Origin of the sequence: Morganella psychrotolerans (assembly GCF_965118875.1) — a bacterium.
In the GTDB taxonomy this organism is placed as follows: domain Bacteria; phylum Pseudomonadota; class Gammaproteobacteria; order Enterobacterales; family Enterobacteriaceae; genus Morganella; species Morganella psychrotolerans_C.
Map to the genome: position 1 here is coordinate 230,687 of NZ_CBCPJD010000002.1, position 57,671 is coordinate 288,357.

Genomic DNA, 57,671 nt, shown 5'->3' on the forward strand with positions numbered 1-57,671 from the left:
ATGCTCACGGACACAGTCCGTTTTATTCAGCACTGACACAACTGGCGCTGGTGACGGTTCGTACATTTGTAAAGCAGAAGTAACTTATTGAATTTTATTTCACTGTAAAAACGCCCGGTATAATCACCGGGCGTCAGCTTGCAGCAGTTACAGTTTCGAAAACGCGTAAGCGGCAGCATCAATGGTTTTGCGGATATCTTCATCACTGTGTGCGACAGACATAAACCCGGCTTCAAAGGCGGATGGTGCGAGATAAATGCCTTTTTCGAGCATCAGATGGAAGAACTTTTTGAAGCGTTCCACATCACAATTCATCACATCCTGATAGCAGGTGACAGTCGGCGAATCAGTAAAGAACATGCCGAACATTCCGCCGACATGATTGACCACAAACGGAATGCCCGCTTTCTGTGCTTTCGCAGTCAGACCTTCTGCCAGCATTTCTGTCAGTTCAGTCAGACGCTGATGCACACCCGGCTGTGAAATTTCCTGCAAGCAAGCAAGACCGGCCGCCATGGCAATTGGATTACCGGAGAGAGTGCCTGCCTGGTAAACCGGGCCTGTCGGTGCGAGTTTCTCCATGATCTCACCACGCCCGCCAAATGCACCGACCGGCATTCCGCCGCCGATAATTTTACCCAGGCAGGTCAGATCCGGTTCAACATCATAATACGCCTGTGCGCCGCCGAGGGCGACACGAAAGCCTGTCATCACTTCATCGATAATCAGCAGTGCGCCGAATTCATCACACAATGCACGCAGTCCCGGCAGGAAATCTGCTGCCGGCGGAATGCAGTTCATATTACCGGCAACCGGCTCGACAATAATACAGGCAACATCGTGAGGATGTTTTTCAAAGGCTTCGCGGACAGAATACAGGTCATTATAGGTGCAGGTCAGCGTGTGTTTGGCGAAATCCGCCGGGACACCCGGTGAGTTTGGCTGACCGATAGTCAGTGCGCCGGAACCGGCTTTGACTAACAGACAGTCTGCGTGCCCGTGATAGCAACCTTCAAACTTGATGATTTTATCGCGGGCGGTGTAACCACGCGCCAGGCGGATAGCACTCATGGTCGCTTCCGTTCCGGAGTTCACCATGCGTACCATATCCATGGACGGCACCAGTTCGGTGACAAATTTTGCCATTTCCACTTCATCAGCCGTCGGTGCGCCGAAACTCAGACCCTTTTCAACCGCTTTGATAACGGCGGTGCGGATAGCCGGGTGATTATGACCCAGCACCATCGGCCCCCAGGAGCCGACATAGTCAATGTAGGCTTTACCGTCGACATCATAGATATACGCCCCGTTGGCGCGTTCAATAAACAGCGGGGTGCCGCCGACGCCGTTAAACGCGCGGACCGGGGAGTTTACTCCGCCGGGGATAAAGTGCTGTGCTTCGGTATACAAGGTTTCGGAACGGCTCATGCAGGGCTCCTGTCAGTCAGTGAGCGGAAAGTTGGTGATACACCCTTATTCATTCAAACTGCAGGTTCGTTGGCCGCGGTCAGCCAGCCGGGTCACATACTGATGTATGCTCCCCGTCTGTTTTCCCTTGTCGCCTGCCTGCATCTTGAATGACGTTGGGTATAGTGTAATGGAGAGCGCTGCTGAATCCAACTTGTCACATTATTCTTGTGAGGATTATATCCTTATTAATAATATGGTTACTGTTCTTTATGTGTGGCGAAACTTGAACGATTCTGTTAGGTGGTAGATAATTGATAATAATGTCCGGGAGCTGACAGCTTTCTGAGTGTGTTTACTGGTCGCGGCCAGTCTGGAGTAATAAATGAGCGATGATTCAGCACTGCCCCTGCAATTTACGGATGCGGCAGCTAAAAAAGTAAAAATCCTGATTTCGGATGAAGAAAATCCGAACCTGCGCCTGCGTGTTTATATCACCGGCGGCGGGTGCAGCGGGTTTCAGTATGGTTTCACCTTTGATGATGCCATGAATGACGGCGACATGACTATCGAGAAAGAAGGTGTGGCGCTGGTGGTTGATCCGATGAGCCTGCAATATCTGGTCGGCGGTTGTGTGGATTATACCGAAGGGCTGGAAGGCTCGCGGTTTATCGTCACTAACCCGAATGCCAAAACAACCTGCGGCTGTGGTTCTTCATTCAGTGTCTGATTGAATTACCGGCAGCTATCAGAACGGACGCTCAGGCGTCCGTTTTTTATCAGGTAAAAAGTGAATAATACTACGGGACAGATGTTGCGCAGAGTTAACAGGTGTATTAGTGCTATATTATTCCGGTATGTCGGTAAATAAAGAATCTCCGGCTGAAATAAGATATTTTCATATTATGAATAACAGTATATGTATGTCAGTTGATTGTTATTAATACGGGTAAATTAACAAAATGAAACAAAATAATATTATTTTAAATCTGCCTGGTTTGATAATGAAATAGTGAATTAAATAAAATATTTTCTACTTTATACGACATCTTCATATTATACAAAAACCAATAATCATTTGTTACTTATTGATTTTTAATTAATTAAATTCCATCTTCAGTTTGTTGTTATATTAATGATATTAATTATTCACCACACCCGATATGTGTTTTAGTTTATAGCGTAAACTAATAACAGGGTAATAAAGGTGAAAACATTTTTGATCCTGCTCAATAACCTTATATTTCATTCCTCTACACTAAAGATGTAAAAATATTACATCTACTCCTCCGTAAATATGAGAATAATCCGGCGGGAATTACATCACCGGCTGTTAACCATCACATCGTGACACCCGCCGACTGTCCCCGGCAATATACGTAAAGGAACAGCCATGATTTACCCGCTGACGGAACAATGCCTGAGCACTTATCGCAACAGCACATTGCAGCGCTACGCACAGCGCTATCTCGATATTGAAAAACAGACGCAGCAGGCGATCGCGCAGTATGGGCTGGTATTTGAAGCGCCACACCGGCGTCAGGCGCAGATTGATCTACTGCGCCGCGAGGTGAAGGCGCTGGGGGCAACGTTTTCGAATAACGGTAAAAGTATCCACAGCAAATGGCTGTCCGGCGCCTGTGTGCAATGCCGCACGGGAGAGGGCAGCTATACCACGTTTTTATCTCTGAAATGCCACCGCGACTGCTATTTTTGCTTCAATCCGAACCAGGAAAATTACGATGGTTTTCAGCATGAAATGCGTGATGCCATTGGTGAGGTGAATGCGATTGCGCAAGAGGGCTATCCGCTGAGCCACATTGCACTGACCGGCGGCGAGCCGCTGTTGTTCCGTCAGGAAAGTATCCGTTTCTTTGAGACAGTGCAGGAAAAACTGCCCGGCGTTCATACAAGACTCTACACCGCAGGTGATCCGTTGGATCGCAATACTGCACTGGCGCTGGCGGAAGCGGGTCTGAAAGAGGTGCGTTTCAGTATCAAAATTGATGATCCGCCGGAAAAACTGGAAAAAGTACTCAGCCGTATCGCGCTGGCGCGGGAGATTTTCCCTGACGTCATGGTGGAGATGCCGGTTATCCCGGGCAGTGAAGAACAGATGAATGAACTGCTGCTGAAACTGGATGCTATCGGCATCGATGGTATTAATCTGCTGGAGTTCTGCTTTCCGCTGGCCAACAGTCCTGAATATCAGACGCGGGGTTTCACGCTGAAAAATCCGCCTTATGAGGTGTATTACAATTATTGGTACGCGGGCGGACTGGCGGTTGCGGACAGTGAACTTGCCTGTTTGCGGGTGCTGAAATTTGCCCTGGAAAATAATCTTTCCCCCGGCGTGCATTATTGTTCGCTGGAAAACAAACATACCGGGCAGGTGTATCAGAGCAATGCGTTTCTCAGCGCCGGTCCGCATTATCTTTTTTCTCCCCGTGATTATTTTTTCAAAAGCGCCAAGGTATTCGGTGACGATTGTTCATGTGTCGCCGCTATCCTGCGTGAGGCCGGTCTGCCGTTTTATGAAGATATTCTGCATGGTTTTTTACAATTCAATCCTGAATCGATTATGCACCTGACTCCTTTCCCCGATCTGCCAGTTGTGCTGACGTCCCATATTGCGGAAGACGACGGGCAGGGTAATCCGTTAATTAAAGAAGTGCGGGTGGAATTCACCACACCCGCTGAATTTTCGCCTGATGATATACACGGAGGTGTATGTGAGCAGTGACAGCCGGGAACTTGATTATCTGTATGCGCGTCAGTTTGCTTATGACGTATTGCGCCGTTTGCTGACAGAAGAGCCGACAGCAGAACTGCTTATTTACCTGCGCGATGAGGGGCTGTCTCTGTTTCCCGCGGATGAAAGCCTGCCAGCCATGCAGACTGCGCTGGATGCAATGCAGAATGATTTGAACACCCGCATGCTTAAAAGCGGAGCATCAGATTTTGAAGCTCTGCACTGGGATTTTACCCGGTTATTTATCGGGCCTGAATCCCCTCCTGCCGCGCCCTGGGAGTCAGTGTATGTCTCGCGGGATAAATTGCTGTTCCAGGAAAGCACCCTGAGTGTCAAAACCTTTTATCAGCAGCATGGTTTTCATCTGCCGGAAACAGAGTATGAAGCCGCCGATCATATCGGCTATGAGCTTGATTTTCTGTGGAATTTGAGTGTGAAAGCCTCACAGGCGCTTGATAGCGGACAGATTGAGGACATTAACGCGCCGTTGCAGGCGTCAGCAGAATTTATGCAGGCACATTTACTGGCCTTTATGACGTCGTTCTGCCGTGAACTGAATAATCACGCAGAGACGGTGTTTTATCGTCAGTTCAGTATTCTTCTTGAAGTTTTCACCCGTAACGATCACAAAAAAATCAATGAATTAATAAACTTATAATAATAATTTTAAAACCTGATGATGAGGTATGAGCAATGTCAGACAGACAAAAAACAGGCTTAACCCGCCGTTCATTTGTAAAATGGACGACAGCGGCATCAGCTATGGCAGCGCTGCCGTTAAGCAGACAACTTCATGCTGCAACACCGGCACCGGAAAAAACAACCCCCGTCACCGGAACGGCTGCCAAAGGGCAGTGGAAACCGGTCGCCTGCTGGCATAATTGCGGCGGGCGCTGTGTAAACAAAGCGCTGGTTGTTGATGGCGTGGTAGTCAGACAAAAAACCGATGATGTGGTTGCCGATTCACCCGACTTCCCGCAGCAGCGCGGGTGTCTGCGCGGGCGCTCTCAGCGCAAACAGGTTTTCGGTGCTGATCGCCTGAAATACCCGATGAAACGCAAAGGCTGGGCGGCGGGCGGCGGGGATAAAACTCTGCGCGGGCGTGACCAGTGGGTGCGCATCAGCTGGGATGAGGCACTGAATATCGTCGCCTCCGAAACAAAGCGGATCACCGGGCAACACGGCAACGAATCTCTCTGGGTGACCGGCGGTAATGGTACGGATTTCCAGAGTGTGTTCGCCAAAGCGGGTGGTTTTACCGGTGACTGGGGAACCACCTCCTGGGGCGCCTGGTTTGAAACCCCGGCACATCTGGGATTGCTGGAAGGATTTTACACCTTCGGCACCAATGATCGTTTTGATATGCGCAATTCACAACTGATCGTGATGTGGGGCGCAAACCCGGCCTGGAGCAGCCCGGGCAGCCCGACGTATAACTATTATCAGGCGAAAAAAGCCGGTGCGCGTTTTATCAGTATTGATCCGAGCTATACGGCAACGGCAGAACTGATGGATGCAGACTGGTATCCAATCAACCCGGGAACCGATCACGCACTGGCGCTGGGCATTATGTCCGCACTGCTGGAGATGGATAGCCCGGCTAACCCGCTGATTGACTGGGATTTCCTGCGCCGCTGCACAGTGGGCTTTGATGAAACCAATATGCCTGCGGGTGCGGATCGTCAGAAAAACTTCAAAGATTACCTGCTGGGAACCTACAGCGGTGAGCCGAAAACCCCTGAATGGGCATCGGATATTACCGGAATTTCTGCATCTGATATCCGTTCGCTTGCCCGCCAGATCGGCGGCACACAGCGGGTGGCGCTGTTAACCGGCTGGGCGCCTGCCCGTATTCATAACGGTGAAGGATGGGTTCAGGCGTTTTCAACACTCGGATTTATGACCGGGCATATGGGGCGTCCGGGTCGTATGACCGGGGTGAGTTGTCACTTTGCTGCGGGTAATAACGGAACGCGGCTGGTGGTTGCCGGGGCAAATGGGTTGCCTGCGGTGAAAAACCCGGTCAGCCTGAAAATTAATCACAACGAACTGAACCGCGCACTGTTGGAGAAAAAATTCCGTCAGCGCGGTACGGGTGATGTGGATGCCAATATTCAGATGATTTTTCATCCGTTTAACGCCACTTTACAGACCCGCGCTAATATCATGCAGGGAATTGAAGCCTATCGTCAGGGGGTTGAGTTTATCGCGACCGCCGCGTATGTCCCGCATACCTGTGCGAAATATTCTGACCTGATCCTGCCGGTGACGACAGAGTGGGAGCGCGAGGGAACCATTCTTAACCCGAGTAACCGCGAAGTTATCATTGCTGCGGTGAATGTCACTCCTCCGCTGTATGAGGCGAAAAGTGATCAGTGGATCGCCAAAGAACTGGGCAAACGTCTGGGTGTGAATGTGGATGAGATCTTCCCGATCTCCGAAAAACAGCAGTTTTTCAATAAGCTGAATGGTGCCACTATCATCACGGAAGACGGTATTACCAAAGCACCGCTGTTTACGGTCACTCAGGCAGATATTGATGAATGGCAGGTCACCGGTACGCCGCAGGAAGGGCGCATCACGCTCAATGAATTCCTGACCAAAGGGAAGTATCAGGTAGAGCGCACGGCGGATGATAACTACAGCTACATTGCTTATGAGGATTTTATCCGCGACCCGGCGGCAAATCCGCGTCCGACACCAAGCGGTAAGTTTGAAATTTACTGCGAAACGCTGGTTGAGAAAGCGAAAGAGTGCGGCTGGACGGAATTGCCACCTATTCCTGAGTATATTCCGTCAGCAAGCGGCTATGAAGCCAGTTTCAGTGATTTCGCCAAAAAAGAGAAAGGGGATTATCCGTTCCAGGTCTATAACCCGCACTATCTGCGGCGCTCACACAGTACGCTGGATAATGTGCCGTGGCTGCGTGAGCAGTGGCCGAGTCCTGTCTATATTAACGCCTCCGATGCAAAACGCCTGGATATTAAGCAGGGTGAAACCGTTATGGTGACCAGCCCGCAGGGTAAACTTCTGCGTCCGGCGCTGGTCACTCAGACCATGAAACCCGGCGTGATCGCTCTGCCGCACGGCAGCTGGACCAATGTGGATGAAGCCACCGGCATTGATATGGCGGGGGCGGATAACACACTGACTATTCAGGTGCCGACCGGGCTTGGAACATCCGGATGGAACACGATGCTGTGTAATATCGAAAAATGGCATGGCGAACAGTTGACAGAAGATGCGCGACTGCCGCAGCGGATCATCGGATAAGGGGCACAGACATGGACAAACAAGTAGGATTTTATATTAATGTCGCCGCCTGCATCGGTTGTAAAACCTGTGTTGTGGCGTGTAAGGATAAGAACGATCTCGAAGTCGGGCGTAATTTCCGCCGGGTTTATGACATTGAGTCCGGTGAATATCCGCGCCCGCGCCGCTGGCATCTTTCCATCGCCTGTAACCATTGCGACGACCCGCAGTGTGTCAGCCATTGTCCGACCACGGCAATGCACAAGCGTGAAGAGGATGGTGTGGTGCTGGTGGATCATGACAAATGTGTGGGCTGCCGTTATTGCACCTGGGCGTGTCCGTATGAAGCGCCGCAGTTTGATCCTGCTATCGGGATGATGACCAAGTGTGATACCTGACTGGATCTGCGTGAGCAGGGCGGCAATCCGATGTGTGTGGATTCCTGTCCGATGCGTGCGATTGAGTTTGGTCTTATCAGTGAACTGCGCAAAAAATACGGTACAAATGCTGATATCAGCGGGCTGCCAAATTCATCCATTACCAAACCGAACCTTGTGGTCGGGATGAAAGGATAAGGAGAATTATCATGCATGAACTGCCTCTTGTTATATTCACCTTATTTATGCAGACGTCAGTCGGCTGCCTGGTGATCACATTACTCTGCTATTTCCGCCTGTTCGGCAGCAAAGATCCCCGTACTGCGATGAAATGGGTGCGTGCGCCGCTGATAGCCAGCTTTTTGCTGGGCTGCGCCGGGTTACTCGGCTCCCTGTTCCACATGGGAAATCCGCTGCACATGTTTTACACCCTGATGCATGTTTCTTCATCGTGGATGAGCCGTGAGGTTCTGGCAACTGCCATTTATATGGGGCTGTTGTTCCTCAGTGTTGCGCTGCTGCTCTTAAAACAGAAAGTGAATGGCTTACTGCTGCTGTTAAGTGCTGCAGCAGGGCTGGTGTATATGTACGCGATGTCTGCCCTTTACGCCGATACCTTGTTCACTCTGTGGAGTGGTCTGTTCACGTTTGCCGGTTTTGCCGGGACGATGCTGCTGACCGGCGGGATAATCTCTGCGCTGCTGCTGGTGACGGCGCTGGGCTATGCCCGTGAAGATGAATTGATCCGTCGTGTGGTGAAAATTGCGCTGGCGGCAGGTGTTGCAGGGCTTCTGCTGATGCTGCTGGGTGCACTGTCACTGCTGGGCAATATCGGTGAGCCAATCTATACAGGAATGACGCCACGGGCGATGCCGGAAGGATTGCTGAGTCTGAATATTGTCCGCGTTGTACTGATTGGTCTGGGGTTATTTTTTGCCGGACGTCTGCTGTGTCAGAAACAGGCTGAGATAACCAATGCCACACTAATGATGTCACTGGCAACAATTTGTGTTTTTTCCGGGGAAGCCGTGGGCCGCGTGGTCTTCTTCTCTCTCGGTGGCTGATATACCCTTATTCATTCAACCAGCAGGTTCGTTGGCTGCATCCTGAATAACGTTGGGTATATAATTAATTAAATCATTTGTCATAAAAAATCCGGACGTGAATGCATCCGGATTTTTTTATGCTGTACTTACAGAGGGTAATCAGCGGGTCAGGATCACTTCCCCTAAGATATTATCTTTCAGCAACCCGCCATTTTTTGCCTGATAAAGAACAAAATCGATATCCCGCGCCTGATAACGCTCGCGCAGAATAGTGGTGATTTCTTTAATCGGCTTGCCCTGTAATAACCCGTCAATCACCATCGCCAGCATCAGTGACTGATCACTGTATGTCAGCGGATTAAGTGAACCCATCACCCGGTTCAGGTAATGATCAAACGCCGGCAGCGGATTCTCCGGGTTTTCCCGGTTCAGTTTGATCTGAACATCAATCAATGTATTAAAATCAATACCATGAGTAGCAATCCAGTCACGCAATTCATTGACGTAGGCATCAACATCATCTGAATGCAGGGTGCTGATGGTGCCGCTGAAATTAAACAGATTCACTCCGCTGAGCCGTTGCAGAATATAAATTGCAACATACAGATTATAGCGTGACGGGATCAGCAGGCAGTTATCAATCCACCAGACCAGAACATGGCGAGGACTGATACGGTCATCAATATATTTCACCGGCGGATACACCATGATATCAACATCGGTTAATTCACCGAGGTAAGTCTGGATCAGGTTATCCACCTGACGCCACTCCAGCCCGCCGCTGCCACAGCCAAGTGCCGGCATCGCCACCGATTTCAGCTCCTGTTTTTTAATCAGCGCTTTCAGCTCCCGCAGACCATTTTCGATAAATTCATAGCCGGAGGGGGTATCCCATTTATCACGGGTCGGAAAATTAATAATATTCCGGCCGTGCTCTTCGGTAACAGATAACTGACCGATACCGATTTTATTGCTTTTACACAAAGCCTCATAGGCCCGCGCATTTATCGGATAATCCAGTTTGAATTGATAGGCTATTCCTTTCCCCATTACACCCTGGCAGTTAACCGCGTTAACCAGACCCCGGGCATCCGATCTCAGTAAATCGCCTTTAAGGTATTTAATCATCGTTGCAGTCCGTTTCTTTTTTCACTCAATTCCTCCGCGGCCTTTAATCACAGGCAGATACGCCCCGAACCAATCCGGAGATAAAGCATCCGGTTGCGGAGACCAGAATCCTCTGACATTGTCGCTTTCTCCGACATCAACTGATATCAGAATCTTCTTGGGTTTGTTATGAAAAGGATAACTTTAGCTAAGTGAAAATAGCTATTATTTTGTGATGATGATTATTTAATTTAGTTTGGTATCAGTTTGTTATAGACTCTAATTGAAATATTAAAGTAACGTTATTTTATATATTATGTTGGTTTTAAATTAATCATTATAAAAAATAATAATTAAATATTGTTACGGGAATAATAACATTATTGAAATAAAGATGAGAGCATCAAAAAATATGCCGCATTTTCAGCGGCGTATTATTAACATAATATATTCATATTAAGTGTTATTAATCTTCTCACACAACACTTCTGCGGCCTGTAACAGGCGGGGCGTGCCACGCTGGAACCAGTCGGCATTTATTGTGATGATTGGCACATCCAGTTGCGGAGACCAGAAACGCCGGACATTTCCGACTTCCCGTTCATCACCGGATATCAGGATAACCTCCGGTTTGCGGGTCAGTACCTGCTCCCTGTTAACCTGCGGCCAGGGCACCGGGCTATCAGCGAAGATATTTTTGCCACGGCACAGGGAAACCACTTCACTTTGTAATGTCGTGCCGGAGGCGGTAAAAATCGGGTTCTGACCAAACTGGAGAAAAATCGGTTTTTCCGGTTTGTTGTGATAGCGGGCTTTCAGTGATTCAACCCCCCGGCGCATATCCCCGGCGGCTTTTTCAGCCAGTGCCGGTTGCGTGCTGTATGGTGCCAGGCGTTCAAGGTCGTTGGCGATATCATCCAGATTTTTCGGGTCGAAATACTCAATCTTTATGCCCAGATGCTCCAGCTGACTCAGCGGACGCTGTGGGTTACCGCCTCGCCAGGCCATAATGAGATCAGGCCTGAGGGCGATGATGCGCTCAAGATTAAGTCCCTGCCAGTTGGATACCTGCTCAATATCTTTTGCCTGCGGCGGGTAATCAGCATTGGCGCTGACGCCGACCAGGTTTTCACCCATGCCTGCGGCATATGCCATTTCAGCCAGAGAGGGTGACAGTGCAATCACCCTCTGTGCGGCAGCCTGCGGCCCGCAGGCTGCGAGCAGCAACAGCGGAAAGCACAGACGACGGACAAAACCGGAAACCGGGATCATCTCAGCGTATCAATATTGGCTAGGATCTCTGTCACCATCAGGGAGGACTGCTTTGCTGCCAGGGGCAGGAACTCATCAAAACTGAGATGAGACGCTTTATCCGCCACATCAGAGATTGCGCGCACAACCACAAACGGCACATTGTACTGATAGCAGACATGACCAATCGCGGTGGATTCCATCTCAACGGCAACCACGGACGGGAAGTTTGCGCGGATGCGTGCCAGCGGCTCTGCGCCGTTAATAAAGGCATCACCGCTGCAAATCAGACCACGGACGGCATTCAGCCCTGTTGTCTTAATGCATTTCTCTGTCAGCGCGATAAGACCGGCATCAGCAATAAATGCCGGCGGGCATTGTGCCATCTGACCCGGTTCATAACCGAATGCGGTGACATCCGCATCGTGATAACGCACTTCAGTGGAGATGACAATATCGCCGACATTCAGATGCGTTGCCAGACCGCCCGCAGAGCCGGTATTAATGACCACATCCGGTTTGCACAGTTCCAGCAGCAACGTTGTGCCGATAGCGGCCGCCACTTTACCAATACCGGATTTGAGCAGCGCCACGTCTGTGCCGTTAATCTGTCCGGTATAGATTTCACAACCGCCGTGACTGAGGGTTTGCATGTTGGTAATCTGATCACGCAGCAGGGTTACTTCCTGCTCCATCGCACCTATGATACCGACTTTCATTATGTCATACTCCCTGAATAGAAATTGAACTACAGAATAACGAATCAGCAACAGTTTATCACTGAATCCCGGCGGAATGTGTCTTTTCCCGTCCGTCAGAATGTCACGCCGCGGGCTGAATAAAAAGACGGAGGCAATGTGCCGGTAATTGATTTTAAAAAGAAGCTGAATTTTCATCGCCAGTTCGGACCGCAATCTGAAAAATGTGCTGAAGAACATATTGTTAATCAGGCATTTGAAAGTGATCGCGGGCGTATTATCAATTCTGCCGCTATCCGCCGGCTGCAACAAAAAACCCAGGTATTTCCGCTTGAACGCAACTCCGCTGTCCGCAGCCGCCTGACGCATTCGCTTGAAGTTCAGCAGGTGGGGCGTTATATCGCCAAAACGATCCTCAGTCAGTTAAAGCAGGCGGGAAAGCTTGCGGAATATGGTCTGGACGAGCGCCCTGATGCCTTTGAGAGTGTCATCGAAATGGCCTGCCTGATGCATGACATCGGCAATCCGCCGTTCGGGCACTTTGGCGAGGCGGCTATCCAGAAATGGTTCAGTACGCTTCTGGGTGAACCGCACAGTGAAAATGAAGCAGAGGATCAGTGTCAGATTGCGGTACTGAAACTGACCGGAGATCCGCAGGCAGATGAACTGCGGCGCATATTGCGCCGGGATTTGTGTCAGTTTGAGGGCAATGCGCAGGGGATCAGAATGGCGCATCATCTGCTGAAACTCAACCTGACCTTTGCCCAGCTCGGCAGTGTGCTGAAATATACCCGGCCTGCGTATCAGCAGTCGCCGGTGCCTGATGAATTCAGCTATCTGACAAAAAAACCGGGTTATTACTGGTCTGAAAACGCCCTGATCATGCGGCTGCGTGAGGAACTGCAGCTCGGTGAATTCTGCCGTTTTCCGCTCTGTTATATTATGGAAGCGGCAGATGATATCTCTTATTGCATTGCGGATCTGGACGATGCCGTTGAAAAAGGCATTCTGACGCCGGACTCTCTGGTTGATTATCTGCGCCTGGAGTGGCGGGCGCTGGAAGGGGAGCCTGATTCAGCGCTGTTCAGCGAAACCGTGGAGCGTGCATATAACTCGCTTGCGCGTGACCATCACCGCAGCGCTCAGGATCAGTTTTTTATGTATTTGCGGGTGTATATCACCAATAAACTGGTGCCCTGTACGGCGCAGCGGTTTATTGATAATCTCCCGGCGCTGTTTGACGGCACTTATAATCAGGCGCTGCTGGAAGATAAAAGTGAAGAACACCGTTTGTTGAAAACCCTGAAACGGGTCGCATTTAAGTATGTGTTTACGCATCACGAAGTGGAAGAACTGGAATTACAGGGATTTAAAATTATTAATGGTCTTCTGGATTTTTACCGGCCGCTGTTAATGATGTCCGGTCCGGACTTTGCGGAACTCGTCCGTGAAAACTTTCATAAACACTATTTTATTGAAACCCGGCTGTTGCATAAACTGTCCCGCAAACAGAGGGCCGCATACAGTGAAGCCGTGGAAGCGCTGGCAGATAAACCGGAAGATGAGAAAAATATATCGGAATTTTATTACCGCGCCCGGCTGATTCAGGATTATATCAGCGGAATGACCGACCATTATGCTTATGAAGAATACCGGCGCTTTTCAGTTTGTCAGTAACCTGCTGATTAATGACAGCAGATCCGCACAAGTGACATAACAATTCCGGTTCATTATTTCCGGAATTGTTGCTACGATTAATCAGCAGGTGTTGCTGAAATAGACTTACTGTATTCAGTACGGAATAGCTGTCATCTGGTAAAATAATATACTCGTCATACTTCAGAATTATTTAGAGTATACCAGCATGAATTGCTGTTGAAATGTTAATTAATATAAAACTATTAGTTATTATTTGCACATCAACAATAAGAGAATTAACCGGGATTACATCGCTTATGCAAAAAGAGTATCGGGTCGGGATTGAATTTGAATATTGGCTGACACAGTACCGGGATAAACGTGCCGCGGGTATTAAATCCTTTGACAATATTACCTTATCAGAACTGGCACCGGCGCTGGATAACCGCCCGGGGCTGGATGATGAATCTCTGCATAAAGGAGACGCAGGTATTAAGGCCGGTTACTGGTATGTTGAAGGCGATGAGCGTTTTTCAATGGCAGGAAAGCTTACCGCGCAGGTGATTAAAGGCATTGAAATCCGCACGCCGCCTGCGACATCTGTTACTGATGCGCTGACTGCATTACAGACTATCGAGGCGCAACTGAGTGAGCGCCTGCGTCTCTGCGGGCTGGGATTGGCGATCAGCGCTTATCACCCGGTGTCACCGCGCTATCAGTTTATCCCGCCACTTAATGACTGGGAAAAGGCATTCCGTGAAGAACATTCCGCCTTCCATCATGCGGATTTGGTGATGCAGACCTGCGGACCGGACATTAATATTTCTGTACCGGAAATGAGTGATGCCCGTGTTGTACAGGCGGTTGAAAAACTAACCTTTTTTGCACCTTATCTGGTCGCGTTATCCCTGAACGGCCCGGTGGAAAACGGACAATTGTGGGGCGGATTATCACGACGGACAGCGCTGCGCAGTTGTCATCGCCCGTCATGCAAAGGATTTCTGACAAACGCGGCGGTGTATCCGCATGACTTTATTTATCCTGCGCGAAATGAGAATGAGCACGGGCGAATTGAATTCAAAGCATTTGATGCTGTACCGGACCCGGTGTTGCTGGGCGCATTTTGCGCGTGGATACTGGGGCTGGTGCTGGATGATACCATTTCGTTTAACTATGGCGTACAGCCCGATGCCCTGTTTAAAGCTATTGCCCGTGAGCCGTTTGCGGATCTGACGGTCGCGACGGTTGTCGAAACATTACTGAATGCAGCAAAGCGGGCGCTGGAGCAGCACGGTCTGCTGAATGAAGCGCAGCGCCTGGTATTACTCAGTGAGCGCCTGTCAACTAAAATGACCCCGGCTAATGAGGCGATTACCCGTTTTCTTACCAACGGGGAGTTAATGCATTTTGGCGGGCTGTGGCCGGATTCAGTAAAATAAACCCGTCGTCATATATACCCAACGTCATTCAAGGTGCAGGCAGGCGGCAAGGGAAAACAGACGGGGAGCATAGATAAACTATGTGACCCGGCTGGTTGAGTGCAGCCAACGAACCTGCAATTTGAATGAATAAGGGTATAAGTACACACTTTAAAACCCATAAAAATAGTCGTTATTTTTTTAATAACGGCTTTTTTTATGATAAAAAACAGAACGGGTAAGTTCACGTAAATTTATTATTAATCGGGCGCTAATATTGTGTATTATTTAATTTATCATTATTGTATCTGGCGTTATAAATAATAAAATTAAAAACATAGACTTATATAGATAAATATCGTTTATGCTTTTAACAAATAATGCTAAGGCGCTATCCAGCCTTATGATATGATTTATGTGATCCGTAGAGTGTGATGCAGCCGAATAATCCATTGGTCAATGCGTCACTTTATGGGAAAATCACCGACCTCACAGACTAAGTTTTTATCACTATGGCGCAATTTTATTCTCAGCCCCGTCAGACCCCGCGGCAGTCACGGACTGTTACGGTAACTGCTGACTCTCTCGATGCCCAAGGGCAGGGTATTGCCCGCCTACAGGGAAAGACTGTTTTTATCCCGGATTTGATGCCGGAAGAATCCGCGCAGGTCAGACTGACTGACGAAAAACGTCATTACGCCAAAGGTGTGGTGGTTAAACGTCTGTCGGATAACCCGGCACGCCGTAAGCCGCTGTGCCGCTATGCCGCTCAGTGCGGCGGCTGTCAGCAGCAGCATATTCCTGTTGCCATGCAGCGCGATACTAAAGCCACGTACCTCGGTTATCTGCTTACCCGCGAAACCGGAACTGAATGCGGACCGGTCACTGTGCTTTCCGGTGATGAGTACGGCTACCGCCGCCGTGCGCGGCTGGCGCTGATGTATTCCCCGAAAACACAGCAACTGACTATGGGCTTTCGTCAGGCGCAGAGCAAATCGCTGGTGGCGGTGAAACACTGCCCGGTGCTGGTACCGCGTCTGGATGCGTTATTATCACCGCTGAGTACCTGTCTGTCGTCCCTGTCAGCTGCACCGAAACTGGGTCATGCGGAACTTGTGGATACGCAGGACGGGCCACTGCTGGTGTTGCGTCATCTGGCGCCTCTGAGTGAGGCGGACATGTCCGTCCTGACAGCATTCTGCGGGACTCACAATGTGGCTCTGTATTTACAGGGCAGTCACGATGAGCCACCTGTTGCCGTTTGTGCGCAGCATACTGCATATTATTCGGTGGCCGGGTTAAAATTGCAGTTCAGCCCGCAGGATTTTATCCAGGTAAACGGTGAACTGAATGAGATAATGGTGGCTCAGGCACTGAACTGGTTGGAGCTGACAAAATACGATCGCGTGTTAGATCTCTTCTGTGGCATGGGCAACTTTACCTTGCCGGTTGCACAACGCGCCGGAGAAGTTGTGGGTGTTGAGGGCGTGGAAGCGCTGGTCCGCACAGCACAGGAGAATGCGCGTTGTAATAATCTGGCGAACGCCACATTTTATCACGCCGATTTATCGCAGGATATGACCCGGGAGCCGTGGGCGGCTCGCGGGTTCAGTAAAATTTTATTAGATCCGGCACGGGCCGGTGCGGCAGAGATGATGCCGCATATTGTTGCGCTTTGCCCTGAGCGTATTGTTTATGTTTCCTGCAATCCCACCACACTTGCGCGGGATAGTCAGGTTCTGCATGATGCCGGGTATTACCGGAATGCTGTCTGTATGCTGGACATGTTTCCGCAAACCGGCCATTTGGAGTCGATGGTGCTGTTCACAAAGACACCACCGGTCAGTCAGTAGGGAGAATTTATGGTTGCGGTAAGAAGTGCGCATTTAACACCCGCCGGTGAATTTGATCCGGTTCACTGGATTAACAGTCTCGGGCTGCATGGTCCTGCAACGGGTGAGAAACTGGAAGAAGTCTGGCATTACTGTCATCAGCAGGTTGATGGACATCAGGATGCGGCGCTGTTGTTGGGGCGCGGTATTGAGATGGTGGAAATTTTAACCACCCTCAGTATGGATTTGGACAGTTTACGCGCAGCTTTGCTTTTTCCGCTGGCTGAGGCGGGCATCCTCGATGAGGAAAAGATAGGTGAGGTCTTTGGCCCTGCTATCTGGCTGCTGGTCAAAGGTGTGATGGACATGGATGCTATCCGTCAGCTGAAAGCGACCCATAACGACGAAACCAGCTCTGTGCAGGTGGATAATATCCGCCGTATGCTGCTGTCGATGGTGGAAGATTTCCGCTGCGTGGTCATCAAGCTGGCTGAGCGCATCGCCCATCTGCGGGAAGTAAAAGACGCCTGTGAAGATGAGCGCATCCTGGCGGCCAAAGAGTGTTTTAATATTTATGCACCGCTGGCAAACCGCCTCGGGATCGGGCAACTGAAATGGGAGCTGGAAGATTATTGTTTCCGCTACCTGCATTCCGATGATTATAAACGCATTGCCAGCCTGCTGCATGAGCGGCGTCTTGATCGCGAAGAGTATATTGACAATTTTGTCACCTCTTTGCGTAACGACATGAAAAAAGAAGATATTCAGGCTGAAATTTACGGGCGCCCGAAACATATTTACAGTATCTGGCGCAAGATGCAGAAAAAAGCACTCACGTTTGATGAGCTGTTTGATGTCCGCGCGGTGCGGATTGTTGTCGAGCGTCTTCAGGATTGCTATGCGGCACTGGGGATCGTCCACACGCATTTCCGCCATCTGCCGGATGAATTTGATGACTATGTGGCGAACCCGAAACCAAATGGTTATCAGTCAATTCATACCGTTGTATTAGGTCCGCAGGGCAAAACCCTGGAAATCCAGATTCGCACCCGTCAGATGCATGAAGATGCAGAACTGGGGGTTGCTGCGCACTGGAAATACAAAGAAGGTACGGCAACGGCTGGTAAAACAGGTAGTTACGAGAACCGGATTGCCTGGCTGCGCAAACTTATTGCGTGGCAGGAAGAAATGTCGGATTCCGGCGAAATGCTGGATGAAGTGCGCAGCCAGGTCTTTGATGATCGGGTTTACGTATTTACACCTAAAGGTGATGTGGTGGATTTACCGGCCGGCTCCACGCCGCTGGATTTTGCCTACCATATCCACAGTGATGTGGGTCACCGGTGTATCGGGGCAAAAATCGGCGGGCGCATTGTGCCGTTCAGCTACCTGTTACAGATGGGCGATCAGATTGAAGTGATCACACAGAAACAGCCGAACCCGAGCCGTGACTGGCTGAATCCGAACCTGGGCTATGTGACCACCAGCCGCGGACGCGCCAAGATCCACAACTGGTTCCGCAAACAGGATCGCGATAAAAATATTATTGCCGGACGTCAGATGCTGGATAATGAACTGGCGGCGCAGGATCTCAGTCTGAAAGAAGCTGAAAAACTGCTGATCGCCCGTTATAACGTTCATTCTATTGATGAAGTCCTCGCCGGTATTGGCGTGGGTGATATCAGAATTAATCAGTTATCTAACTTCCTGCAAAGCAAACTGAATAAGCCGACAGCAGAAGAAGCCGATCGCGAAGCACTGAAAACACTGGAAAAAGCCCCGCCGGCGAAACCGGCTCCGGCGCATCAGAACAGTGGTCGTATTGTGGTCGAAGGTGTCGGTAATCTGATGCATCATATTGCACGCTGCTGCCAGCCAATACCCGGAGATAATATTACCGGGTTTATCACCAAAGGGCGCGGGATCTCCATCCACCGCGCAGACTGTGAGCAGTTGCTGGAGTTACAGGAACAGGCACCGGAACGGCTGGTGGAAGCGGTCTGGAGTGCGAGCTACTCCAGTGGTTACTCACTGGTTGTGCGCGTGGTGGCGAATGACCGCAGCGGTCTGTTGCGGGATATCACCACCATCCTTGCCAATGAAAAAGTCAATGTGCTGGGTGTGCGCAGTCACAGTGATGTAAAACAGCAGATAGCAACCATTGATATGGATGTGGAAATTTACAACATCCAGACGCTCAGCCGCGTGCTGGTAAAACTGAGTCAGTTGCCGGATGTGATTGAGGCAAAACGCCATACACAGTGATCCCACAGAGGCTGTTTACTTATCGTATTCAGCCTCTGTGCTTTTTACTGACAACAAATCTTCAGAAATAAAGTCTTCAGGAATAAATTCTATGTCTGCACCAATTGAGCGTCTGCTGACCATCATGACACAACTGCGTGACCCGCAAAGCGGCTGTCCGTGGGATAAAGCGCAAACCTATGAAACTATCGCGCCCTATACTCTGGAAGAGACCTATGAGGTACTGGATGCGATTGCACGTGCTGATTTTGATGACCTCAAAGGCGAATTGGGTGATTTACTGTTCCAGGTGGTATTTTACGCGCAGATAGCACAGGAAGAAGGGCGTTTTGATTTCAGTGATATTGTGAATGCGGTCAGTGACAAATTAACCCGCCGCCACCCGCATATTTTTGCTAAAGAGCAGGGGATCAGTGCGGACGCCGCGATTTCCGGCTGGGAGCAGCGAAAAAGCAAAGAGCGGGCAGAAAAAGCACAATATTCATTGCTGGATGATATCCCCGTCAATCTGCCCGCACTGATGCGGGCGTATAAAATCCAGAAGCGCTGCGCGACAGCCGGGTTTGACTGGGACACACTGGCGCCGGTGCTCGGAAAAGTTTATGAAGAGCTGGACGAGGTGATGGAAGAAGTGAATCAGCCGCAGGTCAGTGACGAGCGGGTGGCGGAAGAGCTGGGTGACCTGCTGTTTGCTGTGGTGAACTTTTCCCGCCATCTGGGACACAAGCCGGAGATGGTGTTGCACAAGGCGTGCCGTAAGTTTGAAGCCCGTTTCCGTCAGGTGGAAACGCAGATTGCAGGGCAGGGGCTGACGATGGAATCGGCAACGCTTGCAGATATGGAGAAAAGTTGGCAGGATGTTAAATCCCGTGAGGATTTAGCTTAATGCTTTCAGCTAATGATTTACCAAGAGAATGAAAAGTTTTTTATTTTATGTAACCAATTGATTTTTTAGTGATAAAAGCCGGTTTTAATAGGGCGGAAGGTAACAGATAACCTAAATGAGGCGACGAGATTATTTGTCGGCAAAATAAGGTTAGGGTATACTATTTTCCCGTCCGGTTATCTCCATCATCTATTACACCTAAACTTTCAGGTTCAGCATGAAAACTAATTATATTTTTGTGACCGGCGGGGTCGTATCCTCTCTGGGTAAAGGCATTGCCGCAGCCTCTTTAGCGGCTATACTCGAAGCCCGTGGACTCAATGTCACCATGATGAAACTGGATCCGTACATCAACGTCGATCCGGGAACAATGAGCCCGACCCAACACGGGGAAGTCTTCGTCACCAATGACGGCGCTGAAACTGACCTCGACTTAGGTCACTATGAGCGCTTCATCCGCACTAAAATGACCCGGGGTAATAACTTTACGACCGGGCGTGTTTACTCCGAAGTTTTGCGTAAAGAGCGCCGTGGCGACTACTTGGGCGCGACTATTCAGGTTATTCCTCACATCACCAATGAAATCAAAGAACGCATCATCCGTGGTGGTGAAGGTCATGATGTCGTGCTGGTGGAAATCGGCGGAACCGTCGGTGATATCGAATCACTGCCATTCCTGGAAGCTATCCGTCAGATGGCGGCACAAGTCGGCCGTGAGCACACGTTATACATGCATCTGACATTAGTGCCGTATCTGGCCGCTGCCGGCGAAGTAAAAACCAAGCCGACCCAGCATTCTGTAAAAGAATTATTATCTATCGGAATTCAGCCGGATGTGCTGATTTGCCGCTCTGACAGAGTGATCCCTGCTAACGAAAGAGCAAAAATCGCCCTTTTCTGTAATGTTCCTGAAAAGGCAGTGATCAGTCTGAAAGACGTCGATTCCATTTATAAAATCCCCGGCCTCTTGAAATCCCAGGGATTAGATGATTATATCTGTAAACGATTCAGCATCAATGCGCCTGAGGCAGATCTCTCCGAATGGGAGCAGGTGATTTACGAAGAAGCCAATCCGTCAGGTGAAGTGACCATCGGAATGGTCGGTAAATATGTTGAATTGCCGGATGCCTATAAATCTGTGATCGAAGCGCTGAAACACGGTGGACTGAAAAACCGTGTCACGGTTAACATCAAACTGATCGATTCTCAGGATGTGGAAACCCGCGGCGTTGAAGTATTACAGGGACTGGATGCAATCCTGGTGCCGGGCGGATTCGGTTCCCGTGGTGTGGAAGGCAAGATAATGACTGCCCGCTATGCCCGCGAGAACAAAATTCCGTATCTGGGCATTTGCCTGGGTATGCAGGTGGCGTTAATCGATATCGCCCGCAACCTGGCTAATATGGAAGGTGCAAACTCCACAGAGTTTGATGTGGATTGTAAATATCCGGTCATTGCGCTTATCACTGAATGGCGCGATGAAGAAGGCAATCTTGAAGTCCGCAGCGAAGAGAGTGATCTCGGTGGTACGATGCGTGTCGGCGGTCAGTTATGCCATCTGACGAACAATACACTGGTTCGTCAGCTGTATGGAAAAGATGCGATTACTGAACGTCACCGCCATCGCTATGAAGTGAACAATATGTTGCTGAAGCGTCTTGAAGATGCAGGTTTGTTGGTTGCAGGCCGTTCAGTTGACAATAAACTGGTGGAAATTATTGAGAACCCTAATCATCCGTGGTTTGTGGCTTGTCAGTTCCACCCGGAGTTCACATCAACCCCGCGTGATGGTCATCCGCTGTTTGCAGGTTTTGTCAAAGCGGCCTCTGATAACCAGAAAGGTCTGCTGAAATAAGATATGAGATAAGTGACCGGCGATAAGCTCCGGTTACTTATCAAAAATTTAACGTGTACTGAGGAAAACCTAATGTCCAAAATCATTAAAGTGATCGGCCGTGAAATCATCGATTCCCGTGGTAACCCGACTGTAGAAGCCGAAGTCCATCTGGAAGGCGGTTTTGTTGGTATGGCTGCTGCTCCGTCAGGTGCATCTACCGGTTCCCGTGAAGCACTGGAACTGCGCGATGGTGATAAGTCACGTTTCCTGGGTAAAGGGGTTCTGAAAGCGGTTTCCGCAGTTAATGGTCCGATTGCACAAGCGCTGTTGGGTCAGGATGCAAAAGATCAGGCCAAAGTTGACCAGGTAATGATTGACCTGGATGGTACTGAAAATAAATCCAACTTCGGTGCAAACGCGATTCTGGCTGTATCTCTGGCAAATGCCAAAGCCGCAGCGGCATCAAAAGGTTTACCTCTGTACGCACACATCGCAGAACTGAACGGCACCCCGGGCAAATATTCTATGCCGCTGCCGATGATGAATATCATCAATGGTGGTGAGCATGCAGATAACAACGTTGATATCCAGGAATTCATGATCCAGCCTGTTGGCGCGCCTTCTTTTAAAGAAGCGGTCCGCATGGGTTCTGAAATTTTCCATCACCTGGCGAAAGTGCTGAAAGCGAAAGGTATGAATACCGCAGTGGGTGATGAAGGTGGTTATGCACCAAACCTGGGTTCAAACGCAGAAGCACTGTCTGACATCAAAGACGCGGTTAAAGCAGCCGGTTATGAGCTGGGTAAAGATGTTACCCTGGCGATGGACTGTGCGGCTTCTGAGTTCTACAACAAAGAAACCGGGATGTATGAACTGAAAGGCGAAGGCCGTACCTTTACCTCTGCTGAATTTACTCATTACCTGGAAGATCTGACCAAAGAGTATCCGATTGTCTCTATTGAAGATGGTCTGGATGAATCTGACTGGGATGGTTTCGCGTATCAGACTAAAGTCATGGGCGATAAAATTCAGCTGGTCGGTGATGATCTATTCGTAACCAACACCAAGATCCTGAAAGAAGGTATCGAAAAAGGTGTTGTTAACTCCATTTTGATTAAATTCAACCAGATCGGTTCACTGACTGAAACGCTGGCTGCAATTAAAATGGCAAAAGATGCCGGTTACACTGCGGTAATCTCTCATCGTTCAGGTGAAACTGAAGATGCCACCATTGCTGACTTAGCTGTCGGTACAGCAGCAGGCCAGATCAAAACCGGTTCAATGAGCCGCTCTGACCGTGTTGCAAAATACAACCAACTGATCCGTATTGAAGAAGCGCTGGGTGAACGTGCACCGTTTAACGGCCGCAAAGAAATCAAAGGTCAGTAATTTATCAGCTGAATTTATTTTATGAATTCAGCAGGTGATTGTTAAAAAGGTGTGCCCGAAAGGCACGCCTTTTTTGTTTCTTTGTTGTTCCCGCTCCGATGTTGTCTTATGCATATCCCCTTTGTATTCATCCGTTTTCTCAATGAATAAAACTGGTCATTTATCCAACTATCACAAGTTTTTTTACTTGTTCTGTAGTCGCAGATCTCAAAACCGACGATTTGTGATGTCTTTTATCATTAATAGTTTTTATATTTCACATGAAGAGAAATTGTTTAACATTTTTAGCATTCACGCAAAATAACCGGTTGCTAAATTCTATACCCAACGTCATTCAAGATGCAGGCAGGCGGCAAGGGAAGATAGATGGGGAGTATACATCAGTATGTGACCCGGCTGGCTTCATGTCGCCAACGAACCTGCAGTTTGAATGAATAAGGGTATACAGTAATCGGTTTCGTGAATGCTTTTATATCAAACTGAGGGAATTATCATGGACGCTTCAGAAACACTCACCCAATCCACCGGGATGAGTTCTTTTAATAAAAAAGGACTTATCATCGTGGCTCTGGATATCGTGCTGCTGGTGCTGCTGCTCAACTATCTGCCATATAGCGATAAAGAAAACGCGGGTCTGGCTTTAATGGCCTTTGTCGCTATCTTATGGCTGACAGAAGCAATACATGTCACGCTGACGGCGCTGCTTATCCCTATTCTGGCGGTCTTTCTCGGATTGCTGGGAACAGGAAAAGCGCTGCAATCGTTCGCCAGCCCGACAATTTTCCTGTTTTTCGGCGGGTTTGCGCTGGCAACCGCGCTGCATATTCAGGGGTTAGACCGCCTGATTGCAAACCGCCTGCTGGTGATCGCCAAAGGGCGTTTATGGGCCGCCGTTATTTTACTGTTTAGTGTTACTGCGGCTCTTTCCATGTGGATCAGTAATACCGCAACCGCAGCGATGATGTTACCGCTGGTACTCGGCATTCTGAGTAACCTGGATATCCGCAATGACCGCAATACTTTTGTGTTTGTGCTGCTTGGCGTGGCTTACAGTGCCAGTATCGGGGGACTCGGGACAATGGTCGGCAGCCCGCCGAATATCATTGCTGCAAATCAGCTGAATATGGATTTCTTTACCTGGATGAAATACGGTATTCCGATGGTATTGATTCTGATGCCCATCATGTTCGGTATTATGTACCTGATGTTACGCCCTAAGCTGGGTGCGCATTTTGATATTGAAGTTGAACAGGTTAAGTGGACACCAAAGCGCTTACTGACCCTCGGTATTTTTGGTCTGACCGTTATCTGCTGGATAACAAGTGTTCCGCTGAGTGAGTTGTTCGGTAATCTTAAAGATTTTGACACCATTATTGCCCTGAGCGCAGCGACATTGATTGGTATCACCGGTGTGGCGAGTTGGTCACAAATTCAGAACAACACCGAGTGGGGGGTTCTGTTCCTGTTCGGCGGTGGTCTGACACTGAGTATGATCCTGAAAGATTCAGGTGCCAGTGAAGTGATGGCAGACTGGATGAAAACCACATTTGGTAACAGCAGCTGGCTGGTAATTATCATCGCGGTGACAACATTTATTATTGTACTGACTGAGTTTACCAGTAATACCGCGAGTGCCGCCCTGCTGGTACCTATTTTTGCCGGTGTGGCTGACGGACTGGGAATGCCGGTTATGGCGCTGACAATGATTATTGGTATCGGTGCATCCTGTGCCTTTATGTTGCCGGTGGCAACGCCGCCGAACGCGATCGTCTTTGGTACCGGGTTTATCAAACAGTCAGAAATGGTGCGGGTCGGGGCAGTACTGAATGTCGCCTGTATCATTGTGATTTCAGCATTTGCCTGGTTGTTCTGGGTGTAGCTGAAACTGAAACAGCAGTAATCATCAGATGTCAGAACTAAAAACCGCCGCTGAACTGTCAGCGGCGGTTTTGTTTTTACAGGGTAAATAGATTGCGCTTAACTCAGCTGCGTTTCCCGGCTACATAAACAGTTAATTCAACACCCGGATGCAAATCTTTCATTTTCACTTTACTGTTCCAGGACATCAGTTCTTTCAGGCTGACACCATGACGTTGCGCAATACCGTAGTAAGAATCACCCTGGCGCACTTTGTACTTAGCCAGATGCATGGCATTTTTGGTTGCCGCTTTTGATGGTTTAACCACTGGGCTGCCTTTTACCTGTAATGTCCTGCCCGGTTTGATAGCACTGGTGGTTTTCAGTCCGTTCAGTTTTGTCAGTTCAGTGACCGTCATTTTATGACGGGAGGCTATCGCATAGAGTGAATCACCGCTCTTCACTTTGTATTCGCTTGCTTTTACGCGACCTGCCGGCGTACTTAACTGATTGCTGCGCTGGTTATTTTTGGCAACCGCCATGCGGATATCACTTAATACCGCATCATCAGACAGCGCACTCATCAGCTGATCAACTTTTGTTTTTGGCAGCATCAGATAGTGCGGGCCTGCCGGTGAAGTCACACCACGTTTCAGACTCGGGTTATAATCTTTCAGCTTTGCGACCGGCATATCCAGTAGTTGTGCTGCCATATCGAGCGAGATTTGCTGCCCGATATTGACCCGTGCCAGGGCGCGTTCTGAATTCGGAGCCGGTAAATTGACTCCATTACGATCACTGTTGCGGATAACATTGCTCAGCGCAAAAATACGCGGCACATAATCCATGGTTTCTTTCGGTAATGACAGTGACCAGTAATCGGTCGGCTTGCCCGCCGCGGCATTGGCTTCCATTGCGCGCAGAACACGACCTTCTCCGCTGTTATAAGCGGCAAGAGTCAGCGCCCAGTCTCCGCCGAACATACCGTTGAGGCGCTCCAGAAGATCCAGCGCGGCTCTGGTTGATGCGGCAACATCCCGACGGTCATCGACCCACTGGTTCTGGTCCAGCCCGTTTGCTTTACCGGTACTCGGGATAATCTGCCACAAGCCGGCGGCCTGTGCTGATGAGGTGGCATGCGGGTTAAAAGCACTCTCCACTATGGGCAGCAGAACAAGCTCCATCGGCATATTCCGTTCATCGATTTTACCGATGATCCAGTACATGTAAGGTTCTGCGCGGAGTGTCACATCGTGGAGATAGCTCTTTTTAGACAGGTAGGACAATTCTTCAGCACGGACACGGTCATTGTCCGGGATGTTCATTGTCATTTCATCACGGATATAACCCCAGATATCTTCGTCCGGATTAACGGATGACGTTTTTGCCATTTCCATCTGCTGAGCAGACAGTAAAAAACCGTTACCCGAAGGTTGATAAGATTTCTGAGCTGTTTTGGGTGGTGTACTCTGACACCCCGCTAACAAAATAGCAGCGGCAAGAAGGGTGGCTTTAATTTTCATGTTGGCGGAGTCAGTACCATTATATTTAGTCTTTGAGTTCAGCAATCATACGGGGGTTGCTCCGCCCTGACAACGTCTTCGGCTAAAATTTATCCTTTTTTACACGTATTGCGGCAAAAGTCTGCTCAGGCGTCATAGTATGTTTACCTGCGGATAAATTATGTTGCAGATCAAGATCATCACAGTTAAGAAAAACATTAATTTTCTTTTCTGTTTCCAGTGTGACAGGCACAGTAGCGTCATTATTCTGACGTAATTGTGCAACATGAGTCTGATATGCCTGAATTATATCATTTTCGGGCCAGATCGCGCGGGCAAAGGCGATATTGGATTGTGTATATTCATGCGCGCAGCATATCAGGGTTTCATCCGGCAAAGAGGCGAGGCGGGTAACCGAGTGATACATCTGTGCCGCGGTTCCTTCAAAAATGCGCCCGCAGCCGCCGGAGAAAAGGGTATCGCCGCAAAACAGATAGGGTGCGCAATAATAAGCCAGATGGCCAAGCGTGTGTCCCGGAACCGCGATAACCTGAAAAATAAATTCGCCGCAGGTGATAATGTCATTGTCTTTTACGCAATGATTAGCCCCTTTATCCTGTGTTTCTTCCGGGCCGTATACCGGTAAATCCGGATAGTGTGATAAAAGATCCGCCACTCCTCCTGTATGGTCAGCGTGGTGGTGGGTCAGCAGGATTGCAGCGGGCGTTAATCCGTGCTTTTGCAGTGCTGTCAGGACGGGGGCGCTCACGCCGGGATCGACAATTACGCAGGTGTGCGCATTATCGCGTAATAGCCAAATGTAGTTATCCGACAAAGCGGAAATTCTGATAAGCTCCATACATACCTCACCTTTAATTGGGTATAACTCAAGGATAACGCCATGTTTTCTGCGCGAGCGACAAATAAACTGACGATGCCCGGCTCATGGTGCGATATTCCCCGTGGACGTCAGTTCCGCCAGTCACTGGAGGCACAGTTAGCGCCCTGGTGGCCAAAAATGTTTGGTTTTCATCTGATAAAAATCGGGGCTTTGAGCTGTGAAATTGACAGCAGCGATTGCATGATCCCGCATCAGGTGAATGTTGCACCACAGGGTAACACCTTACAGGTATTCGGGGAGGCGGCGCAATTACCGTTTCTGGATAAATCAGTGGATGTCTGTGTGCTGGCGAACAATCTGGGTTACAGCAGTGATCCGCACTGGCTCCTGCGGGAGGCCGACCGTGTTCTTATTGAGGATGGTTGGTTAATTCTCAGCGGATTCAATCCGTTAAGTCTGCTCGGATTGCGTAAACTGATCCCGCTATATTCCAATCAGCACCCGCAGTCCAGCCGGATGTTTTCACAATTCAGGATACTGGACTGGCTGAGTCTGCTTAATTATGAAGTTATGCATCACCGCCTGTTCACCCCGGTTCCCTGGTGTGATCCGGACAGTTTCGGTAACCGGCATGGTCGTCTTCTGGGCTGCATCAGTGTCATTGTCGCCCGCAAGCGCACCGTTCCGCTGACCTTTACACCACAGAAGAGGCGGATACTCAAACCGGGTCTTAATAATGTGGTGGCCGCAACCCGGCAGCAGACGCCGCCGGATTGTCTGAAGCGCCGCTGATTAAAGCGGCTGCGCTATTATGTTGCGGGCTGATAGCCGGCATCTTCCTGTGTCGGGGACTCAGCTGCCGCGCGGGCAAGATCATCACAGCGCTCATTCTCAGGATGACCTGCATGACCTTTGACCCACTGCCAGTCAATCGTGTGACCGGCAATCGCCTTATCAAGGCGCTGCCATAAATCAACATTCACGACCGGTGATTTATCCGCTTTGCGCCAGCCGCGTCGTTTCCAGTTATGGATCCATTGTGTGATCCCCTGGCGCACATACTGGCTGTCGGTGGTCAGAACAATATCGCAGGGGCGTGTGAGGCTTTCCAGCGCAACAATAGCCGCCAGTAACTCCATTCGGTTATTGGTGGTAAGGAAAAAACCGCCGCTGAGGGGTTTTTCACGGCCTTTATAGCGCAGTAGTGCGCCGTATCCGCCGGGCCCCGGGTTACCGAGGCAGGAGCCGTCGGTGAAAATTTCTACCTTGTCACTCATCTCTGGTAGACTCATCCTTTGATCGATTGGCAATTACCTGAGTCTGACATAAAACAGCATTATGAGCACTGATATTACACGAAAAATTGTTCTCGATACCGAAACAACCGGTATGAATAAACTGGGTGCCCCCTCTGAAGGGCACAATATAATTGAAATCGGTGCGGTTGAGGTGATCAACCGTCGCCTGACCGGTCGTAACTTTCATCTGTATATCAAGCCGGACAGACTGGTTGATCCGGAAGCATTCGGCGTCCACGGGATCAGTGATGAATTCCTGATGGATAAACCGGTTTTTGCTGATATTGCCGATGAATTTATTGAATTTATCCGTGGTGCAGAGCTGGTTATTCATAATGCGCCCTTCGATATCGGCTTTATGGACTCTGAATTCCGTAAACTGAACCGGGGTATTCCGCCGACAGCTGAATTTTGTACCATCACGGACAGCTTAACGCTCGCCAGGAAACTGTTCCCCGGCAAGCGTAATAATCTTGATGCGTTATGTGACCGCTATCAGATAGATAACGCCAAGCGCCTGCTGCACGGCGCATTGCTCGATGCCGAAATTTTGTCAGATGTCTATCTGGCAATGACCGGCGGACAGACATCACTGGCATTTCTGTCCGAAGGTGAGAACGCGGGTCAGAAAAATGAGCAGGTTATTCAGCGTATTACCCGTCCTCAGACAGGTCTGCGGGTGGTATACGCCACGGATGAAGAAATTATGGCTCATGAGGGACGCCTTGATTTGGTTGAGAAAAAAGGGGCGAATCTGTGTATCTGGCGCAAACCTGCTGACGATGAAGAAACGTCAGCTGATAAGGCCGGGTAATTGAGAGTAATCGAGAGAAATTCGGGTCGTTAATAGCAAAAGGCGGATATATGGAATGTCGCAGTGGTTGCGGGGCTTGCTGTATCGCGCCTTCAATTTCATCACCCATTCCGGGTATGCCGGACGGAAAGCCCGCCAATACCCGATGTGTACAATTATCAGTTAATAACGCATGTCTTATCTTTGGTCTGGCGTTACGTCCGCAGGTTTGTATCAGTCTCAATCCTGCACAGGAAATGTGTTTATCGACCCGTGCAGAAGCAATGACGTATTTGCTGGATCTCGAAAAGAGCACGTTACCGTAAGCGCTGATGGCATTTTTTTATACTGCTATCTGTTGTATCCACACAAAATTACATGTTCAGGTGAAAAACTGTGCAACTGCATGGTTTTGCGTAAATTAACATTGACGAACGACACCCGGCATCGTATTATCCGCGACGTTCCCGAAAGGAACAATCCGGAGCGGTAGTTCAGTTGGTTAGAATACCTGCCTGTCACGCAGGGGGTCGCGGGTTCGAGTCCCGTCCGTTCCGCCAAATATGAAAGCCCTGACAGCAATGTCAGGGCTTTTCTGTTTTTATCACCCCGGAGTACCATCCTTCCTGTTATTGTTCCGTTCTGTTCCCGCCGTACAACCGCACAGAAAGCGGTATTTCTGCTTGCTATTCGTTGGGGTAATCGGGTCTAATAGGTCACTTCCGCTGTTGCGCAATATCAGTAGCTAAAAGGATTTTGTCAGCAAAAATGCCGCGGGCGCGAAGTTTCATGACAAATTATTCACCCGCTGTATATTTTGCCTGACAAGCCTCGCCTGACGTCTTATCTTTTGCTTTTTTTAGCGCCGACGCTTTACCCTGACCGGTGAAAGGATTGCCATCCGAGCGCGGCACTGCGAAATAGCCTATACCCAACATCATTCAGGATGCAGGCAGGCGGCAAGGGAAAACAGACGGGGAGCATACATCAGTATGTGACCCGGCTGGCATCGTTCCGCCAACGAACCTGCAGTTTGAATGAATAAGGGTATGTATCTGCTTTTTATCCGAACCTGGAGTAGACAATGACCTCTCGTAAAACTCTTGCTAATGCGATTCGTTTCCTGAGCATGGACGCGGTGCAGAAAGCAAATTCCGGACACCCCGGCGCACCAATGGGCATGGCTGATATCGCAGAAGTTCTGTGGCGCGACTATCTGAAACACAACCCGACCAATCCGCTCTGGAGCGATCGTGACCGCTTTGTGCTGTCAAACGGTCACGGCTCTATGCTGATTTACAGCCTGTTGCACCTCACCGGCTATGATCTGTCGATGGATGACTTAAAAGCATTCCGTCAGCTGCATTCAAAAACACCGGGTCATCCTGAATACGGCTACACGCCGGGCGTGGAAACCACCACCGGACCATTAGGGCAGGGCATTGCGAACGCCGTTGGTTTTGCTATCGCAGAACAAACTCTGGGCGCACAATTCAACCGTCCGGGTCATGATATCGTTGACCATCACACCTACGCCTTTATGGGCGACGGTTGTATGATGGAAGGGATCTCTCACGAAGTCTGTTCACTCGCCGGTACCCTGAAACTGGGTAAATTGGTTGCATTCTACGACGACAACGGGATTTCCATCGACGGTAATGTTCAGGGCTGGTTTACTGACGATACCGCTAAACGCTTTGATGCTTATGGCTGGCATGTTATCAGCGGCATTGATGGTCACAATTCTGACCAAATCAAAGCGGCAATTGAAGAAGCAAAATCCGTTACAGACAAACCATCTCTGCTGATGTGCAAAACCGTTATCGGTTTCGGTTCGCCGAAGAAAGCCGGTACAGCTGATGCGCACGGCTCTCCGTTAGGGGATGCAGAAATCGCGGCAACCCGCGCGGCACTGAACTGGCCGTATGCGCCATTTGAAATCCCGCAGGATATTTATAACGAGTGGGACGCGAAAAAGGCCGGTAAAGAAGTTGAATCTGAGTGGGATGTAAAATTCGCTCAGTATGAAAAAGCCTTCCCTGAACTGGCGCGTGAATACCGCCGCCGTGTTGAAGGCGAACTGCCTGCACAGTGGAAAGCAGATGCAAAAGCCTTTATTCAGAATCTCCAGGATAACCCGGCAAATATTGCCAGCCGTAAAGCGTCACAAAACGCGCTGGAAGCATTCGGTAAAGTTCTGCCTGAATTTATGGGTGGCTCAGCTGACCTCGCACCAAGTAACCTGACTATGTGGTCCGGCTCTGCGCCAATCAATGAAGACAAAGCCGGTAACTACATTCACTACGGTGTGCGTGAGTTCGGTATGTCTGCCATTATGAACGGGATCGCCCTGCACGGTGGTTTTATTCCTTACGGCGCGACCTTCCTGATGTTCGTTGAATATGCCCGCAACGCGGTGCGTATGGCGGCACTGATGAAGATCCGCAGCATCTTCGTTTATACCCATGACTCTATCGGTCTGGGCGAAGACGGTCCGACACACCAGCCGGTTGAGCAAATCGCCAGCCTGCGCGTGACACCAAATATGAGCACATGGCGTCCGTGTGACCAGGTGGAATCTGCGGTTGCCTGGAAATATGCGATTGAGCGTAAAAACGGCCCGACCTCACTGATTTTTTCCCGTCAGAACCTGGCGCAGCAGCCACGTACGGCACAGCAACTGGCTGATATCGAAAAGGGTGCTTATATCCTGAAAGATTGCGCCGGTCAGCCGGACATCATTCTGATCGCGACCGGTTCTGAAGTGGAACTGGCGGTGAGCGCGTATGATCAACTGACAGCCGAAGGCCGTAAAGCGCGCGTGGTCTCCATGCCGTCAACGGATGCCTTTGACAAACAGGATGCGGCTTACCGTGAATCTGTCCTGCCGTCAGCAGTAAGTGCGCGTGTTGCTGTTGAAGCAGGTATCGCTGATTACTGGTTCAAATACACCGGTCTTCAGGGTGCTGTTGTTGGTATGCATTCATTCGGTGAATCTGCACCTGCAGGTCAGCTGTTCAGTGAATTTGGTTTCACTGTCGAAAATGTTGTTTCTCAGGCAAAAGCCCTGCTGAAATAATCAGCTGATTGTTTTTTTGAAAGCGCATTTCGGTTTTTTTGACCGAATGCGCTTTTTTCGTTTTTGCCCGCCGGACGGCCTTGCGATTTTTTTCCAATTAGCATAATGTGGTCTCAGTGAGCTGAACCGTTTCAGTTTGTTGTGGTTCTATATTCCGCTGCTGATGAACAAAAAAAGTTTACGGTTTCTATGATAAATGCCCCGTACAAAAACCGGTGAGTCCGTTATCCTTAGTCCGCTGATAATTTGGCTATTTCTGAGGATACTATGACAATAAAAATTGCAATCAACGGGTTTGGGCGAATAGGGCGGAGTGTGCTGCGGGCGTTGTATGAAACCGGGCGTAATACGCAGATGACCGTGGTTGCCATTAATGAGCTGGCGGATACCAAAGGTATCGCCCATTTACTCAAGTACGACACAAGCCACGGGCGCTTTTTTAAATCAGTACAGATTCTGGCAGATGATTTACTTCAGGTGGGGGATGATAACATCCGGATCCTGCATGAAGCGGATATTCACCAGCTTCCCTGGGCGGAGCTGGGTGTGGATGTGGTGTTAGATTGCAGTGGTGTGTACGGCTCCCGCGAAGACGGAGAATCACATATCGCCAACGGGGCCAAAAAAGTCTTGTTCTCACATCCCGGCGGCAATGATTTGGATGCCACCATTGTGTACGGCGTGAATCACGACACACTGACGGCGCAGGATAAAATAGTCTCGAATGCGTCCTGTACCACTAACTGCATCATCCCGGTGATTAAATTGCTGGATGAAGGATTCGGGATTGAGTCAGGCACAGTGACAACCATTCACGCGGCAATGAATGATCAGCCGGTGATTGATGCGTATCACAGTGATTTACGGCGCACCCGGGCGGCAGGGCACTCCATCATTCCGGTGGATACTAAGCTGGCGGCAGGGATCCGGCGGATTTTCCCGAAATTTGAAGATCATTTTGAGGCGATTTCAGTCAGGGTGCCTACAATTAACGTAACGGCGATTGATTTGAGTATCACCGTGAAGAATAATGTGACCGCGCAAGAGGTGAACCGGCTTTTGCAAAACGCAGCGATGACCTCATTTCGTGGTATAGTGGACTACACAGAATTACCGTTAGTCTCTACAGATTTTAACCATGACCCGCACAGTGCAATCGTTGACGGCACACAAACGCGGGTCAGCGGACAGCACCTGATTAAGATGCTGGTCTGGTGTGATAACGAATGGGGTTTTGCAAACCGCATGCTGGATACCACTCTGGCAATGGCTGAGACTGGTTTTCACTGAGGGCTGGTGCCCCGGCAGAAAATTGAAGACAATTTAACTGATAAGAGAATCAACAAGAGGATTCACCATGTCCGTAATTAAGATGACCGATCTGGATCTGGCGGGTAAACGTGTTTTTATTCGTGCTGACCTGAACGTTCCTGTCAAAAATGGCAAAGTTACCTCTGATGCACGTATCCGTGCCTCGCTCCCGACAATCGAAGCTGCCCTGAAACAGGGTGCAAAAGTCATGGTGACCTCACATCTGGGTCGTCCGGTTGAAGGGGAATACAACGAAGAGTTCTCACTGAAACCGGTTGTTGATTATCTTGCAGATAAACTGAACTGCCCGGTCCGCCTGGAAAAAGATTATCTGAATGGTCTGGAACTGAATGCCGGTGAACTGGTAGTTCTGGAAAACGTCCGCTTTAATAAAGGCGAGAAAAAAGACGACGAAACGCTGTCGAAACAATATGCAGCACTGTGTGATATTTTTGTGATGGATGCATTCGGCACAGCACACCGCGCTCAGGCATCCACCCATGGTGTGGCAAAATTTGCCGATGTTGCCTGCGCAGGTCCGCTGTTATGGGCTGAGTTAGACGCACTGGGCAAAGCACTGAGCAATCCGGCGCGTCCGATGGTAGCGATTGTCGGCGGCTCTAAAGTGTCCACAAAACTGACCGTTCTGGACTCACTGTCCAAAATTGCGGATCAGATCATTGTCGGCGGCGGTATCGCCAACACCTTTATTGCAGCAGAAGGCCACAATGTGGGTCGTTCACTGTATGAAGCTGACCTGATCGCGGAAGCAAAAAAATTACTGCTCACCTGCGATATTCCTGTTCCGACAGATGTCCGTGTGGCAACTGAATTCTCTGAAACCGCAGACGCTGTTCTGAAATCCGCTAATGACATCAAAGATGATGAGCAAGTGCTGGATATCGGTGATGAATCTGCGGCACATCTGGCTGAAATCCTGAAAAGTGCGAAAACCATTCTGTGGAATGGTCCGGTCGGCGTGTTTGAATTCCCGAACTTTCGTAAAGGGACTGAAATTGTTGCCAATGCTATCGCAAACAGCGACGCATTTTCTATCGCAGGCGGCGGTGACACATTAGCTGCTATCGATTTATTCGGTATCGGCGATAAAATTTCGTATATTTCTACCGGCGGCGGCGCATTCCTGGAATTCGTCGAAGGCAAAAAATTGCCTGCCGTTGTAATGCTCGAAGAACGTGCAAAACAGTCATAATCAGATGAAAATAACGGGCGACCCCGGTTGCCCGTGACAACTTCCGACAGACCAATACAGGAAATTTGACATGTCTAAAGTTTTTGATTTTGTAAAACCCGGTGTCGTCACTGGCGATGATGTTCAGAAAATCTTTGCTGTTGCCAAAGAAAACAAATTTGCGCTGCCAGCGGTAAACTGCGTCGGTACAGACTCGATCAACGCCGTATTAGAAGCGGCAGCCAAAGTCCGTTCTCCTGTAATTGTTCAGTTCTCTAACGGTGGTGCTGCATTTATCGCCGGGAAAGGTTTTAAAGGCGAAGGCCAGCAGGCTGCGGTTCTGGGTGCGATTTCCGGTGCGCATCATGTGCATCAGATGGCGGAATATTACGGCGTACCGGTTATTCTGCATACTGACCACTGCGCGAAGAAATTACTGCCATGGTTAGACGGGTTACTGGACGCCGGTGAGAAACACTTTGCTGCAACCGGTAAATCCCTGTTCTCTTCTCATATGATTGACCTGTCAGAAGAGTCCCTGGAAGAAAATATTGAGATTTGCAGCAAGTACCTGGTGCGTATGGCCAAAATTGGTATGACACTGGAAATCGAACTGGGTTGTACCGGCGGTGAAGAAGATGGCGTGGATAACTCTCATCTGGATAACTCTGCACTGTATACTCAGCCGGAAGATGTGGCGTACGCCTATGAAAAACTGAATGCAATCAGCCCGCGTTTTACTATCGCAGCGTCATTCGGTAACGTTCACGGTGTTTATAAGCCTGGTAACGTGCAGTTAACACCGAAAATTCTGCGTAATTCTCAGGACTATGTTTCTGAGAAATATAACCTGCCGCACAACAGCCTGGATTTCGTCTTCCACGGCGGCTCCGGTTCTACAGCAGAAGAGATCAAAGAAGCAGTCGGTTATGGTGTGGTGAAAATGAATATCGATACTGATACTCAGTGGGCGACCTGGGAAGGGATCCTGCACTATTACCAGAAAAACGAAGCTTACTTGCAGGGTCAGTTAGGTAACCCTGAAGGTGCTGATAAACCAAACAAAAAATATTATGATCCGCGTGCCTGGTTACGTGCCGCTCAGCAGACCATGATTGAACGCCTGGAAAAAGCATTTACTGAACTGAACAGCACCAACGTTCTGTAATGTTTTCTGCGTGAATAATTAAGCCGTCCGGTATAAAACAGGGCGGCTTTTTTGTAGCTTATTTTTTATTTTCATCCCCGATCTCATTCCTTCTGATAACCGATTCAATTAATTCATCGATATGAAGTGTCACCAGCATTTCAACCGCATCACTGCGGGTTTTTCCTGAAAGCAGAGAGAGATGGTTAATTTTTCTGATCATTGTGCCGGTCAGTGACAGCGAAATGGCTTTTTTCTTCTCTTTATCCAGGGAGACTTTCCCGCTGTAATATGCCGGTTTTTGTCCGTTATTATTTTCCAGCCCTTCTTCCATTTTCCGCAGTGCTTTGCGGTTCAGTTCCCCGGCATCTGTCATCTGATAAGTATGTGAGGCTTTACGATAGCGGATCTCTGCATTATAGGTATCGCGTAACTCTTTGAATGTACGTGTAAGAGTTGCTTCTGAACAGCGGAGTGTCGTCAGAATGGCATCCGATGAAACGGGTTTTCCTGTACCGAGCAATGTTGCCAGTGTGAATAAACGGACTTGTCGTGTGCTTAATTGCATAGTCTGAAGACACCTGTATAAGAACAAAATCGAAAAAAATAACGTTATGCCGGATACAGAAAGTGATTACCGGCAGGATACCAGTCATCCGACCATTATGACTACTTAATCAGTTTGTAAAGATATTTCAAGATGTCCAAATACAATAATACAAAGACATTCACAGTAAGAATGTATACCCTTATTCATTCAAACTACAGGTTCGCCGGCTGCACTCAGCCATTCTGTGTTTTAAACGGCATTCCGTCCGTTTTTCGTTGTGAAATGCCGTAAACCCGCGCCCGTGCGAGTATTGCAGATGCCCAGCGGCGGTGTGTTGCCGGTTCACACATGGCACCTTGTGATTTAAATACCGCCTGAGTAGAGTTCAGGATGCGCAGGGCATCTGCGTGTTCATCGGCTGAAACCCGCAGCGCCTGTTCAATTACCGCGACCTGATTCGGATGAATGGCTGTTTTGCCGACCAGTCCGTGGGCGATATCCAGCGCCAGTTCCCGTGTCATCACATCGTGATCATCAATGTGCTCACACACCGGTGCGGTCATGGCAAAGTCACGTGAAGCAAACACGGCGACCAGCATTTTAATGACATACCCCATAGGCCCGTCATACAGCGTCAGGTGCCGGGAGCGACGCAGTGAAATGACATTCATCAGGTCGTTACCACCGATACGCAGGGCAATAATCCGCTCATGGCAGGGATGCGATTGCAGCACCTGTGCCAGTTCACGCATCTGCACCACATCATAAACTTCTTCTGTTTCCAGGGTCGGCATCATGCACAGCGGGCTGTTTTTAACCACCAGCCACCAGACCGGCAGTGTCGCTTGTGTAAATTTCGGCAATACCAGCCCGTCGATTGCACTGAGGTCACAGTTATCGCGCAGCCACAGCCCCATTTCAGGGTGACGCGGGCGGATAAACACCAGCGGCCAGCTCTGATTACCGGTGCGCTGCTTTTCTGCGGTCAGTGTCGTTAAAATATCATGCAGATTGCGCAGTGCCTGCGGAATATCGGCTTCGCTGACGGCATCTTCAAGGCAGATGATAATAGAGCGCAATCCGCTGATTTTATTGTTTATGATTACGTCAGCAATATCTGTGCGTGTCGCAGGCATATAGAGTGACGCCCCTAAATTCCAGGGAGAGAGACGTTGTGTCATGGTGATACCTTTCTGATAATAGTAACGGCGCGGTATTGCCCCAGGGCATCACCCGCTTGTGTAATAGTAATATTTTTCTGACGCGCCAGATAAACCAGCAATTCCACATCCGGTTCATTACAGTCGCGGACTAAAACGTGCTCCGGCACACGGCGCAGCACAGCCCGGGTCGCTTCAGCAATACCTGGTTTCAGCCGGTTGAGATCTGTCAGTCCATAACGCGCAGCCAGTGTGTCGATGACCGTTTTACTTTTTGCCCGCAATGCAGCTTTGTACTGCGGATCAGGTAATGTCATCATCGGCGTGCTGGTAAGTTTCCGGCGCAACCCGGCAACCCGGTCTGTCAGCAGGCGGCTGCACTCATATTGCTGTAAGTGTTCACAATGCACGCAGCCGTGCGGACCCTTATCTGACCAGACGGAGCGGGAGATAAGCCCGGAAACCGGCGCACCCATAATGCCGGACGGGATCAGCCAGTCATCATCTGCGGCAGAAAGCCAGGCACAGCCTGCGGGATCAGCCAGCACAACCAGGCGGGGATCAGCCGGATAGCCCGGGCGGTTATGCAGTGAGCGGATTAATTCACCCGTAATAGCGCCTTTGCCTGTCCAGCCATCGACAAACACAATACCGGCGGTTCCGTGCTGATGCTCAATCCACTCCAGCGCGGCAGTATCAATGCCCCGGTCGCGGATGATGCTTATCCCGTAATGATGTGAGGTTTTTTCCGCAGCGCGCAGCGCCTGATGCAGCATCACACCTAAGGGTACGCCTGCGCGGACAAGGCTCACCAGTATAATGGGTTGCTCTGCAAAATGGTTGCTCAGGGCCTGAGAGAGAAACGCAACATCGCGTGCCAGGCGGGGTGTGCCGTTTTCCAGTGCCCGGTTAAACAGATCAAGATGCCAGGTCGTCGGCGCCGGCTCCTGACTGAGCATATCGGAGTAATGTTTTTGACCTGACTGAATAAGCTGTTCTTTTAATTCAACCGGTGTCATATCAAGCGTGATGGGTTTGAGCAGAAACTGCACATCTCCCGGCAAATAACTGCCTGAAAATTCAGGAAAATCATACATCTGGCACCTCACTGAATATCCGGCGGGCGATAGCATCGGCGAACTGACTGCGGCGCGGCAGACCAAACCAGGTGCAATGCTGCATAAAGCGGTAGTCGCTCAGGCTGTCGCCGAGCCCGATAACCGGAAATATTCCCCGCTCTGCCCGCAATGTGTCTAATAACCAACTGACCGCGTGCCCTTTTTCGATGGCATCGGGAAGCCAGGCAACATTGTTGCCGTTGCGGTGGATATAAAATCCGTCTGTTCCGAAACGCTGCTCTGCTTCATCGGCAATGTCATACAGTTCATTCAGGCGGTTGCTGTCAGTGTGTTTCATCACCAGATAGACCGGTACGTCGCCGTATTCATAGTTGATCCGCGCCCATGCATCAACACCGCGTTCTGCCATCAGTTGTGTGCAAAACGTCTGCAATGAGAGCAGTCGTTCACGGTAAGGTGCCAGCGCACTGAGTATGAGTGCCTGCCAGTGCAGATCCGGCGAGCCGTCCGGCGTGAGGATCACTGCGCCGTGAGTGGTTATTGCATAAGAGCGGAAGGGAATCGTCACACGGCGGAATTCCTCTGTGCCACGGGCTGTCACGGGGATCAGATCCGCGTGCGCCAGCAGCCAGTCAACCAGCATGGACTGTTCTTGTGTCATAAAACTGCGTGGCTCCAGGCTGCGATCAAGTGCGCCCGCACGAAATGGGGTAACATTTTGTTCTTCCGCCATTTTTCGCCGGGTCTGAAACAGCGTGTCATCCAGATCGGTCAGGATTACCGGGTCAGTCATCATAAATTACCTCCGTCAGGGGGGCTACGCGGGCAAGTGCGCGGAGCAATTGCGGATCCACACCTGCGGGATCGGTTTCTGTACAGAGCAAAATGCGATCAAATGACTGGTGCGCGACATTGTAGAGGTAATTCGGTATTCCCAGCCCGTAGTTATCGGTGAACGAAATAACAGATTCGATCGCACCACCGGCGGATATCGGAGAGCGGGTCAGGGCGCTGAATTTAACATCTGCACCAAGTGCTTCCAGGCGCTCCGCCAGCAAAAACGGCTCCCAGACAAATTCCCCGGAGCCGAGTACCAGCACCCGTTCACCGGGTGCGGCAGTGATGTGTTTGCCAAAATCCGCGCAGGGCTCAGCCATGCCGAGTCTTACCCGGGATTGCGGGCGGCGGATAGCCACATTGCCACCGGCAGTCACATTTACATCAGGCATAGCGGGCAGTGGTGCAGTTTTATCCGCTTCCCAGTGCCAGCTTCCGTTTATCAGTGAGACATTTGTCAGCGGCAGCTTATTGTGGGAAGTCAGGGGATTATCACGCCAGTCTGTCAGTGTGACAGTCACAACCTTTTGTAAATCAGGCAACTGTCCGGTTTCACACAGCGCGGTCAGCAGGTTGATAAAGGTATTGCCGGTTGTCGCTTCGTCATCGACCAAAACCAGTGTCCGTGCCTGTTGCAGCTGCTGTTTCAGTTGCGGATCTGCCGGGAAATACAGGAGATGGTCGGTCGCGTGGCTGTGATTTTCTTTAAATTCACACAGCAGTTCCCCGTCCGCCGGATGGCGGGTGGAGGAGAGATACAGGGAGTCAGGATAGTGACGGCGTATTTCATCAAATACACCTGCGCCCAGCCCGACGGCGGTTTCCGCCATGCCGGTTACCAGCAGCGGTTGTGGCAGATCCTGCGGGAACTGATGACTCAGTTGCCGGTAAACGCCGCGCATGATCGTTGGTTCAACCGGAATATGGCGTCCGAGTACTTTGCTGACAAACAGAAAGGCGCGTTTCGGATTACGCCGCTCTGCGATATCAAACAGGGCATCCAGCGTTTGCGGGGTGGCATCGCAGGTTATATCCAGCGTACCGGTGGAGAGTTGAAACCGGTAAAGACCGGGATGTGATAAACCGGACATATTTACCTCAGTCTATTTCATTGTTCAGTGAAAGCGGGTAACTGATGGCTTCAGTCAGGGCGCGGATCGCCGCAGGGCGGAATGCGGTGCGGTTTTGCTCCCGCACATCATCAGCACTCATCAGCCCGAGGCGGCGAAATGCGAATAAACCGGGCAGATTCAGCCCGCTGAGCGCGGTATAACCTATGCCGCCTGACGGACGCATATTGATTTCGAGTAACAGTGGCTGCCCGTGATGGTCATTGCGGGTCTGCACATTGATCAGTCCGTCAGCATGCATTGCCTGTGCGCAGGCACAGCCCAGTTCAAACGCCGCACCATCATGCTCCAGGTATTGCAGCGCACCGTCTTTGCGGCGGGCGACCGCCGCGAGAACCTGTCCGTTCTCAGCGAGAATATCCACGGAATATTCAGGTCCCGGCAGGTACGGCATCAAAACCTGCGGCGAAAATTTACCGGCACTTTCCAGTGCGCAAAGATATTGCTCTGGTGTGGTTATCCGCCGTTCAGGGCTCTGAAACATTGCCATCGGGGATACATTGTCATCAAACTGCCAGAAACCTGCGCCATAAATACCCTGTACAGGTTTAATGCACAGTGGTGTTCCGGGAAAAGGTGTGTTCTTCAGCGCGGCGCGCAGTTCTGCCGCACTATTAATACGCATGGAGGGTACAACAGGCAGCCCGAGTGTATTCATCGCATCAGCAAAACTGGTTTTATCTTCTGCAACGGCCAGATCGGACAGGGATATGGCTCCGGTTGTCAGGCTTGCACCGCTTGCTGTGATAGCGTCACGGTGAGTTTCAAACCAGGCGGTGTGCCGCCCGGTATGGATAGCCTGTATATGATGCTTTTTCACCACGGACAGAATAAAACCCAGGCGCTCATCATCATTTTTTGGCTCTGTCAGGGCATAATCTGCAAGAGCAAGGATCTCATGACGTGGTTGCCGGTGAGAGGCAAATATCGTGAGATTAACCTGTGACTTTCGTGAAAATAGCCTGATGTTCTGAATAAGGTCCCGCTGTGAAGAGAGCCCTTCCATAAGCCAGATAGTATGAGCCATTATTGTTTATTCCTGTTTCCCGTTATCCGGTAAATTAGAAAGAAGTCTATTTATAATAACGCCACTTGTCAATCATATTATGATTGAGTCGTGAGTTGACAAACGGTTGACGATAATTGACATTGATCACAGTTTTAAATGGATAAAACCAATATTAAATTATTTATTAATTCATTGTTTATTAAGTAATTAATTTGTCTTTGTGCTTTTTTAAGAAAATAGATCTTGTCAAAGAACTTCATCATGATATGATTTTTTTCATGAAGGGAATATCTACATTGTCACCCGTTTTTTTCTCCCGTTTAAGGAATGAAAATATGGTTTCACTAAATAAGAATCAGACCGTTTCTCTCAGTAAAGCATCAGCTGCATTAAATCAGCTGCATTTCGGCCTTGGCTGGGACCCGGTACAAAAGAAGAAAGGTTTTCTCGGCTCCTTATTCGGGGGCGGCAGTGACTCGATTGATTTGGATGCCAGCTGTATTTTGCTGGACGGTCACGGCAAAATTCTTGATACCATCTGGTTTCGTAAACTGAAATCTGATTGTAAATCCGTTGTCCATGAAGGTGATAACCTGACCGGCGAAGGTGATGGTGATGATGAAGTGATCCGCGTGGATTTGACTCGTCTCCCGGCAAAAGTTGAGTATCTGGCGTTTACGGTAAACAGTTTCCGCGGCCAGTCATTCAATGATGTTGAAAATGCATTCTGTCGCGTGCTGGACCAGAGCGGTAAAGAGTTGGTGCGCTATCAGCTGAATGAGCAGGGTTCTCACACCGGTATTGTAATTGCCTCTCTGCGCCGCAGCGGTGGCGAGTGGAATTTCACGGCACATGGTGATGCCTGCCGCGGCCGGACAATTGACGAAATGTCATCTGACATTATCAGTACGGTGGTGCGCTGATGGATATGACCCCCGGGGGAAATGCTCCCGTTCCGGTAAAGACATTACAGATTAATGTGTTGTCCGGTGCGGCGGCAGATGCATCAGCTTTCCGGTTATATGCGGATGGCAAAGTGCAGGGCGATCCGGATATGGTGTTTTACGGGCAGCCGCAGAATGATGATAAAACCATCAATTGGCAACAAAACGGTAATAACACCATTTTTACGGTAGATCTCAGCCGTTTGCGTCACGAAGTGCAGAAAATTGCGTTTGTTGTCACCTGTGACGGCGGAAAAACAGTTGCCGGGTTACGCAGTCTGGCGGTTCAGGTTGAATCTGATCGCGAAATTTTGCTCAATGGCACAGTGGAAACCGCAGGACGTCAGGAAGCAGCACTTATCCTCGGTGAACTGTACCGGCGTAACAATGAATGGAAATTCCGCTTTGTTGCACAGGGCTTTAACGGCGGGTTGCAGCCGCTGGCAGAGCATTTCGGTGTGGATGTCGCCGCAGAATCCGCTCCGTCAGCGACACCGGCACCGGTTGCCAAACCGGCAGAAAGTAAAATCAGTCTGAGCAAGGTTTCACTGACAAAAGAGAAACCGTCAATCAGCCTGACTAAGCGCGATAATTTTGGTGAAATCCGCATTAACCTTAACTGGCATCGCGGTGAGAATACCGGGGCTTCCGGCGGGTTCCTGAGCAATGTGTTCGGGGGTGGTAATAAAGGTATTGATTTGGATCTCGGGGCATTCGCTGAGTTGCAGAATGGTCAGAAACTGGTCATTCAGGCACTGGGTAACGCGTTTGGTGATTATCACCGCGAGCCTTATATTCAGTTACAGGGTGATGATCGCACCGGTGAGGTTTCGGACGGTGAATGGTTGCATATTAACGGCGGCGAATGGAAACATATCCGCCAAATCCTTATCTATGCATTTATTTATCAGGGTGCGCCGAGTTGGGATAAAACGGATGGTGTTGTCACTGTTCATGTTCCGGGGCAACCGCCGATTGAAACCAGGCTGACAGAGGGCGACAACCGCCGTACTATGTGTGCGATTGCGCGTCTGGTAAATGAAAACGGGTCAATAAAGGTTGAACGTCTGAACCGTTTCTTTAAAAATCAGAGTGATATGGATGAAGCTTTCGGCTGGGGATTCCGCTGGAAAGCCGGCTCTAAATAATTCAGAGAGGATGAAGTGATGAGTATACTGAACCGGGTAAAAAATGCGTTTAACACAGGTCGTGAAGAACTGACAAAGCAGGTCGGTCGTTTTAAAAACCGTAAGTTTATGGAAGGTACTGTTGCTGTTTGTGCCCGTATTGCGGTCTCCAGTGATGGTGTCAGCGCAGAAGAAAAACAGAAAATGATCGGTTTTCTGAAATCATCTGAAGAACTGAAAGTATTTGAAACCGCAGAAGTCATTGAATTTTTCAACAAGCTTGTTACCAGCTTCGATTTCGACATGGAAATCGGTAAAGGTGAAACGATGAAATATATACTGGCATTGAAAAGTCAGCCTGAAGCCGCACAGTTAGCGGTGCGGGTTGGTATTGCAGTTGCGAAGAGTGACGGTGATTTTGACCAGGATGAACAGAAAGCTGTAAGAGAGATAGCGACCGCTCTGGGTTTCGAACCCGCTGAATTTGGTCTTTAATTTTTACCTGAGGGTTAAGTATGGAATCAACACATATCGGTTTTCCGATGGAAACAGTCACTGTTTTCGTTGTCCTCGCTATTGGTGCGATTTTTATTGATTTGTTTATGCACCGTGGTGATAAACCGGTTTCACTGAAAAATGCCGCCATCTGGTCTGTTTTCTGGGTTGCAGTTGCAATGGGGTTCGCCGGGTTTCTTTATATTCACCACGGCGCGGAAGTGGCAAGCCTGTTCGTTACCGGTTATGCACTTGAGAAAGTGCTGTCAGTCGACAACCTGTTCGTAATGATGGCGATTTTCTCCTGGTTCTCTGTGCCGGATCGTTTCCGTCACCGTGTACTGTACTGGGGAATTATCGGGGCTATCGTATTCCGCGGAATTTTCGTGGCGATCGGTACCAGTTTACTGAGCCTCGGGCCGTACGTGGAAGTCATTTTCGCCGTCATTGTTGCCTGGACTGCGGTGATGATGCTGCGCAGTCGTGAAGAGAAAGATGAAATTGAAGATTATTCTCAGCACATTGCGTACCGGGCTGTGAAAAAGTTGTTTCCTATCTGGCCTAAGCTGGCAGGACACGCGTTCCTTCTGACACAAAAAGAGGTGGATGCAGAGCTGGCTAAGCCGGAAAACAAAGACGTTACTATCGGTCGCGGCACGAAAGCCGCACTGTATGCCACCCCGCTGATGCTGTGTGTGGCAGTCGTTGAGTTATCCGATGTGATGTTTGCGTTTGACTCTGTGCCGGCGATTATCGCTGTCAGCCGTGAGCCGCTGATTGTATACAGCGCCATGATGTTTGCGATTCTGGGTTTACGTACCCTGTATTTTGTTCTGGAAGCCCTGAAACAGTATCTGGTTCACCTGGAGAAAGCCGTTATTGCGTTGCTGTTCTTCATCGCGCTGAAACTGGGTCTGAATGCGACAGACAGTCTGTGGGGTCATGGATTACATATTTCAGCAACCAGTAGTTTACTTGTGGTGCTCGGGGTTCTGGCTATCGGTATTATCGCCAGTCTGCTTTTCCCGGACAAAACGGAAAACGCGGATAAATAAGTTATCCGCTTTCCGTCACTGATTTAACTAAGGAGTAAGTGAAATGAGCGTTTCTCTTTCCAAAGGCGGCAATGTGTCGCTGAGTAAAACCGCGCCTTCAATGAAAAACGTCCTGATCGGTTTAGGCTGGGATGTCCGTTCAACGGATGGTCAGGACTTTGACCTTGATGCTTCTGCTTTCCTGTTAACAGCAACCGGCAAAGTGCGCGGTGATGCAGATTTTATTTTCTACAACAATCTGCGTTCAACGGATGGCTCTGTATCACATACCGGTGATAACCGCACCGGTCAGGGTGATGGTGATGATGAATCACTTATCATTAAACTGGATATGATCCCGGCGGAGATTGATAAAATCGTCTTTGTTGTCACTATCCATGATGCGACGGCGCGACGTCAGAGCTTTGGTCAGGTATCCGGCGCATTTATCCGCCTGGTTAATGATGATACCAATACCGAAGTTGCCCGTTATGACCTGACTGAAGATGCGTCAACAGAAACGGCTATGCTGTTCGGTGAACTGTATCGTCATAACAGCGAGTGGAAATTCCGTGCAGTAGGTCAGGGATATGCCGGTGGTCTGGCATCAGTTTGTGCCGAATACGGTATCAACGCATCCTGATAATTTCTTTTTCAGTTTCTTTCAGCGGGCTGGTATCCGGCCTTTCTGATACCCAACGTCATTCAGGATGCAGGCAGGCGGCAAGCTCCGACCGCCGGGGAGCATATAAACGATGTGACCCGGCGGGCTGAACGCAGCCAACGAACCTGCAGGTTGAATGAATAAGGGTATATAATTGGTAGCAGGAGTCAAAAATATGGCAGTTTCTCTTACTAAAGGCGGTAACGTATCGCTGACGAAAGAAGCCCCGACAATGAGCGTGGCAATGGTTGGGTTAGGTTGGGATGCACGGGTGACTGATGGTCAGGATTTCGACCTCGATGCCTCTGTATTCATGGTAGGTGAAGACGGAAAAGTATTATCCGATGGTCATTTCATCTTCTTTAACAACAAAACCAGCCCGTGCGGCGCGGTAGAACACCAGGGCGATAACCGCACCGGTGAAGGCGATGGTGATGATGAGCAGGTTAAAATCAGCCTGAATACTATCCCTGCTGAAGTGAAAAAACTGGTTTTCTCCGTGACTATTTATGATGCGGAAGCCCGTAAGCAGAACTTCGGTATGGTCAGCAACAGCTTCATCCGTATCTGTAATAATGATAACGGTGCTGAGATTGCCCGCTTTGATCTGTCTGAAGATGCATCAACAGAAACAGCCATGGTCTTCGGTGAGTTATACCGCCACGGTGCGGAATGGAAATTTAAAGCCGTTGGTCAGGGCTTTGCCGGTGGTCTGGGTGCATTAGCTGCACAGCATGGCGTGAATATCTGACGGTAGTTTTCAGGTATTTTCAGTAATAATGCCCTGTCCGTTACGGACAGGGCATTTTTGTTTACGGCTCCCGGGGACAGGGATTACTCTCTGGTGCCTTAGAATGGAATTTCGGTTCATCGTTTCACTTTTTATCGCTGATTTATTGAATATGCACCGATCCTCCGTAATAAATTAAAATTCTGTCAATTTATTCGTACCGTATATACCCAACGTCATTCAGGATGCAGGCAGGCAGGCAGGCGGCCAGCTGAGCGTAGCCAACGAACCTGCAAAGGGTATAGCCACGGCAGTCCGATAAAATGGATACGTGAATAATTTATCTTTATGATTCGGTTGTTCAGTGTAGAGATTATTTTGGTCTGATGGACTTTCCCGGATAGATCGAAAAAATGCACATCCTAATTATTAACAATAAATCTTAATATTGCTTAATTGTATGTTATAAATAGCTGCAGTTTTATTCGGATATTACATTTCCTTGTGATGGATTTATGTAGGAATGTAAACGAATATATCCAATAATATTATTGGAGCGCAGTTAACATATTACTATTTTCTCAGATTATATTTACTGTAATCACTTTGGCTTGTTTTTTATTTGTCGTTAAGTTAAATTTTGAGTTTTTTATGTTCTACGTGTCAATTTTTAATATTAATCTGAAGGTATTATCGAAATTCGGGTTTTTTTTTGCTGCTTATCATTTTTCTGACTTAATGTTTTTGATGAATATGCTTTGTTACACTCTACCTGTTAAATACACAAGTTAAGTATATTCATATACACTTATAATAAGTATTATTCATGCTACTTTTATAAAACAAAACACTTCAAAAAAACATTAATTAATAAGGTATATGAAATGAATAAAACTCTAATTGCAATTTTATTAACGTTAACGACAACTTCAATTTCTGCTATTGCTGCTGATGCGGGTTCCGGCAAAATTACGTTTAAAGGTGTTGTAAATAGTGGCGCATGTACTATTTCTCCTTCTGATGTAAATAAGGAAGTTGAATTAGGTAGTATCTCTGCAGCAAGCTTATCCGAAGATGGTAAAGTAGGTCCATTAAATACATTTGAATTAAAATTACAAGATTGTCAATTAGACCCTGCATCAACGGGTACTAACTATTCTAAAGTACAAATTGCTTTTAATGGTTTATCTGATTCAGATAAAGCAACCTTATGGGCGAATACGGGTAGTGCAGGTAACGTTGCAGTTGCTTTCTTCGATAACGAAGGTAAAACAATTAAACCAGGTGATACTTTAGAACAAGGTATGAAAACGCCGGAAACGACAATTATTTTATCGGCTCAAGCTCAGGCGACAGGCATAGCGACTGCCGGTTCTATCAATTCTGTTGCAAATTACGTATTAAGCTACGAATAATAAATTTATAGTAAATTAATATTTTTTCAATTAATTGCCTTACGCCATTCTTGGGTAAGGCAATTGATTTTCATTATGATAACAATGAGTAATCTTATGTGTTTTAAGAAAAAAAATATTTGTTATTTTATTTCGCTTCTTATTTTTTGCGGGCATTCTAATGCTGAGACATTTAATATAAAAGCACTTAACTTATCGGCAGATGATAACATTGACTTAAGTTATTTTGAAAAAAATAATTTAAGTGAAGGTTTGTACGAAACAGATATTGTATTTAATGATAAACGTATTATTCGTAATGAAAAAATTAAGTTTATTAATAATAATGGATTGATTAAACCCTGTATTACTACTGAGTTATTAAAGCGTCTCCCGTTAACAAATGAAGCAAAAGATAAATTAATTGCTGATCAAGAAAGTGATTGTGTTAACTTAAATTCTCTTGATCCTAATGTGGCTGTGGATTTTAATGACAGCGAACAAATTCTGACTATTTCTATGCCACAAAAATATACTGATCTGGTTTATTCTTCCTGGGTTAGTCCTGAGATGCGTGATAGCGGTATTGTGGGATTGATTTTTGATTACACAGTAAATAATAGCTATTTTTATAGAAAAAATAGCGGTAGAAGTCATAGTATTAGTACATTTGGCAATATCGGCGCTAATGTTGCACAGTGGCGTTTTCGTGCAAATTATCAGTACGAAAATAAACTTATTGATCCTAATGGCGATAAACAGAACCGGTTCGATTGGGAACAAGTGTATGCATTCAGAGATGTAGCTGATTTATCAGCAAAGTTGTTTGTAGGTGAGGTTTTCATCAGATCTGACTTATTTGATAGCGTCCGTTTCAAAGGCGTGAGTTTTTTCACTGATGAAAGTATGATGACTCAGAATTTGAGAGGCTATGCGCCGCAAATTACCGGCGTTGCTGCCTCAAATGCAACGGTGACGTTATCCCAAAATGGTCGGATCATTAACCAGGTTAAAGTTCCCGCAGGTCCTTTCGCCATAAAAGATCTTAATCAGTCGGTGATAGGAACGGTTGATGTCACCGTCACTGAAGACAATGGTCAGGAAACAACATTTCAATTTACGACGACAAATATTCCATTCTTAACCCGTAAAGGGCAAGTGCGCTATAAATTGAATGCAGGCCAGCTGGCACCTAAATACAGTAATCATACAGATGATAATTTTATTGCTATGGAAACCTCGCTGGGGGTTTTCAATAATACGTCATTATTCGGCGGGCTTGTTGCAACTCAAGGGAATAAATATCGTGCTTTAAACGTAGGTATAGGGCAAAACCTTGGTTTTTTAGGGGCATTTTCTGCTGATATAACGCAATCCTATGCCGATGTTCTGACCGGAAGAGAGCAGGGAAAAAGCTATCGTATTAACTACGCAAAAGATTTGCCCAGTATCGATGGTCAATTGACTTTGACGGGTTACCGTTTTGCGGATCAGACATTTAACTCACTGACTAATTTTGTTGACCGAAATTTTGATGACAATAGTTTCAATGATATCAATAAAGATAAGCATGTTTTTTCTCTTTCACATGCTCAGCAGTTACGTTTTATGAATGCAAGTGCCAATATAACTGCATCACGTAAAACGTATTGGAATGGTAAGCAAAATAACTACTTTAGTGTAGGAATGAATAAGTTTTTTGATGAAGGCATAATGAAAGGCGGTAATATTTCGTTATCTTTTAATCAGATACGTAATGGTTATGATAAAAAAGATAATCAAATATATCTTTCAATCAGTAAGCCATTAAGTTCAGATAATAAAAATGCATCAGTGTCATATTTTGCTTCTTATAGTGATAAGGATAATCGCTATACTAACAATGCAAACTATAGCCATTATGTGGATAATAACACCAATTATAGTGTAACAGCTTCAACGCAGGATAGTTTATCCGATGGCGTGGTGAGCACCTATGTTTCTCATAGTGGTGATTTGGGTCAGGTGCAAATAAGTGGTTCGTTGTCAGATTCAATGAATTCAGCCAGTGTGGCAATGAGTGGTTCAGTTACAGCGACACAACATGGTATTTCTGCACATCGTTTAACTTATCGTGACCAATCCCGTTTAATTGTTGAGGTGCCTAAAGCAGGGGGAATTGTGATTGAAAATGGGAATACAACCACAAATAACTTTGGTATAGCGACAATCAGCAACGTACCAACCTACTATAATATGGAATATAAGATTGATATAAATAAACTACCGGATGATGTCAACATTGAAGAAAATATTCTTGAATCTACACTTACTGATGGGGCTATCGGTTATGTCAAAATGAATGCCAATATCGGTAAGTCATTAATAACGCGTATAAAGCTTATTGATGGTAAATATCCACCGTTAGGCGCTATGGTAACGAATGGAACAAATGATAAAATCTCAGGCATTATTGCTGAATCCGGTATTGTCTACTTAACCGGGCTGAATATGGGCGATCAAATGAGTGTGAACTGGGGTGATGGCCAATCGTGTTCTTTCTCCGCAGACAGCATTCTTACCGGAAGCAGTGATATTACGTTATGCAATCACTAAGGTGGTTAAAAATGTTGGTGAAAAAAATGACTCTATTTAAAAAAGTAATTTTTGTTGTTTTATTATCTGGTGTGATGAGCCAGGCACATGCTGTGCTGGGCTTAGATAGAACACGCATTATTTTTAATGAAGAGGATGGAGGGGTAAGTGTTGTTATTGAAAATCAGGACAGTGCATCCTCATTTTTGGCGCAAACCTGGATTGAAAAACCAAACGGTGAGAAGTTAAATAACTCTTTGGTTGCACTGCCCTTTTTGCAAAAACTAAGTCCGAAACAGAAAAAACAGATAAAAATTACTTATATGGAAGGTCAGAACTTACTGCCACAAGATAGGGAAAGTTTATTCTATTTCAATTTATTAGGTATTCCACCTCAGGGAAAAGAATCCAGTGTGGTTCAATTTACGATTCAGTCACGATTAAAATTATTTTATCGCCCAAAAGGTATTGATTATAAAATGTCTGCGGATAATGATTTTCGACGTGACCTTTCAGTCATAAAGCAAGGCGGGAATGTCAAACTAACTAATCCGACACCATACAATATTATTATCACTAACCTGAATATCAATCGGAGCAAAGATAACGATTTTCCTGAAACTGTTGTTGCGCCTTTTAGTGATTTAACGGTGAAGTTAAAGGATCCATCATGGAGTAGTTTTGAAATTGCTTATATTGATGATTTTGGCGGGTTAAAATTCAGCAAATATCAGTGTGGTGCATCACCGCTTTGTCAGCTGCTACCTCAGGCAAAAAATAAATGAAACAAGTCAATCAAGCAAAATCTAACTTCAAAATGAACGTCAGACAAGGCGTGTTGGGGGCATTTTTACTGGTTCCCGGAACTTTAGCTTATGCCGGAGTGATTTGTGATCCGGGAAATGGGAATACATGGTACCCTTTACCTTTGATATCTATCGATATGAATATGATTCCCGGGGATATTCCTGCAGGAACTGTATTAGGTTCAGGTCGATCTGTGGTTCTGTGGAATTGTACTTTTTCCGGTTCTCAGGCAGAGAGAACTATTTGGTTTTATAACCAAACACCGCTATCAACAAAAGAATACCTTTTGTCAAATGGTGTCCGGGTTTATCAGCAAGCTTATGGCCCTGATGAAGTTGAAATTACGGCACTGAATACACCACGATTGCTAATTGGGTATTGGAATCCCGGCTATTATGGGATAGGTCTATGGCATTCCTTTGAGTTAAGAAGAGGGGCCGGTGAATTAAAATCCTTTGATACGGGAGATTTTATTATTGGTTACCATATGGATGGTATTGGTCAGCGTATTGGTGATTACTATACTATTCGTCTTGTTGGAAAATTAATTAACTATTGCCCTACACCGATTGTCACCATGAGTGATAAGGTCGTTGATTTTAAAGAGCTGACGCCAGACCAATTTAACAATGGTAAAACGGTTAAGGAGAATTTTGATATTACCTTAACCCCCGCTTCAACCTGCCAGGCAGCATTGGAAGTGAGTGTTAAATTCCAAAGTAACAGCGGGGTGGTGAACAGTAAATATTTGGTTTTTGATAATGGACTTCAAGCCGTTATAACGGATAAAAATTTGGGCCAGGAGGTTCAATTTAACCAAGAGTATTATAAGGGTACTATCTCCCAACAAATACCGGGTAACTACCAGTATAGTGCTGAGTTATCTAATAGAAATAATGAACCGATTAAACAAGGTTCTTTTAGTAATACGGTAAATGTCCAATTTTCATATCGATAATTCGACTTGATACTTTAAATAATCCGGGATGAATGCAGGCGTTTATAATAAAAGAACCCGGTATATGCACCGGGTTCTGTAAACAGCATGTAACACTTAATTATTACAGGCTGCTGTTATCAGGCAAGATTTTTGGTTGCACTGTCGTCTTTCATGATTTTGTTCAGTTTCGGTACAATTGCCCACATAATCAGTGCGATGACAAAGGTTGCAATACCGATTTTACCAAACACATCAGTGTAGATACCCAATGTTTGCAGCGGATCAGTCACACCCTCAGGTGCAGCAGTAAAGGTCGCCACATAACCGCCCATCAGATACGCTGTTGCCTGAGTCAGGAACCACATACCAATGATAAAGCCCATCAGGTACTGCGGTACGAAAGCTGCAACCATCGCCAGACCCAGCGCACTGATCATCAGCTCACCAATACTCTGGAAGAGATACACCAGTACGATAAACCAAGGGGACGTTAAGCCGCTTGCATCAGCAAACCACATACCGGAAGCCGCAGCGGTCAGGAATCCGAGTGAACAGCAGAACATACCGATGGTGAATTTTGCCGGCATGGATAAATCTTTACCCTTCGCACCCATGCGGCTGTACATGATGGCCAGAATCGGGCTGCCGACAATAATCCAGAACGGATTCAGTGCCTGGAAGCTGATCGGGTTAATTTCAAAGCCGAGAATGGTGTGGTGAACGTTATAAATAGCAAAGAAGTTCAGTGATGTCGGCATCTGAGCATACAGCACGTAGAAAATAACGGCTTCCAGCATCAGAACGAACGCAACATACATTTTATTGCGGGCAACGCCCTTCAATTTAAATGCTTCACGGAAGAAGAAGTACACAACACCAATAATAACGGCAATCAGTACATATTTTGCGACTGAGACGTTGTGCAGTAACCATGCACACAGGAACACGGTTGCAACGGTTCCCAGCAAAACAATCAGCAGCCATTTAAAATTGAGAGGGTTGCTGTCCGGCTCTGAACCGATATTACGCACCATTTTCTGACAGAACAGGAAAACCGCCAGAGCGACCAGCAGGCCGATACCACAAATATAGTAGGTTACTGTATAGCTGTATTTTTCAGCAATGACCGGCGCGAGCGCCAGTGAAATCAGTGAACCGATATTGATAGACATGTAGAACAGCGTAAATGCGCCATCTAAACGCGGATCTTTTGGCGGATAACATTTCGCCAGCAGACTGGCCGGGTTGGCTTTAAATAAGCCGTTACCGACAGCGATTGTCCCCAGTGCATAGAAAATCAGATCGGGATGCATGATGGACAGGCCGGTCATAAAATAACCGATTGCCAGCACGATAGCCCCGAGCGTGATTGTCCGTTTGGTTCCCAGTAAATGGTCACCAACGTAACCACCGATAGAAATCAGACCATAAACCAGCGCCGAGAAGGCACCGAAGGTGATAAAAGCCTGTTCCTGACTGAATCCCAGTTTCTGAACAAAGTAGACGGCCAGGATGCCTTGCACGCCGTAATAGCCGAAGCGTTCCCACAGCTCCACGATAAAAATCATGAAGAATGGTTTAGGCTGGTTAAACAAACCAGCCTGCGCGGGTTTACTCATGGTTAAGTGCCTCTTATTAATAATTATTCATTACACTAAATTTTTTCCGGCATTGTGGAGGCAACGCTAAAGATAAACTGTTGTGTAAAGTTGAGTGTTTGCGTATTTGTCAGGGTGTTTGCCAAAGGCGTTAGGCTAATATATTGCAGCTTAAGCATCTCAAAGGCAGATCACACTTACTGCAATAATTAATATCACAATTGAAATAAAATTCATTAGATTGACATCAATAATTACATGGTAATGGTTTTGTTGACGGGTAATTAACCAAATTGATGGTAAATTATTCTGCGGGAGAAAAGCACACGAAATTAAACATACCTGAATATAACAATCATTTTTCTGTTGAATATCGATTCGTTAACACAAAAAGTGTTAACGAATACGGATATTGAGAAGAGAGTGTCAGGCAACGGCAGAAGAGAGGGCTTCGCTGGTTTCGATCACACGGAAGTCGCGTTTAAAATAAATCAGTCCGTGTCCCCGGCCGCGCACATCAATGTTTTCAATCTCAACCATAAATACATTATGTGTGCCGATTTCCTGAACCTGTGTCACCACACCTTCCAGGCTGGCAAGCGAGTTATTCAGACAGGGCTGTCCCAGCTGACCGGGTTGCCAGTTATCACCTGAAAAGCGGGCATCCATACTCAGCCCTGTCATTCCGGCAAAGTCACAGGCCAGCGCCTGATGGGAATGAGTGAGCACATTCACACAGAGGCGGCCGTTGGTTTTAAAGACCTCACTGAGTGCGCTGCTCCGGTTGATACACACCAGCAGTGTCGGCGGGTTATCGGTGACGGAACAGACTGCGGTTGCTGTCAGACCGGCGCGTCCGGCCTCGCCGTCGGTGGTAACAATATTGACGGCGGCACAGAGATTAGCCATCGCGTCGCGGAACTGAAGACACCGGGAATTATCAAAAGACATGCCAACTCCTGAAGAGCAAATAAAATGTGACACAATTGTTGCTATATTGCGAATGATACGCAGTCTAATGATAGCCGGGCAGAAAAACAAGGGAGAGTCAGAAAATGCGGCTGCATATTCCGTCAGCCGCGGTGTGTGTGTACCCTATTCATTCAAACTGCAGGTTTGTCGCCTGCACCCTGAATGAATAGGGTATATATCCGGATTCAGTTGATCCCGCCAAAGCAGAGATATTTTATCTCCAGATAATCATCAATGCCGTGACGGGAGCCTTCACGCCCCAGTCCTGACTGTTTTATTCCCCCGAACGGTGCGACTTCAGTGGACAGAATGCCTTCATTGATGCCGACCATTCCGGCTTCCAGGGCTTCTGCCACACGGTACACGCGCCCGATATCCCGCGAATAAAAATACGCCGCAAGACCAAACTCGCTGTTATTCGCCGCCTGTATCACGTCTGCTTCATCAGTGAACCGCACAAGAGGCGCCAGTGGACCAAATGTTTCTTCGCGGGTGACTATCATGTCAGCAGTTACATTTGCCAGCACGGTTGGTTCAAAAAATAATCCGCCCTGAGGTGCCGGTTTCCCGCCGGTCAGCACAGTAGCCCCTTTGCTGACCGCGTCTGCAATATGCTCACGCACCTTGCGGACAGCTGCGTCATTTATCAGCGGCCCCTGTTGTGCCTTTTCATCTGTTGCGGGGGCGATATGCAGTGCTTTCACGGCAGCGGTCAGTTTTGCGGCAAACGCATCATAAACCGCATCCTGAACATAGATCCGGTTGGCACAGACACAGGTTTGTCCGCTGTTGCGAAATTTTGCTGCCATCGCACCTGTAACCGCAGCATCCAGATTGGCATCATCAAAGACAATAAATGGCGCATTTCCGCCCAGTTCAAGAGAGAGCTTTTTAACGGTTTCTGCACTCTGTGCCATCAGCAGTTTGCCAACGCGTGTTGAGCCGGTAAACGAGATTTTGCGCACCACCGGGTTTGTGGTCAGTTCGCCGCCGATAGCCGCGGCATCAAGACCTGTGACAATATTGAACACGCCTGCCGGAATACCGGCCTGTTCGCCGAGAGCGGCGAGAGCAAGGGCAGACAGCGGTGTTTCGGCTGCCGGTTTCAAAACAATGGTACAGCCTGCCGCCAGTGCCGGACCCACTTTGCGGGTGATCATGGCATTGGGGAAATTCCACGGTGTGACAGCCCCGACCACACCTATCGGCTGCCTGATAGTGACTATCCGCTGACCGGCCTGAGTGGCAGGTATGGTTTCGCCGTAAATGCGTTTGCCTTCCTCGGCAAACCATTCGATAAAACTGGCTCCGTAGGTGATTTCACCGCGGGATTCTGTCAGGGGTTTTCCCTGCTCAAGGCTCAGGATCTGCGCCAGTTCTTCCCGGTTTTCAATAATTAAATCAAACCAGTTACGTAGAATGTGTGCACGCTCTTTACCAGTCAGCTTGCGCCAGCCGGGCAGTGCTTTTTCAGCGGCATCAACAGCCATACGGGTTTCAGCGGCACCCAGGTCGCTGACACGGGTAATTAATGCGCCTGTGGCAGGGTTGGTGACATCAAATGTGGCGTTATTTTGTGCATCAATCCACTGACCATTAATATAGCCTGCGTTGTGCAGCAGGAGGAAAGAAGGATCGGTTAACGATGAGGTGAACATAGGGAGCTCCGTTGCATTTTCTCAAAAAGATGATGAGGGCACAGGGATATGAGCAGAAGACCATTGATTTATTGTTAATATAGCGTTAATAAAAGGGGTGTCCTTTTAGGTCTTTACGGCTGGTATGCTTTTTATTCTAACAGAGGATATCCTATTGCGCAGTTTCCCCGTAAAATTGCGCCTTTTTTGATAACGCCGATGTTTATACCCAACGTCATTCAAGATGCAGGCAGGCGGCAAGCTCAGGCCTCCGGGGAGCATAGATAAACTATGTGACCCGGCGGGCTGAGCGTAGCCAACGAACCTGTAGTTTGAATGAATAAGGGTTTATTATGCGGATACATCGCGGAGACATTACCCATTATGCATGAATCATTACTTATCGCCCTTTTACAGGCACGCGAAGTGGTCCTCGGCTACTTCCGTCCGACACTGAAAGCCCATCAGCTGACGGAGCAACAGTGGCGGATTATCCGCATACTGGCAAAAACGCCGTCTCTGGATTTCCATATACTGGCGCAGAAAAGTTGTATTCTGCGCCCGAGCCTGACCGGCATTCTGACGCGGATGGAAAAGGCCGGCATTATCCACCGGATGAAACCGCTCAGTGATCAACGCAAGCTCTATCTCTCTCTGACGGAAGAGGGAATTGCACTCTATCACCGGGTGCAGGCAGAGGTGGAAATCGGCTATCAGGCACTGGAGCAGCAGTTTACGCCGGAGAAAGTAGAGCAGCTTTATGTGTTGCTGGATGATCTGATTGCGCTCCCGCAGCGCAATAATGAAAACGGGCA

At 48.3% G+C, this 57,671-nt stretch carries 48 protein-coding genes, 1 tRNA gene and 1 pseudogene (2 of these 50 running past the window's edge); 34 read left to right on the plus strand and 16 right to left on the minus strand.

Annotated elements, in window-relative coordinates; genetic code table 11:
* Positions 1 to 83, plus strand: the final stretch of a protein-coding gene (dmsD, locus tag ACMHKJ_RS04510; RefSeq protein WP_413492311.1) for a Tat proofreading chaperone DmsD. The gene continues 493 nt to the left of window position 1, outside the view; the window shows 83 of its 576 coding nt (coding positions 494-576); its start codon lies beyond the left edge, outside the window; the stop codon is at positions 81 to 83.
* A 64-nt stretch (positions 84 to 147) separates the two neighbouring features.
* On the opposite strand, the gene hemL is transcribed toward dmsD, so the two are convergent.
* Positions 148 to 1,428, minus strand: coding sequence for a glutamate-1-semialdehyde 2,1-aminomutase (gene hemL, locus ACMHKJ_RS04515; RefSeq protein ID WP_413492312.1), 1,281 nt, complete (start codon positions 1,426 to 1,428; stop codon positions 148 to 150).
* Between the two features lie 364 nt (positions 1,429 to 1,792).
* On the opposite strand from hemL, the gene erpA reads away from it, so the two are divergent.
* From erpA to ACMHKJ_RS04545, 6 genes and pseudogenes are all read left to right on the plus strand, one after another.
* Positions 1,793 to 2,137: an iron-sulfur cluster insertion protein ErpA gene (erpA, locus tag ACMHKJ_RS04520; protein ID WP_413492313.1), complete on the plus strand. Its 345-nt coding sequence runs from the start codon at positions 1,793 to 1,795 to the stop codon at positions 2,135 to 2,137.
* Positions 2,138 to 2,800: 663 nt separating this feature from the next.
* Positions 2,801 to 4,150, plus strand: a complete 1,350-nt coding sequence (locus ACMHKJ_RS04525) for a radical SAM protein (protein ID WP_413492315.1) — start codon at positions 2,801 to 2,803, stop codon at positions 4,148 to 4,150.
* Positions 4,140 to 4,817 carry a TorD/DmsD family molecular chaperone gene (locus tag ACMHKJ_RS04530; RefSeq protein ID WP_413492316.1) on the plus strand — a complete coding sequence of 226 codons (678 nt, stop codon included), beginning with the start codon at positions 4,140 to 4,142 and terminating at the stop codon, positions 4,815 to 4,817. Before ACMHKJ_RS04525 ends, ACMHKJ_RS04530 begins: the two co-directional genes overlap by 11 nt.
* Positions 4,818 to 4,852: 35 nt before the next feature.
* A complete protein-coding gene (locus ACMHKJ_RS04535) occupies positions 4,853 to 7,432 on the plus strand; it encodes a molybdopterin-dependent oxidoreductase (RefSeq protein WP_413492317.1) in 2,580 nt (859 codons plus the stop codon).
* An 11-nt stretch (positions 7,433 to 7,443) separates the two neighbouring features.
* Positions 7,444 to 7,986, plus strand: a pseudogene (locus ACMHKJ_RS04540) (DMSO/selenate family reductase complex B subunit).
* 11 nt (positions 7,987 to 7,997) lie between these two features.
* Positions 7,998 to 8,852, plus strand: a complete 855-nt coding sequence (locus tag ACMHKJ_RS04545; RefSeq protein WP_413492318.1) for a dimethyl sulfoxide reductase anchor subunit family protein — start codon at positions 7,998 to 8,000, stop codon at positions 8,850 to 8,852.
* 141 nt (positions 8,853 to 8,993) lie between these two features.
* On the opposite strand, the gene ACMHKJ_RS04550 is transcribed toward ACMHKJ_RS04545, so the two are convergent.
* From ACMHKJ_RS04550 to mtnN, 3 genes are all read right to left on the minus strand, one after another.
* Positions 8,994 to 9,962: a macro domain-containing protein gene (locus tag ACMHKJ_RS04550; protein WP_413492319.1), complete on the minus strand. Its 969-nt coding sequence runs from the start codon at positions 9,960 to 9,962 to the stop codon at positions 8,994 to 8,996.
* Between the two features lie 435 nt (positions 9,963 to 10,397).
* Complete coding sequence (gene btuF, locus ACMHKJ_RS04555) at positions 10,398 to 11,213, minus strand: vitamin B12 ABC transporter substrate-binding protein BtuF (protein ID WP_413492320.1); 816 nt, start codon at positions 11,211 to 11,213, stop codon at positions 10,398 to 10,400.
* Entirely contained in the window at positions 11,210 to 11,911 is a 702-nt protein-coding gene (gene mtnN, locus ACMHKJ_RS04560) for a 5'-methylthioadenosine/S-adenosylhomocysteine nucleosidase (RefSeq protein ID WP_067368333.1), read from the minus strand. Before mtnN ends, btuF begins: the two co-directional genes overlap by 4 nt.
* A 138-nt stretch (positions 11,912 to 12,049) precedes the next feature.
* On the opposite strand from mtnN, the gene dgt reads away from it, so the two are divergent.
* The 8 genes from dgt (at position 12,050) to ACMHKJ_RS04600 (ending at position 25,034) form a co-directional block, all read left to right on the plus strand.
* Positions 12,050 to 13,567, plus strand: a complete 1,518-nt coding sequence (gene dgt / locus ACMHKJ_RS04565; RefSeq protein ID WP_413492321.1) for a dGTPase — start codon at positions 12,050 to 12,052, stop codon at positions 13,565 to 13,567.
* A 278-nt stretch (positions 13,568 to 13,845) separates the two neighbouring features.
* A complete protein-coding gene (locus ACMHKJ_RS04570; RefSeq protein WP_413492322.1) occupies positions 13,846 to 14,967 on the plus strand; it encodes a glutamate-cysteine ligase family protein in 1,122 nt (373 codons plus the stop codon).
* A gap of 491 nt (positions 14,968 to 15,458) precedes the next feature.
* Entirely contained in the window at positions 15,459 to 16,799 is a 1,341-nt protein-coding gene (gene rlmD / locus ACMHKJ_RS04575; RefSeq protein WP_413492323.1) for a 23S rRNA (uracil(1939)-C(5))-methyltransferase RlmD, read from the plus strand.
* Positions 16,800 to 16,808: 9 nt separating this feature from the next.
* On the plus strand, positions 16,809 to 19,043 hold the full coding sequence (relA, locus tag ACMHKJ_RS04580) for a GTP diphosphokinase (protein ID WP_413492324.1): 2,235 nt from the start codon (positions 16,809 to 16,811) through the stop codon (positions 19,041 to 19,043).
* A gap of 91 nt (positions 19,044 to 19,134) precedes the next feature.
* Entirely contained in the window at positions 19,135 to 19,929 is a 795-nt protein-coding gene (gene mazG / locus ACMHKJ_RS04585; RefSeq protein ID WP_413492325.1) for a nucleoside triphosphate pyrophosphohydrolase, read from the plus strand.
* Positions 19,930 to 20,146: 217 nt separating this feature from the next.
* Positions 20,147 to 21,784, plus strand: coding sequence for a glutamine hydrolyzing CTP synthase (gene pyrG / locus ACMHKJ_RS04590; protein ID WP_067367741.1), 1,638 nt, complete (start codon positions 20,147 to 20,149; stop codon positions 21,782 to 21,784).
* 72 nt (positions 21,785 to 21,856) lie between these two features.
* On the plus strand, positions 21,857 to 23,155 hold the full coding sequence (gene eno / locus ACMHKJ_RS04595) for a phosphopyruvate hydratase (RefSeq protein WP_413492327.1): 1,299 nt from the start codon (positions 21,857 to 21,859) through the stop codon (positions 23,153 to 23,155).
* A 493-nt stretch (positions 23,156 to 23,648) separates the two neighbouring features.
* Positions 23,649 to 25,034: an SLC13 family permease gene (locus tag ACMHKJ_RS04600; protein WP_413492328.1), complete on the plus strand. Its 1,386-nt coding sequence runs from the start codon at positions 23,649 to 23,651 to the stop codon at positions 25,032 to 25,034.
* A gap of 103 nt (positions 25,035 to 25,137) precedes the next feature.
* Here ACMHKJ_RS04600 and mltD read toward each other — a convergent pair whose 3' ends face one another.
* Both mltD and gloB read right to left on the minus strand, forming a co-directional pair.
* Positions 25,138 to 26,535: a murein transglycosylase D gene (gene mltD / locus ACMHKJ_RS04605; RefSeq protein ID WP_413492329.1), complete on the minus strand. Its 1,398-nt coding sequence runs from the start codon at positions 26,533 to 26,535 to the stop codon at positions 25,138 to 25,140.
* Between the two features lie 82 nt (positions 26,536 to 26,617).
* Positions 26,618 to 27,373: a hydroxyacylglutathione hydrolase gene (gene gloB / locus ACMHKJ_RS04610; RefSeq protein WP_413492330.1), complete on the minus strand. Its 756-nt coding sequence runs from the start codon at positions 27,371 to 27,373 to the stop codon at positions 26,618 to 26,620.
* A gap of 42 nt (positions 27,374 to 27,415) precedes the next feature.
* On the opposite strand from gloB, the gene ACMHKJ_RS04615 reads away from it, so the two are divergent.
* Positions 27,416 to 28,147 carry a class I SAM-dependent methyltransferase gene (locus tag ACMHKJ_RS04615; RefSeq protein WP_413492331.1) on the plus strand — a complete coding sequence of 244 codons (732 nt, stop codon included), beginning with the start codon at positions 27,416 to 27,418 and terminating at the stop codon, positions 28,145 to 28,147.
* Between the two features lie 17 nt (positions 28,148 to 28,164).
* Here the strand turns inward: ACMHKJ_RS04615 and rnhA are convergent, their stop codons facing one another.
* On the minus strand, positions 28,165 to 28,632 hold the full coding sequence (gene rnhA / locus ACMHKJ_RS04620; protein ID WP_413492332.1) for a ribonuclease HI: 468 nt from the start codon (positions 28,630 to 28,632) through the stop codon (positions 28,165 to 28,167).
* Between the two features lie 61 nt (positions 28,633 to 28,693).
* On the opposite strand from rnhA, the gene dnaQ reads away from it, so the two are divergent.
* From dnaQ to fbaA, 7 genes are all read left to right on the plus strand, one after another.
* Positions 28,694 to 29,467 (plus strand): DNA polymerase III subunit epsilon, encoded by a 774-nt coding sequence (gene dnaQ / locus ACMHKJ_RS04625; protein WP_413492333.1) that lies wholly within the window; start codon positions 28,694 to 28,696, stop codon positions 29,465 to 29,467.
* A 50-nt stretch (positions 29,468 to 29,517) separates the two neighbouring features.
* Positions 29,518 to 29,772, plus strand: a complete 255-nt coding sequence (locus ACMHKJ_RS04630; protein ID WP_413492335.1) for a YkgJ family cysteine cluster protein — start codon at positions 29,518 to 29,520, stop codon at positions 29,770 to 29,772.
* Positions 29,773 to 29,929: 157 nt separating this feature from the next.
* Positions 29,930 to 30,006 (plus strand) — tRNA-Asp (locus ACMHKJ_RS04635).
* A 524-nt stretch (positions 30,007 to 30,530) separates the two neighbouring features.
* A complete protein-coding gene (tkt, locus tag ACMHKJ_RS04640; protein WP_413492336.1) occupies positions 30,531 to 32,525 on the plus strand; it encodes a transketolase in 1,995 nt (664 codons plus the stop codon).
* Between the two features lie 267 nt (positions 32,526 to 32,792).
* Positions 32,793 to 33,815: an erythrose-4-phosphate dehydrogenase gene (gene epd, locus ACMHKJ_RS04645; protein WP_413492337.1), complete on the plus strand. Its 1,023-nt coding sequence runs from the start codon at positions 32,793 to 32,795 to the stop codon at positions 33,813 to 33,815.
* A gap of 67 nt (positions 33,816 to 33,882) precedes the next feature.
* Positions 33,883 to 35,049, plus strand: coding sequence for a phosphoglycerate kinase (gene pgk, locus ACMHKJ_RS04650; protein ID WP_413492338.1), 1,167 nt, complete (start codon positions 33,883 to 33,885; stop codon positions 35,047 to 35,049).
* A gap of 70 nt (positions 35,050 to 35,119) precedes the next feature.
* On the plus strand, positions 35,120 to 36,196 hold the full coding sequence (fbaA, locus tag ACMHKJ_RS04655) for a class II fructose-bisphosphate aldolase (protein WP_413492339.1): 1,077 nt from the start codon (positions 35,120 to 35,122) through the stop codon (positions 36,194 to 36,196).
* Positions 36,197 to 36,254: 58 nt separating this feature from the next.
* On the opposite strand, the gene ACMHKJ_RS04660 is transcribed toward fbaA, so the two are convergent.
* From ACMHKJ_RS04660 to ACMHKJ_RS04685, 6 genes are all read right to left on the minus strand, one after another.
* Complete coding sequence (locus tag ACMHKJ_RS04660; RefSeq protein ID WP_413492340.1) at positions 36,255 to 36,743, minus strand: tellurium resistance protein TerW; 489 nt, start codon at positions 36,741 to 36,743, stop codon at positions 36,255 to 36,257.
* Positions 36,744 to 36,958: 215 nt separating this feature from the next.
* Positions 36,959 to 37,906 carry an HpcH/HpaI aldolase/citrate lyase family protein gene (locus ACMHKJ_RS04665; RefSeq protein ID WP_413492341.1) on the minus strand — a complete coding sequence of 316 codons (948 nt, stop codon included), beginning with the start codon at positions 37,904 to 37,906 and terminating at the stop codon, positions 36,959 to 36,961.
* On the minus strand, positions 37,903 to 38,982 hold the full coding sequence (locus ACMHKJ_RS04670; protein ID WP_413492342.1) for a cysteine protease StiP family protein: 1,080 nt from the start codon (positions 38,980 to 38,982) through the stop codon (positions 37,903 to 37,905). The genes ACMHKJ_RS04665 and ACMHKJ_RS04670 overlap by 4 nt, the downstream gene beginning before the upstream one ends.
* Positions 38,975 to 39,757: an HAD family hydrolase gene (locus ACMHKJ_RS04675; protein ID WP_413492458.1), complete on the minus strand. Its 783-nt coding sequence runs from the start codon at positions 39,755 to 39,757 to the stop codon at positions 38,975 to 38,977. The genes ACMHKJ_RS04670 and ACMHKJ_RS04675 overlap by 8 nt, the downstream gene beginning before the upstream one ends.
* A complete protein-coding gene (locus ACMHKJ_RS04680) occupies positions 39,750 to 40,892 on the minus strand; it encodes a phosphoribosyltransferase domain-containing protein (RefSeq protein WP_413492344.1) in 1,143 nt (380 codons plus the stop codon). The genes ACMHKJ_RS04675 and ACMHKJ_RS04680 overlap by 8 nt, the downstream gene beginning before the upstream one ends.
* A gap of 7 nt (positions 40,893 to 40,899) precedes the next feature.
* On the minus strand, positions 40,900 to 41,958 hold the full coding sequence (locus ACMHKJ_RS04685; protein ID WP_413492345.1) for an ATP-grasp domain-containing protein: 1,059 nt from the start codon (positions 41,956 to 41,958) through the stop codon (positions 40,900 to 40,902).
* A gap of 317 nt (positions 41,959 to 42,275) precedes the next feature.
* On the opposite strand from ACMHKJ_RS04685, the gene ACMHKJ_RS04690 reads away from it, so the two are divergent.
* The 10 genes from ACMHKJ_RS04690 to ACMHKJ_RS04735 all read left to right on the plus strand — a co-directional run bounded on the left by ACMHKJ_RS04690 (position 42,276) and on the right by ACMHKJ_RS04735 (position 52,667).
* A complete protein-coding gene (locus ACMHKJ_RS04690; protein ID WP_413492346.1) occupies positions 42,276 to 42,863 on the plus strand; it encodes a TerD family protein in 588 nt (195 codons plus the stop codon).
* On the plus strand, positions 42,863 to 44,032 hold the full coding sequence (locus ACMHKJ_RS04695) for a TerD family protein (RefSeq protein WP_413492347.1): 1,170 nt from the start codon (positions 42,863 to 42,865) through the stop codon (positions 44,030 to 44,032). The genes ACMHKJ_RS04690 and ACMHKJ_RS04695 overlap by 1 nt, the downstream gene beginning before the upstream one ends.
* 18 nt (positions 44,033 to 44,050) lie before the next feature.
* A complete protein-coding gene (locus tag ACMHKJ_RS04700; protein ID WP_067367691.1) occupies positions 44,051 to 44,506 on the plus strand; it encodes a tellurite resistance TerB family protein in 456 nt (151 codons plus the stop codon).
* A gap of 20 nt (positions 44,507 to 44,526) precedes the next feature.
* Entirely contained in the window at positions 44,527 to 45,561 is a 1,035-nt protein-coding gene (locus tag ACMHKJ_RS04705; RefSeq protein ID WP_413492348.1) for a TerC/Alx family metal homeostasis membrane protein, read from the plus strand.
* Between the two features lie 43 nt (positions 45,562 to 45,604).
* The gene (locus ACMHKJ_RS04710) at positions 45,605 to 46,183 is read left to right on the plus strand and encodes a TerD family protein (RefSeq protein ID WP_067367685.1); all 579 of its coding nucleotides are present in this window, start codon (positions 45,605 to 45,607) and stop codon (positions 46,181 to 46,183) included.
* Between the two features lie 196 nt (positions 46,184 to 46,379).
* Positions 46,380 to 46,955 carry a TerD family protein gene (locus ACMHKJ_RS04715; protein WP_067367683.1) on the plus strand — a complete coding sequence of 192 codons (576 nt, stop codon included), beginning with the start codon at positions 46,380 to 46,382 and terminating at the stop codon, positions 46,953 to 46,955.
* A gap of 863 nt (positions 46,956 to 47,818) precedes the next feature.
* Complete coding sequence (locus tag ACMHKJ_RS04720; RefSeq protein WP_413492349.1) at positions 47,819 to 48,349, plus strand: fimbrial protein; 531 nt, start codon at positions 47,819 to 47,821, stop codon at positions 48,347 to 48,349.
* A gap of 96 nt (positions 48,350 to 48,445) precedes the next feature.
* Positions 48,446 to 50,923 (plus strand): fimbria/pilus outer membrane usher protein, encoded by a 2,478-nt coding sequence (locus tag ACMHKJ_RS04725; protein ID WP_413492350.1) that lies wholly within the window; start codon positions 48,446 to 48,448, stop codon positions 50,921 to 50,923.
* Between the two features lie 11 nt (positions 50,924 to 50,934).
* Complete coding sequence (locus tag ACMHKJ_RS04730) at positions 50,935 to 51,687, plus strand: fimbrial biogenesis chaperone (protein ID WP_413492351.1); 753 nt, start codon at positions 50,935 to 50,937, stop codon at positions 51,685 to 51,687.
* Positions 51,684 to 52,667 carry a fimbrial protein gene (locus ACMHKJ_RS04735; RefSeq protein ID WP_413492352.1) on the plus strand — a complete coding sequence of 328 codons (984 nt, stop codon included), beginning with the start codon at positions 51,684 to 51,686 and terminating at the stop codon, positions 52,665 to 52,667. Before ACMHKJ_RS04730 ends, ACMHKJ_RS04735 begins: the two co-directional genes overlap by 4 nt.
* Before the next feature lie 119 nt (positions 52,668 to 52,786).
* On the opposite strand, the gene dtpB is transcribed toward ACMHKJ_RS04735, so the two are convergent.
* The 3 genes from dtpB to ACMHKJ_RS04750 all read right to left on the minus strand — a co-directional run bounded on the left by dtpB (position 52,787) and on the right by ACMHKJ_RS04750 (position 56,877).
* Positions 52,787 to 54,268, minus strand: a complete 1,482-nt coding sequence (gene dtpB, locus ACMHKJ_RS04740; RefSeq protein ID WP_413492353.1) for a dipeptide/tripeptide permease DtpB — start codon at positions 54,266 to 54,268, stop codon at positions 52,787 to 52,789.
* A 405-nt stretch (positions 54,269 to 54,673) separates the two neighbouring features.
* Positions 54,674 to 55,198, minus strand: coding sequence for a 4-hydroxyphenylacetate 3-monooxygenase, reductase component (gene hpaC, locus ACMHKJ_RS04745; protein WP_413492354.1), 525 nt, complete (start codon positions 55,196 to 55,198; stop codon positions 54,674 to 54,676).
* A gap of 206 nt (positions 55,199 to 55,404) precedes the next feature.
* Entirely contained in the window at positions 55,405 to 56,877 is a 1,473-nt protein-coding gene (locus ACMHKJ_RS04750; protein ID WP_413492355.1) for an NAD-dependent succinate-semialdehyde dehydrogenase, read from the minus strand.
* Between the two features lie 363 nt (positions 56,878 to 57,240).
* Here ACMHKJ_RS04750 and hpaR point away from each other — a divergent pair, with 363 nt between their 5' ends.
* A protein-coding gene (hpaR, locus tag ACMHKJ_RS04755) for a homoprotocatechuate degradation operon regulator HpaR (protein WP_413492357.1) crosses the window boundary here: on the plus strand, positions 57,241 to 57,671 show its 5' portion. Its footprint extends 7 nt past the window's final position; the window shows 431 of its 438 coding nt (coding positions 1-431); its start codon is at positions 57,241 to 57,243; the stop codon falls past the right edge of the window.

What these genes read in the sequence shown, in the direction of transcription:
- eno (WP_413492327.1), top strand. Translation starts at nt 21,857, where the DNA reads ATGTCCAAAATCATTAAAGTGATCGGCCGTGAAATCATCGATTCCCGT.
- ACMHKJ_RS04700 (WP_067367691.1), top strand. Translation starts at nt 44,051, where the DNA reads ATGAGTATACTGAACCGGGTAAAAAATGCGTTTAACACAGGTCGTGAA.
- ACMHKJ_RS04690 (WP_413492346.1), top strand. Translation starts at nt 42,276, where the DNA reads ATGGTTTCACTAAATAAGAATCAGACCGTTTCTCTCAGTAAAGCATCA.
- ACMHKJ_RS04665 (WP_413492341.1), bottom strand. Translation starts at nt 37,906, where the DNA reads ATGACACAACGTCTCTCTCCCTGGAATTTAGGGGCGTCACTCTATATG.
- btuF (WP_413492320.1), bottom strand. Translation starts at nt 11,213, where the DNA reads ATGATCCCGGTTTCCGGTTTTGTCCGTCGTCTGTGCTTTCCGCTGTTG.
- pgk (WP_413492338.1), top strand. Translation starts at nt 33,883, where the DNA reads ATGTCCGTAATTAAGATGACCGATCTGGATCTGGCGGGTAAACGTGTT.
- ACMHKJ_RS04535 (WP_413492317.1), top strand. Translation starts at nt 4,853, where the DNA reads ATGTCAGACAGACAAAAAACAGGCTTAACCCGCCGTTCATTTGTAAAA.
- hpaC (WP_413492354.1), bottom strand. Translation starts at nt 55,198, where the DNA reads ATGTCTTTTGATAATTCCCGGTGTCTTCAGTTCCGCGACGCGATGGCT.
- ACMHKJ_RS04735 (WP_413492352.1), top strand. Translation starts at nt 51,684, where the DNA reads ATGAAACAAGTCAATCAAGCAAAATCTAACTTCAAAATGAACGTCAGA.
- ACMHKJ_RS04705 (WP_413492348.1), top strand. Translation starts at nt 44,527, where the DNA reads ATGGAATCAACACATATCGGTTTTCCGATGGAAACAGTCACTGTTTTC.
- mazG (WP_413492325.1), top strand. Translation starts at nt 19,135, where the DNA reads ATGTCTGCACCAATTGAGCGTCTGCTGACCATCATGACACAACTGCGT.
- ACMHKJ_RS04725 (WP_413492350.1), top strand. Translation starts at nt 48,446, where the DNA reads ATGTGTTTTAAGAAAAAAAATATTTGTTATTTTATTTCGCTTCTTATT.
- rlmD (WP_413492323.1), top strand. Translation starts at nt 15,459, where the DNA reads ATGGCGCAATTTTATTCTCAGCCCCGTCAGACCCCGCGGCAGTCACGG.
- erpA (WP_413492313.1), top strand. Translation starts at nt 1,793, where the DNA reads ATGAGCGATGATTCAGCACTGCCCCTGCAATTTACGGATGCGGCAGCT.
- ACMHKJ_RS04715 (WP_067367683.1), top strand. Translation starts at nt 46,380, where the DNA reads ATGGCAGTTTCTCTTACTAAAGGCGGTAACGTATCGCTGACGAAAGAA.
- rnhA (WP_413492332.1), bottom strand. Translation starts at nt 28,632, where the DNA reads ATGAGTGACAAGGTAGAAATTTTCACCGACGGCTCCTGCCTCGGTAAC.
- ACMHKJ_RS04630 (WP_413492335.1), top strand. Translation starts at nt 29,518, where the DNA reads ATGGAATGTCGCAGTGGTTGCGGGGCTTGCTGTATCGCGCCTTCAATT.
- ACMHKJ_RS04615 (WP_413492331.1), top strand. Translation starts at nt 27,416, where the DNA reads ATGTTTTCTGCGCGAGCGACAAATAAACTGACGATGCCCGGCTCATGG.
- ACMHKJ_RS04750 (WP_413492355.1), bottom strand. Translation starts at nt 56,877, where the DNA reads ATGTTCACCTCATCGTTAACCGATCCTTCTTTCCTCCTGCTGCACAAC.
- ACMHKJ_RS04675 (WP_413492458.1), bottom strand. Translation starts at nt 39,757, where the DNA reads ATGACTGACCCGGTAATCCTGACCGATCTGGATGACACGCTGTTTCAG.
- ACMHKJ_RS04730 (WP_413492351.1), top strand. Translation starts at nt 50,935, where the DNA reads ATGTTGGTGAAAAAAATGACTCTATTTAAAAAAGTAATTTTTGTTGTT.
- ACMHKJ_RS04670 (WP_413492342.1), bottom strand. Translation starts at nt 38,982, where the DNA reads ATGTATGATTTTCCTGAATTTTCAGGCAGTTATTTGCCGGGAGATGTG.
- ACMHKJ_RS04710 (WP_067367685.1), top strand. Translation starts at nt 45,605, where the DNA reads ATGAGCGTTTCTCTTTCCAAAGGCGGCAATGTGTCGCTGAGTAAAACC.
- mtnN (WP_067368333.1), bottom strand. Translation starts at nt 11,911, where the DNA reads ATGAAAGTCGGTATCATAGGTGCGATGGAGCAGGAAGTAACCCTGCTG.
- mltD (WP_413492329.1), bottom strand. Translation starts at nt 26,535, where the DNA reads ATGAAAATTAAAGCCACCCTTCTTGCCGCTGCTATTTTGTTAGCGGGG.
- ACMHKJ_RS04685 (WP_413492345.1), bottom strand. Translation starts at nt 41,958, where the DNA reads ATGGCTCATACTATCTGGCTTATGGAAGGGCTCTCTTCACAGCGGGAC.
- fbaA (WP_413492339.1), top strand. Translation starts at nt 35,120, where the DNA reads ATGTCTAAAGTTTTTGATTTTGTAAAACCCGGTGTCGTCACTGGCGAT.
- ACMHKJ_RS04695 (WP_413492347.1), top strand. Translation starts at nt 42,863, where the DNA reads ATGGATATGACCCCCGGGGGAAATGCTCCCGTTCCGGTAAAGACATTA.
- ACMHKJ_RS04570 (WP_413492322.1), top strand. Translation starts at nt 13,846, where the DNA reads ATGCAAAAAGAGTATCGGGTCGGGATTGAATTTGAATATTGGCTGACA.
- hemL (WP_413492312.1), bottom strand. Translation starts at nt 1,428, where the DNA reads ATGAGCCGTTCCGAAACCTTGTATACCGAAGCACAGCACTTTATCCCC.
- epd (WP_413492337.1), top strand. Translation starts at nt 32,793, where the DNA reads ATGACAATAAAAATTGCAATCAACGGGTTTGGGCGAATAGGGCGGAGT.
- ACMHKJ_RS04545 (WP_413492318.1), top strand. Translation starts at nt 7,998, where the DNA reads ATGCATGAACTGCCTCTTGTTATATTCACCTTATTTATGCAGACGTCA.
- ACMHKJ_RS04600 (WP_413492328.1), top strand. Translation starts at nt 23,649, where the DNA reads ATGGACGCTTCAGAAACACTCACCCAATCCACCGGGATGAGTTCTTTT.
- dnaQ (WP_413492333.1), top strand. Translation starts at nt 28,694, where the DNA reads ATGAGCACTGATATTACACGAAAAATTGTTCTCGATACCGAAACAACC.
- gloB (WP_413492330.1), bottom strand. Translation starts at nt 27,373, where the DNA reads ATGGAGCTTATCAGAATTTCCGCTTTGTCGGATAACTACATTTGGCTA.
- dtpB (WP_413492353.1), bottom strand. Translation starts at nt 54,268, where the DNA reads ATGAGTAAACCCGCGCAGGCTGGTTTGTTTAACCAGCCTAAACCATTC.
- ACMHKJ_RS04525 (WP_413492315.1), top strand. Translation starts at nt 2,801, where the DNA reads ATGATTTACCCGCTGACGGAACAATGCCTGAGCACTTATCGCAACAGC.
- pyrG (WP_067367741.1), top strand. Translation starts at nt 20,147, where the DNA reads ATGAAAACTAATTATATTTTTGTGACCGGCGGGGTCGTATCCTCTCTG.
- ACMHKJ_RS04550 (WP_413492319.1), bottom strand. Translation starts at nt 9,962, where the DNA reads ATGATTAAATACCTTAAAGGCGATTTACTGAGATCGGATGCCCGGGGT.
- tkt (WP_413492336.1), top strand. Translation starts at nt 30,531, where the DNA reads ATGACCTCTCGTAAAACTCTTGCTAATGCGATTCGTTTCCTGAGCATG.
- ACMHKJ_RS04660 (WP_413492340.1), bottom strand. Translation starts at nt 36,743, where the DNA reads ATGCAATTAAGCACACGACAAGTCCGTTTATTCACACTGGCAACATTG.
- ACMHKJ_RS04720 (WP_413492349.1), top strand. Translation starts at nt 47,819, where the DNA reads ATGAATAAAACTCTAATTGCAATTTTATTAACGTTAACGACAACTTCA.
- ACMHKJ_RS04680 (WP_413492344.1), bottom strand. Translation starts at nt 40,892, where the DNA reads ATGTCCGGTTTATCACATCCCGGTCTTTACCGGTTTCAACTCTCCACC.
- relA (WP_413492324.1), top strand. Translation starts at nt 16,809, where the DNA reads ATGGTTGCGGTAAGAAGTGCGCATTTAACACCCGCCGGTGAATTTGAT.